This is a genomic window from Methylobacter tundripaludum SV96, from assembly GCF_000190755.2.
Lineage (GTDB): Bacteria > Pseudomonadota > Gammaproteobacteria > Methylococcales > Methylomonadaceae > Methylobacter_A > Methylobacter_A tundripaludum.
The window spans coordinates 230686-288356 of the sequence record NZ_JH109153.1 but is presented as its reverse complement, the minus strand read 5'-3'; the positions used below and the strand labels follow the sequence as shown (position 1 = coordinate 288356).

General features: G+C 51.2%; 46 protein-coding genes, 1 other RNA gene and 1 riboswitch (2 of these 48 only partly in view). Of the genes, 34 read left to right on the top strand and 13 right to left on the bottom strand.

What is annotated here, in order from left to right; genetic code table 11:
* The 20 genes from METTU_RS14305 to METTU_RS14205 form a co-directional block, all read left to right on the top strand.
* Nucleotides 1–699, top strand: the 3' portion of a protein-coding gene (locus METTU_RS14305; protein WP_006892454.1) for a lysophospholipid acyltransferase family protein. 96 nt of this gene lie to the left of the window's left edge; 699 of the gene's 795 nt are visible here — the last part of the coding sequence; its start codon lies beyond the left edge, outside the window; the stop codon is at nt 697–699.
* Nucleotides 689–937 (top strand): phosphopantetheine-binding protein, encoded by a 249-nt coding sequence (locus tag METTU_RS14300; protein WP_006892453.1) that lies wholly within the window; start codon nt 689–691, stop codon nt 935–937. Before METTU_RS14305 ends, METTU_RS14300 begins: the two co-directional genes overlap by 11 nt.
* 84 nt (nt 938–1021) lie before the next feature.
* The gene (locus METTU_RS14295) at nt 1022–1270 is read left to right on the top strand and encodes an acyl carrier protein (protein WP_006892452.1); all 249 of its coding nucleotides are present in this window, start codon (nt 1022–1024) and stop codon (nt 1268–1270) included.
* Nucleotides 1263–1490, top strand: a complete 228-nt coding sequence (locus METTU_RS14290) for a hypothetical protein (protein ID WP_040580834.1) — start codon at nt 1263–1265, stop codon at nt 1488–1490. The genes METTU_RS14295 and METTU_RS14290 overlap by 8 nt, the downstream gene beginning before the upstream one ends.
* Nucleotides 1491–1503: 13 nt before the next feature.
* On the top strand, nt 1504–2055 hold the full coding sequence (locus METTU_RS14285) for a COG4648 family protein (RefSeq protein ID WP_006892451.1): 552 nt from the start codon (nt 1504–1506) through the stop codon (nt 2053–2055).
* Complete coding sequence (locus METTU_RS24560) at nt 2045–3856, top strand: ApeI family dehydratase (RefSeq protein ID WP_006892450.1); 1812 nt, start codon at nt 2045–2047, stop codon at nt 3854–3856. Before METTU_RS14285 ends, METTU_RS24560 begins: the two co-directional genes overlap by 11 nt.
* Entirely contained in the window at nt 3853–4587 is a 735-nt protein-coding gene (locus METTU_RS14275; protein ID WP_040580831.1) for a glycosyltransferase family 2 protein, read from the top strand. Before METTU_RS24560 ends, METTU_RS14275 begins: the two co-directional genes overlap by 4 nt.
* Nucleotides 4584–5531 carry a lysophospholipid acyltransferase family protein gene (locus tag METTU_RS14270; RefSeq protein WP_040580828.1) on the top strand — a complete coding sequence of 316 codons (948 nt, stop codon included), beginning with the start codon at nt 4584–4586 and terminating at the stop codon, nt 5529–5531. Before METTU_RS14275 ends, METTU_RS14270 begins: the two co-directional genes overlap by 4 nt.
* Entirely contained in the window at nt 5521–7131 is a 1611-nt protein-coding gene (locus tag METTU_RS14265) for an HAL/PAL/TAL family ammonia-lyase (RefSeq protein WP_006892448.1), read from the top strand. The genes METTU_RS14270 and METTU_RS14265 overlap by 11 nt, the downstream gene beginning before the upstream one ends.
* A gap of 5 nt (nt 7132–7136) precedes the next feature.
* On the top strand, nt 7137–7676 hold the full coding sequence (locus tag METTU_RS14260; protein ID WP_006892447.1) for an REP-associated tyrosine transposase: 540 nt from the start codon (nt 7137–7139) through the stop codon (nt 7674–7676).
* A gap of 253 nt (nt 7677–7929) precedes the next feature.
* Complete coding sequence (locus METTU_RS14250) at nt 7930–8343, top strand: acyl-CoA thioesterase (RefSeq protein WP_006892445.1); 414 nt, start codon at nt 7930–7932, stop codon at nt 8341–8343.
* Nucleotides 8340–8927 (top strand): LolA family protein, encoded by a 588-nt coding sequence (locus METTU_RS14245; protein ID WP_006892444.1) that lies wholly within the window; start codon nt 8340–8342, stop codon nt 8925–8927. Before METTU_RS14250 ends, METTU_RS14245 begins: the two co-directional genes overlap by 4 nt.
* Nucleotides 8890–11250: an MMPL family transporter gene (locus METTU_RS14240; RefSeq protein ID WP_006892443.1), complete on the top strand. Its 2361-nt coding sequence runs from the start codon at nt 8890–8892 to the stop codon at nt 11248–11250. Before METTU_RS14245 ends, METTU_RS14240 begins: the two co-directional genes overlap by 38 nt.
* A gap of 132 nt (nt 11251–11382) precedes the next feature.
* Nucleotides 11383–12612 (top strand): NAD(P)/FAD-dependent oxidoreductase, encoded by a 1230-nt coding sequence (locus tag METTU_RS14235; RefSeq protein ID WP_006892442.1) that lies wholly within the window; start codon nt 11383–11385, stop codon nt 12610–12612.
* 277 nt (nt 12613–12889) lie between these two features.
* Nucleotides 12890–13432, top strand: coding sequence for a DUF3261 domain-containing protein (locus METTU_RS14230; protein WP_254257975.1), 543 nt, complete (start codon nt 12890–12892; stop codon nt 13430–13432).
* Nucleotides 13413–14684 carry a beta-ketoacyl-ACP synthase gene (locus tag METTU_RS14225; protein WP_006892435.1) on the top strand — a complete coding sequence of 424 codons (1272 nt, stop codon included), beginning with the start codon at nt 13413–13415 and terminating at the stop codon, nt 14682–14684. Before METTU_RS14230 ends, METTU_RS14225 begins: the two co-directional genes overlap by 20 nt.
* A complete protein-coding gene (locus tag METTU_RS14220) occupies nt 14681–15181 on the top strand; it encodes a hotdog family protein (protein ID WP_006892434.1) in 501 nt (166 codons plus the stop codon). Before METTU_RS14225 ends, METTU_RS14220 begins: the two co-directional genes overlap by 4 nt.
* Before the next feature lie 178 nt (nt 15182–15359).
* Nucleotides 15360–16085, top strand: coding sequence for a 3-oxoacyl-ACP reductase FabG (fabG, locus tag METTU_RS14215; RefSeq protein ID WP_006892431.1), 726 nt, complete (start codon nt 15360–15362; stop codon nt 16083–16085).
* Nucleotides 16079–17308 (top strand): beta-ketoacyl-ACP synthase, encoded by a 1230-nt coding sequence (locus METTU_RS14210; protein ID WP_006892430.1) that lies wholly within the window; start codon nt 16079–16081, stop codon nt 17306–17308. Before fabG ends, METTU_RS14210 begins: the two co-directional genes overlap by 7 nt.
* A gap of 26 nt (nt 17309–17334) precedes the next feature.
* On the top strand, nt 17335–17697 hold the full coding sequence (locus tag METTU_RS14205) for a hypothetical protein (protein WP_006892429.1): 363 nt from the start codon (nt 17335–17337) through the stop codon (nt 17695–17697).
* Between the two features lie 732 nt (nt 17698–18429).
* Here the strand turns inward: METTU_RS14205 and METTU_RS14200 are convergent.
* From METTU_RS14200 to METTU_RS14190, 3 genes are all read right to left on the bottom strand, one after another.
* Nucleotides 18430–18696 carry an RNA recognition motif domain-containing protein gene (locus tag METTU_RS14200; protein WP_006892428.1) on the bottom strand — a complete coding sequence of 89 codons (267 nt, stop codon included), beginning with the start codon at nt 18694–18696 and terminating at the stop codon, nt 18430–18432.
* A 107-nt stretch (nt 18697–18803) separates the two neighbouring features.
* A complete protein-coding gene (locus METTU_RS14195) occupies nt 18804–19010 on the bottom strand; it encodes a cold-shock protein (RefSeq protein ID WP_006892427.1) in 207 nt (68 codons plus the stop codon).
* A gap of 267 nt (nt 19011–19277) precedes the next feature.
* Nucleotides 19278–19655, bottom strand: coding sequence for a hypothetical protein (locus tag METTU_RS14190; RefSeq protein WP_040580819.1), 378 nt, complete (start codon nt 19653–19655; stop codon nt 19278–19280).
* Between the two features lie 130 nt (nt 19656–19785).
* On the opposite strand from METTU_RS14190, the gene ppnN reads away from it, so the two are divergent.
* From ppnN to METTU_RS14165, 5 genes are all read left to right on the top strand, one after another.
* Entirely contained in the window at nt 19786–21159 is a 1374-nt protein-coding gene (ppnN, locus tag METTU_RS14185) for a nucleotide 5'-monophosphate nucleosidase PpnN (protein WP_006892424.1), read from the top strand.
* A 109-nt stretch (nt 21160–21268) separates the two neighbouring features.
* Nucleotides 21269–23638 carry a type IA DNA topoisomerase gene (locus METTU_RS14180; RefSeq protein WP_006892423.1) on the top strand — a complete coding sequence of 790 codons (2370 nt, stop codon included), beginning with the start codon at nt 21269–21271 and terminating at the stop codon, nt 23636–23638.
* Nucleotides 23639–23918: 280 nt separating this feature from the next.
* The gene (locus METTU_RS14175; protein ID WP_006892422.1) at nt 23919–24707 is read left to right on the top strand and encodes a hypothetical protein; all 789 of its coding nucleotides are present in this window, start codon (nt 23919–23921) and stop codon (nt 24705–24707) included.
* Between the two features lie 240 nt (nt 24708–24947).
* Nucleotides 24948–27878, top strand: a complete 2931-nt coding sequence (locus METTU_RS14170; RefSeq protein ID WP_006892421.1) for a chemotaxis protein CheB — start codon at nt 24948–24950, stop codon at nt 27876–27878.
* A 431-nt stretch (nt 27879–28309) separates the two neighbouring features.
* On the top strand, nt 28310–30529 hold the full coding sequence (locus tag METTU_RS14165; RefSeq protein WP_254257973.1) for a sensor domain-containing protein: 2220 nt from the start codon (nt 28310–28312) through the stop codon (nt 30527–30529).
* 427 nt (nt 30530–30956) lie between these two features.
* Here the strand turns inward: METTU_RS14165 and METTU_RS14160 are convergent, their stop codons facing one another.
* Nucleotides 30957–39494 carry a glycoside hydrolase family 94 protein gene (locus tag METTU_RS14160; protein ID WP_006892419.1) on the bottom strand — a complete coding sequence of 2846 codons (8538 nt, stop codon included), beginning with the start codon at nt 39492–39494 and terminating at the stop codon, nt 30957–30959.
* A gap of 555 nt (nt 39495–40049) precedes the next feature.
* Between METTU_RS14160 and ssrA the strand changes: the two genes are divergently transcribed.
* From ssrA to METTU_RS14150, 3 genes are all read left to right on the top strand, one after another.
* Nucleotides 40050–40441, top strand: a transfer-messenger RNA (tmRNA) gene (gene ssrA / locus METTU_RS22590).
* Between the two features lie 181 nt (nt 40442–40622).
* Nucleotides 40623–40886 carry a type II toxin-antitoxin system Phd/YefM family antitoxin gene (locus tag METTU_RS14155; protein ID WP_006892418.1) on the top strand — a complete coding sequence of 88 codons (264 nt, stop codon included), beginning with the start codon at nt 40623–40625 and terminating at the stop codon, nt 40884–40886.
* A gap of 6 nt (nt 40887–40892) precedes the next feature.
* Nucleotides 40893–41327, top strand: coding sequence for a putative type II toxin-antitoxin system PemK/MazF family toxin (locus METTU_RS14150; protein WP_006892417.1), 435 nt, complete (start codon nt 40893–40895; stop codon nt 41325–41327).
* A 37-nt stretch (nt 41328–41364) separates the two neighbouring features.
* Here the strand turns inward: METTU_RS14150 and METTU_RS22585 are convergent, their stop codons facing one another.
* Nucleotides 41365–41703 carry a BrnA antitoxin family protein gene (locus METTU_RS22585; RefSeq protein ID WP_006892416.1) on the bottom strand — a complete coding sequence of 113 codons (339 nt, stop codon included), beginning with the start codon at nt 41701–41703 and terminating at the stop codon, nt 41365–41367.
* Nucleotides 41669–41872 carry a BrnT family toxin gene (locus METTU_RS24985; protein ID WP_367301508.1) on the bottom strand — a complete coding sequence of 68 codons (204 nt, stop codon included), beginning with the start codon at nt 41870–41872 and terminating at the stop codon, nt 41669–41671. The genes METTU_RS22585 and METTU_RS24985 overlap by 35 nt, the downstream gene beginning before the upstream one ends.
* 271 nt (nt 41873–42143) lie before the next feature.
* On the opposite strand from METTU_RS24985, the gene METTU_RS22575 reads away from it, so the two are divergent.
* The 3 genes from METTU_RS22575 (at nt 42144) to METTU_RS14130 (ending at nt 44982) form a co-directional block, all read left to right on the top strand.
* A complete protein-coding gene (locus METTU_RS22575) occupies nt 42144–44342 on the top strand; it encodes a tetratricopeptide repeat protein (protein ID WP_006892415.1) in 2199 nt (732 codons plus the stop codon).
* Between the two features lie 161 nt (nt 44343–44503).
* A complete protein-coding gene (locus METTU_RS24555) occupies nt 44504–44638 on the top strand; it encodes a BrnT family toxin (RefSeq protein ID WP_254257971.1) in 135 nt (44 codons plus the stop codon).
* A 113-nt stretch (nt 44639–44751) separates the two neighbouring features.
* Nucleotides 44752–44982: a BrnA antitoxin family protein gene (locus tag METTU_RS14130; protein ID WP_006892414.1), complete on the top strand. Its 231-nt coding sequence runs from the start codon at nt 44752–44754 to the stop codon at nt 44980–44982.
* 634 nt (nt 44983–45616) lie between these two features.
* Nucleotides 45617–45693, bottom strand: a riboswitch (cyclic di-GMP riboswitch).
* 117 nt (nt 45694–45810) lie between these two features.
* Here METTU_RS14130 and METTU_RS23270 read toward each other — a convergent pair.
* The 7 genes from METTU_RS23270 to glnA all read right to left on the bottom strand — a co-directional run bounded on the left by METTU_RS23270 (nt 45811) and on the right by glnA (nt 55140).
* Entirely contained in the window at nt 45811–45990 is a 180-nt protein-coding gene (locus METTU_RS23270; RefSeq protein WP_150107857.1) for a hypothetical protein, read from the bottom strand.
* Between the two features lie 54 nt (nt 45991–46044).
* The gene (locus tag METTU_RS14125; protein WP_254258071.1) at nt 46045–48795 is read right to left on the bottom strand and encodes a class I adenylate cyclase; all 2751 of its coding nucleotides are present in this window, start codon (nt 48793–48795) and stop codon (nt 46045–46047) included.
* A gap of 363 nt (nt 48796–49158) precedes the next feature.
* The gene (locus METTU_RS14120; protein WP_006892412.1) at nt 49159–49362 is read right to left on the bottom strand and encodes a (2Fe-2S)-binding protein; all 204 of its coding nucleotides are present in this window, start codon (nt 49360–49362) and stop codon (nt 49159–49161) included.
* Nucleotides 49363–49506: 144 nt separating this feature from the next.
* A complete protein-coding gene (locus METTU_RS14115) occupies nt 49507–51051 on the bottom strand; it encodes a hydroxymethylglutaryl-CoA lyase-like TIM-barrel protein (protein WP_006892411.1) in 1545 nt (514 codons plus the stop codon).
* Between the two features lie 294 nt (nt 51052–51345).
* Nucleotides 51346–51957 (bottom strand): 3-isopropylmalate dehydratase small subunit, encoded by a 612-nt coding sequence (gene leuD, locus METTU_RS14110; RefSeq protein WP_006892410.1) that lies wholly within the window; start codon nt 51955–51957, stop codon nt 51346–51348.
* Between the two features lie 15 nt (nt 51958–51972).
* A complete protein-coding gene (leuC, locus tag METTU_RS14105; protein ID WP_040581172.1) occupies nt 51973–53370 on the bottom strand; it encodes a 3-isopropylmalate dehydratase large subunit in 1398 nt (465 codons plus the stop codon).
* Between the two features lie 360 nt (nt 53371–53730).
* Nucleotides 53731–55140, bottom strand: a complete 1410-nt coding sequence (gene glnA / locus METTU_RS14100; protein WP_006892408.1) for a glutamate--ammonia ligase — start codon at nt 55138–55140, stop codon at nt 53731–53733.
* Between the two features lie 421 nt (nt 55141–55561).
* Here glnA and METTU_RS14095 point away from each other — a divergent pair, with 421 nt between their 5' ends.
* From METTU_RS14095 to METTU_RS14085, 3 genes are all read left to right on the top strand, one after another.
* Nucleotides 55562–56926 carry a porin gene (locus METTU_RS14095; RefSeq protein ID WP_006892407.1) on the top strand — a complete coding sequence of 455 codons (1365 nt, stop codon included), beginning with the start codon at nt 55562–55564 and terminating at the stop codon, nt 56924–56926.
* Between the two features lie 230 nt (nt 56927–57156).
* Entirely contained in the window at nt 57157–57495 is a 339-nt protein-coding gene (gene glnK / locus METTU_RS14090) for a P-II family nitrogen regulator (RefSeq protein ID WP_006892406.1), read from the top strand.
* Between the two features lie 15 nt (nt 57496–57510).
* On the top strand, nt 57511–57671 hold the beginning of the coding sequence (locus METTU_RS14085) for an ammonium transporter (protein ID WP_006892405.1). It continues 1237 nt past the right edge of the window; the window shows 161 of its 1398 coding nt (coding positions 1–161); the start codon lies at nt 57511–57513; its stop codon lies beyond the right edge, outside the window.

Sequence of the window (57671 nt, the reverse complement as noted above, 5' to 3'; positions counted from 1 at the left end):
TGGGTCTTCGTGTTTCCGGTGCTGTCGCTGTTGCCCGGCAATCGGCGGCAAAAGGTCGGCCGGGGCCAAAAAACGGTGAGTTACAGTTTTTATGTGTTCATCGGTTTGATGCACCGGCTGGGGGTAATGACTTACGAAATCGTGGGTTTGGAAAAGCTTAACCGCCCCGGCCAATTGATTATCGCCAACCATCCAACGCTGGTCGATATTGTATTTTTGATCAGCCGGATCAAACAGGCCAGTTGTATTGTCAAAGCCAAGCTGTGGCATAATCCGTTTATGCGCGGCCCCATACTCAACGCCGGATACATCAGCAATGGCGATCCCGAGCAAATGATAGCCGAGTGCGTTGCCTGGTTACGCTCAGGCGGATCGATGATTATTTTTCCTGAGGGAACGCGATCAATACCGGGCAAGCCGTATCATTTTCAACGCGGCGCGGCGGCCATTGCCTTGCAGGCGAATGCCATCGTGACCCCGGTGACGTTGACCTGCACTCCCAGCACCTTAACCAAAACCGAGCGGTGGTATCAAATTCCCGAGCGCCGCTTTCATCTGACCATGCACGTCGGCGATGATATTCCACTGGATGAATTTGCCGGCATCAGTCCAAAATCGGTAGGCGTCCGTCGCTTTACACAATATCAGCAAGATTACTTTACTCAACAGAGAGAACTTTATAAGCACGATGGAAAATGAATTAAAACAACTCATTATTGATACGCTGGATTTGGAAGACATCAGCGTGGCGGATATAGACAGTCAGGCACCGTTGTTTAATGACGGTTTGGGGCTGGATTCCATCGATGCCCTGGAATTGGGCTTGGCTATCCGAAAAAAATACAACGTAAAAATTGATGCCGAAAAAGAAGACGTGGTGAAGATTTTCGCCTCGGTTTCAACGCTGGCGGATTACATTCAAGCGGCGCGCGATTGAGGCTATGATGATAAAAAATTATCAGCAAAGAGGGTTTTCACGCATGACAGCGCGCCCGCAAGGCGACGTACACGGAGGTAGGGCATGAAAGAGCGCGAAGAAATTTTAACGGCCATCAAGGAGATTATGGTCGAGATGTTTGAGATGGATGAACAGGCGATTACTTTGGAAGCCCGGTTGTACGAAGACCTGGATTTCGACAGTATCGATGCGGTGGACATGATCGTCAGGCTTAAAGAAATGACCGGCAAAGCGATCAAAGCCGAAGATTTCAAAACGGCCCGCACTATTGGCGATGTGGTCGAGGCGGTTTATAAGATGCTTAATGGCTGATATGCGGTTGTTTGTAAACGGCGTGATGGGTTTGAGTGCTGGTGCCCAAGCTCTAGCTTGGGAATTCGGTGCGGGAAGCTCCAGCTTCCCGTCTCGCGAAGCTGCAACTGCATGGGCGCAGGAGGTAGAGCAACGCAGGGAGCAGTTGCCGAGAGCTTCATTATCCCTGAGCTTGGGGGAACCCGCATACGGCTCGCGGCGCAATGCGATAAGTGCATAGGAACGAGATAACTATGCGCTTGTTTGTAAGTGGTGTGATGGGGTTATCGACGTTGTTATACCCGTTGGTCGTTTTTTTCGGCAGAGATTATTTCGAGCCCTGGAAAATAGCCTGCCTATTGATTGCATTGTTGCTGGTCAGACTGGCGGCCAGTTATTCCATTAAACACTGGAGCACCCCGCTATTGATTGCAGGCATCGGTTATTGCGTATTTGCGATGTGGAGCAATCAGTTAGGCACTTTGCTGGTTTATCCGATTCTGGTCAATGGCTTGATGTTGCTCATTTTCGGCTGGAGCCTGTTTTCGCCGCCCAGCTTGATTGAACGTCTGGCCCGTTTACAGCATCCCGATTTGCCGCCGGAAGGCGTTATTTATACCCGTCGTGTGACTCAAGTTTGGTGCGTTTTTTTTATCGTTAACGGCACTCTGGCATGGATAACGGCGTTTTGGTGCAGCCTGGAAGTGTGGAGTTTATACAATGGCCTGATCGCTTACGTGTTGATGGGCGTTTTATTCGCCGCCGAATACCTGGTCAGGATGAGAACCCAAAAGCATGTCCGATAAGTTGCTGCCGTTGTCCCACTGTTTAATCGCTCAAAGGCCGAATGATGCGCCTGTTGCCTATCATGCCGGGCATTATTATTCGGCAGGGCAGTTTGCAAACACGGTTAGCTACTGGGTCGATAAACTGCAAGCGCAACCGTTTCAGCACTACGCCTTGTACACCGAAGACGCTTATCCTTTTGCCGTGCTGTTGTTTGCGTTGTTGCATGCCGGTAAACAGATCCGGATACCCGGCAATAATCGCCCCGGCACCGCCGAGCAATTATCGCCAGACTGTCAGTTGCTGGGCGATTGGCAAACCGGCGAGTGCTTCGATTACTGTTTAGAGGCATCGGCTAGTTCCAGCCGGTCTTTGTCGCCGTTGAATCCTTCGGAAAGTCAGCTGGTCATTTTTACCTCCGGTTCTACGGGGCAGGCCAAGCCGATAGCCAAATGCCTAAACCAGTTTCAGCTTGAAATCGCTACGCTGGAAAAACATTGGGGCGAACAACTGGGCGATGCGGCGGCGTTGGCAACGGTCAGCCATCAGCATATCTATGGCTTGCTGTTTCGCGTGTTATGGCCGTTGTCGGCTGGACGGTGTTTTCATAGTCAGGCTTATATCAATCCTGAAACGCTGGTTAATGCCATTCAACACGAATCCGCTTACTGGATTGCCAGTCCGGCACATTTAAAACGCTTGGATCAAGCTTCGCCCTGGGAAGGTATTGCCAAGTTAAAGGCGATTTTCAGTTCAGGCGGCGCGTTGCCGGAGCAGGCTGCCGAGCAGATATTGAACGATGGCAAGCAGGCGGTGGTTGAAATTTACGGCAGCTCCGAGACCGGCGGTATTGCCTGGCGGCGACAATCTATGACGGCCGCTTGGACGTTATTTTCCGGCATGAGGTTAAGCTGTATTGATGGGAAGTGGTTTTTGCATTCGCCTTATTTGGAAATCCCCCCTAGCCCCCCTTTTTCTAAGGGGGGGGATGAGGAATCTTCCTCCTTTACCGCGGAGGAATCCTCTTTTTCACCAAGGAAGCATCTTTCCCCCTTAGAAAAAGGGGGGGCCGGAGGGATTCAACTGGACGACCAAATCATCCTGCTGGACGATGGCCGGTTTATGCTGCATGGGCGTTCGGACCGCATAGTCAAAATAGAAGAAAAACGCCTGTCTCTGGTCGAACTGGAACAACGCTTGATGAGCGAGCCGTGGATAGATGATGCGCATGCGCTGGTGATAACCCATCACCGGGATGTCGTTGCGGCGATCGTGGTGTTAAGTTCGCAGGGCTTGGAGCAGGAGGCAATTCAGGGTCGAAACCGGCTGATCAGGCAACTGCGCAAGGCGCTTGAGCAATGGTTCGAGGCGGTGGTATTGCCCAGAAAATGGTTGTTTGTGAACACCATGCCGTTAACGAGCCAAGGTAAAATAAATCAGCCGTTGTTAAAAAGCCTGTTGGATTTTGACAACCGAAAATTGCCTCAAGCACTCACTCTTGAACTGACGCCGGAAGGCGTCCGGCTTGGCCTTAAGGTGCCCGAAGATTTGCTTTATTTCCCCGATCATTTTCCGAGTTACCCGATTTTGCCGGGCGTAGTGCAACTGGCCTGGGTCGAACATTTCGGTAAACTTTTTTTTGTGATTGATAAACCGTTCTCGCAGCTGGAAGTTGTTAAATTTACCCAAGTCATACAGCCCGGCGATGAATTAACGCTGGCTCTCGATTGGAAAGCGGCGTCGGGAAAACTGTACTTTAATTTCAGTTCGGAGCGCGGTATGCATAGTTCAGGACGCATGGTTTACGAGGGTAAGGAATGAACTCCTGTATCATTATCCCCGTTTACAATCACGAAGCCGCGATTCCCCAGGTGCTTGCCAAATTAAAAAGCTTCGGCCTTCCGACGATATTGATTAATGACGGCAGCTCGGCGCTTTGTTCCCAAATTTTAGCAGACTGTGTCGAACGTGAACCGGAGTGGCTTACGTTAATCAACCGTTCGGAAAATGGCGGCAAAGGTGCAGCCGTGCTGGACGGTTTTAAGGCGGCACAGGCTTTGGGATTTAGCCACGCGATCCAGATCGATGCCGATGGGCAGCACAACGTCAACGACATTCCAGCGTTTATTGAGGCGGGCAGGGAGCATCCCGACGCGCTGATTTTAGGCCAACCGCTGTTTGATAAAACAGCGCCAAAGAGCCGGGTTTACGGTCGAACCATTGCCAATCTGTGGGTATGGATCAACACCTTGTCGCTTGCGATTGCGGACAGCATGTGCGGTTTTCGCTTGTACCCCTTGGCGGCGGTGGCCAAGTTAGCCGATGGCACACGCATAGCCAGAGGCATGGATTTTGACATCGACATTCTGGTGCGCCTGTACTGGCAGGGCGTTGATGTCGTCAATAGACCGACTGCGGTGCAATACCCGTACGACGGCGTGTCGCATTTCAAGTTGTGGCAAGATAATCTGATGATCTCGAAAACCCATGCCAAACTGTTTTTCGGCATGTTGCTGCGCATCCCGCAATTGTTGGGCAGGCACCGTCGATGAGTAAATCGTCGCATTGGGCAGAGATGGGCGAGTGGAGCATGATTTGGGGCATGCGTTTCTTGCTGCGTGTTTACCTGTTGTTCGGGCGTACCGTGTTACAGTGGTTTTTATATCCTGTTGTGAGTTATTACTGGCTAGTGAACAAACCGGGCAGGGCGGCCAGTCAGGCTTATCTAAAGCGCATTGCACAGCTTTCGCCCGCATCAAAGTTAAGCGGAAATCTCCGGGACAGCTATCGGCACTTCATTAGCTTTGCCAACGCCATTATCGATAAATTGGCGGCCTGGTCCGGTGCGTTGTCGCGTGCCGACATCAGTTATCGAGGACGCGACGAACTGTTGGCTCACGTCAAGGCGGATAGGGGCGCAATCCTGCTGGGTTCGCATTTGGGTAATCTTGAAGTCTGCCGCGTGATTGCGGATCTGGATGATGCACCTCGCATTAACGTGCTGGTACACACCAAACATGCGGAAAAATTCAATCGCTTGCTAAAGCAAACCAATGCGAACAGCGGTTTAAACCTGATCCAGGTGACCGACATCAGCGCCGCCACGGCCATGCTGCTGAGCGATAAAATCGATAACGGCGAATTGATCATTATTACCGCAGACAGAACGTCGGTGGGTCGGAATCCGCGTGTTAGCCATGCCGAGTTTCTGGGCGCGGATGCGTTGTTTCCGCAAGGCCCCTTTATCCTGGCCTCACTGCTTAAATGTCCGGTTTACACGCTGTTTTGCTTGAAACAACAGGACAAGCAGGTGATCTATTTTGAGCATTTCAGCGATAGGCTGACGTTCCCCAGAAAAAACCGAGAGCAAGCCATGCAGCAAACTATACAAAACTATGCCCGGCGATTGGAGCGCTATTGTTTAATGGAACCGTTACAGTGGTTTAACTTTTTCGATTTTTGGCACTTGGCTGATAAAAAAAGCGATGAACAGTAAGAATACCGTAGTTTTTGATGGTCAGCCGTTGACAATTGAGGCGATTTGCCAAATTGCCAACCAACAAGCGCAGGCGAAGTTAGGCAGGCAGCCGAAATTTATTGAGCGCATCAACAAAGGCGCCCGGTTTATCGACACCTTGTTAAAGGAAGAAGGCTTTGTCTACGGCGTAACCACCGGTTACGGCGAGTCCTGCACGGTGTCCATTCCGCTCAATCTGGTCGAGCAACTGCCCAGACAGCTTTACACCTTCCATGGTTGCGGGCTAGGCGATCATTTTGATGCCCGGCAAACACGGGCGATACTGGCGGCGCGCTTGACCAGTCTGGCGCGCGGTTACTCGGGTGTCCGTTACAAGTTATTGCAGCAACTGACTGAATTATTAAAGCAGGACATTCTGCCGATGATTCCGCAGGAAGGCTCGGTCGGGGCCAGCGGCGATTTAACGCCGTTATCCTATGTCGCGGCCGTTCTGGCCGGTGAGCGGGACGTGCTTTATCAGGGGCAGCGTCAACCCACGCAAACCGTTTTTGCCGGGCTCAATATCGAAGCGCTGACCTTAAAACCCAAAGAAGGCTTGGCGATTATGAACGGCACGGCGGCCATGACCGGCATTGCCTGTCTTGCCTACCAGCGAGCCGAGTATTTATCCAGGCTGAGCTCACGCATCACCAGCTTGGCTTCGGTCGCCTTAAAAGGCAATGCCTACCATTTTGACGAAAAGTTGTTTTCGGTTAAACCGCACCCCGGCCAGAATCGCGTCGCCGAGCGGATACGTGCGGATTTGCAGTTGCGGCGCAGTGCGCCGCGTCACGACACCCGCTTGCAGGATCGCTATTCGCTACGCTGCGCGCCGCATATCATCGGCGTGCTGGAAGATTCATTGCCCTGGCTGCGGCAGTTTATCGAAACCGAATTAAACAGCGCCAACGACAACCCGATCATCGATGCGGAAGGCGAACATGTTTTGCATGGCGGTCATTTTTACGGCGGACATATCGCCTTTGCGATGGACTCTCTTAAAACCGCCGTAGCTAACTTGGCCGATTTAATGGATCGGCAAATGGCGCAGTTGATGGACCCTAAATTCAATAACGGCCTGCCGGCCAATCTTTCCGGCGCCGTTGGCGAGCAAGCCTTGTTGAGCCACGGTTTCAAGGCCTTGCAAATCGCCGTTTCCGCCTGGACGGCGGAAGCCCTTAAGCTGACCATGCCCGCCAGCGTGTTTTCCCGTTCCACCGAATGCCACAATCAGGACAAAGTCAGCATGGGGACCATTGCGGCTAGGGATTGCATCCGCATTTTGGAGCTGACCGAGCAGGTTGCCGTAGCCGTGTTGCTTGCGGTTGTTCAGGGCGTTGAGTTGCGGGGCAATGTGGATTCGTTAAGCCCGGCTTTGCAAAACACCGTCAGGCAATTACGGGAGCATAGCCCGTTTTTAAGTGCCGATCGGGCGTTGGAGCAAGAGCTGCGGTTATGTTTGGAGTTGAGTCGCAAGCAGTATTGGGAACTATATGATTCTTCGTTCCCAGACACTACTCCTCGTTCCCACGCGCCGCGTGGGAATGCAGTTCAGGGCGCGCTGCGCCCCGAGGATTAAACGCCATGGGCCGTAGCCGCTATCGAATCTGCCATGAACAAGCCCCGCACTTTCTAACCTGCACGGTGCTGAACTGGATACCGCTGTTTACCCGTCAGCAAACCGCAAGCATTGTTCTCGACGCACTACGATACCGGCAAGAAGAACACGGCTGGAAAATATACGGCTATGTCATCCTGGAAAATCACCTTCATATGATTGTACAAGCAAAGAATCTAACGTTGGAATTGCCGCGCTTCAAATCCTACACTGCCCGTAAACTGATCGACCACTTGAAGGAATGTCGCGCCGAGCGGTTATTGCAGCAGTTGGCGTTTTTCCGCAAAGATTACAAACGCGAGGATCGTGATTATCAATGTTGGGAAGAGGGATCGCATCCGCAGTTAATCGAAAACGAACAGGTGCTTCGGCAAAAGCTGGAGTATATCCATCAAAATCCGGTGAAACGGGGCTATGTCGATGAAGCTACGCATTGGCGGTATTCCAGCGCCAGGGATTATGCGGGCGTTGCCGGGTTGATTCCTGTTTTTAAGGATTGGCTGTGATTCGCGGCGCAGCGCGCCTTACACAGCATTCCCACGCAGCGCGTGGGAACGAGAGAGATATGATTAGAGACATTCATTACGCTGAAATCGACCTACAAATCCCTTTCCATGATGTCGACATGATGGAGGGGGGGAGGCATGAGCATTATGCCAAGTATTTGGAAATTGTCCTCTGCGTCACTTTCTCCTCGTTCCTACGCGCTGCGTGGGAATGCAGTCCGGGCGCGCTGCGCCCCGAGGCTCGGAGAATATAATGATTCATCAAACTTCAATCGACCTGCAAATCCCCTTTCATGATGTCGACATGATGGAAGTGGTCTGGCATGGGCATTACGCCAAGTATTTTGAAATCGCACGTTGCGCCCTGCTGGACAAAATCGATTACAACTATCCGCAAATGCGCGACTCGGGCTATGCGTGGCCGGTGATCGATCTTGGCATCCGCTATGCGCAACCGGCGGTGTTCGGGCAGACCATTACGGTAAGAGCGCAAATCGTCGAATGGGAAAATCGCCTGAAAATAAATTACCTGATCACCGATAAAAGCTCAGGCTTAAGGCTGACCAAAGGCCATAGCGTTCAAGTGGCTGTAAAGTTGGCAACGCGGGAAATGTGCTTTGCATCGCCCGCTGTGTTGTTTGAAAAACTCGGCCTGGAGGTTTCTTGATTTTAATAAAAGCGCTGCTGCTGTATTGCTTGGCATTTAGCCAAGGTGTCGCAGGCGAAGCGGTATTGACTGAGATCGCCGCGCGATTGGCAAAAACGCCGATCACCCAGGGCGATTTTCACCAGCAAAAACACCTGAAGGTACTACACAAGCCTTTAATTTCCACGGGCACGTTTACGTACCACCAAAGCAAGGGCGTTATCTGGAAAACCCTGACGCCGGTTGTTTCGTTACTGCTGGTCAATGAGTCGCGGCTGTTGACCGGGCAGGGCGAGCAAGCGGTACCGGCGGCTTTCGGCAAGGTTTTCAAGGCCATGTTGGGTGGTGATTTAGCGGCGTTAACAGATGGCTTTGCCATCACCGGAACCGATCAAAAAACAGTCTGGCAGTTGGCGCTAACACCCAAGGATGAGATGCTGCAAAAAATTATCAGCACGATGGTGCTGTCGGGCGATACCGAGCTGCGCTGGTTGGAAATACGCGAAGCAGGCGGCAATGTCACCCGCATTACTTTCGAAAACATCACGCACCCTGCACAGTTAACCGATGAACAAGAAGCCGATTTTGAACGTTTATCACCCTAAGTTGACCGCAGGGCTTTGGCTGGTCGGAATGCTGGTCATCTGTGTTCTCGGCAGTCAGGCCTTGACTAAAGACTGGCTGGAGACCAGCTTTTTAGCGTTATTGCCGACCAGCGAACAACAGCCGGAAATCGCCAAAGCCACGCAGCAACATAATCAGCTGCTGAACCGGAAAGTGGTCTGGCTGGCCGGTGCTGCGACGTCTCAAGAAGCCATCAATCATGCGCAAAAGCTTAAGCAGCAATTGGAGCAAAGCCAGCTGTTTAACAAGGTGGTGCTGGAGTTTCCGCAGCAGCAATATATCAAGCAGTATCAACAACTGTTTCCTTATCGTTATCAGCTGTTGGATGCGCAAACCCAAGCAATCTTGGCGACAAAGCCCGATGAGTTAATCAAGCAAAATCTGGAGTTACTCAACAGCCCCATCGGGCAAATGCAGGCGGCCAGTCTTGAGAGCGATCCGTCGTTGATATTCAGCCGTTATTTCAGTGCGCAAAATCCGATCAAGTTGAATCTGGAACAGGGCATCGTCGTGTTGTCCGATCAACATCGTTTTTGGGCATTGTTATTGACCGATTTGCAGGATGAAAGGTTGCAGCTGGACAAGCTGGAAACCTTGTCGAGCCTGGTTGACAGCGCAACCGAGCAAGTCAAAGCGGCCGGAGGCGAGTTGCTGGTTTCCGGCATGCCGTTGTTTACCGCGCATGGCGCGCAGTCGGCCAAACAGGAGATTTCCACGGTCGGCATAGGCTCGAGCCTCGGCATTATCGTGTTGCTGTGGGCGACTTTCCGTAGCGTACGGCCGTTGCTGTTATCGAGCCTAGCAATCGGGAGCGGCCTGCTTGCCGCGTTGGTTATCTGCGTGCTGTTTTTCGGCAAGATACATATTCTGACTTTGGTTTTCGGAGCCAGCTTGATCGGCGTTGCCGATGACTATGCACAACATTTTTTGTGCGACAGTTTCGGCGAGAAGGACTGGAATCCCCGGAAGGGCCTAAAGTTTATTCTGCCGGGGCTTTCTTTAGGGTTGTTAAGCAATCTGCTAAGTTATGCGGGCTTGGGTTTTTCGCCGTTTCCAGGCTTGCAGGAAGTGGCGTTATTTTCCGCGATGGGTTTGCTGGTCGCATGGCTGACGGTGGTATTGCTGTTTCCGTTACTGTTAACCGGGTTCACCTTCGATCATGAGCCGGCCATACTTAAACTGACAACTTATTGGGAGCAACACTGGCCGCTTTGGGTCAACAAAAACCGGCGCTGGCTGGGATTGGTATTGGCGGTTTTTATCGCGGGCGGTCTGTGGATATTGACGCCGCAGGATGATGTGCGCTTGCTGCAATCGCCGCCAGCCGAGTTACTTCGCACCGCCGATAAAATCCGGCAGTTATTTCCGATGAGTCCTGACAACCCGTTTTTTCTGGTGTCGGGGACAGATCAAGCCGATTGGCATCAAAATGAACAAACACTGCTTAAACGCCTGGATGCGTTAAAACAGCAAAAAGCGCTGACTGCTTATGAAGGCTTGAGCGGCTATTGGCCCGATGCAAACCAACAGCAGCAAAATTACCGGCTGTTAAAGCACAAGCTGTACGACTCCGGCTTGCTTGAACGCTACATGATCGATCTCGGCTTTGACGAGATGGCCGTGAAAGCCGAACTCAAGCAGTTTGCCGAAGCAGCGCGCAACACGTTGACCTTGCCGGAATGGCTGGCGACTACCGATGAAACCAAGCAGCAGTTGTGGCTGGGTTGTGATTCCGGCCGCTGCCAAAGCACGGTTGCTTTAATCGGTATTAATGATGCTGGCGCATTAGCTGCGCTACAGGATTTGCCGGGCATAGTCTGGGTGGATCAGGTCGAGTCGATATCGTCATTGTTTGCGCGCTATAGAATCAGGGCCAGCGGCTTGTTGGCGATTGCGTTCTGTCTGGCCTCGCTGGGCTTGGGCTTCAAGTTCGGTTGGCGCAATAGCGTAACCATCATGTCGGTGCCGGTTGTTTCGCTGGCGGTTTCGTTAGCCATGCTGGGGTGGTTCGGCCAGTTGTTCAGCTTGTTCAACCTGTTTGCGTTGTTGCTGGTGTTGGGCATCGGCGTCGATTACGGGCTGTTCTTTTTTATGGCGGGCGACAGACGCGCCAGCACCTCATTGGGGGTTACGCTTTCGGCATTGACGACCTTGCTGGCGTTCGGCTTGTTGGCGACCAGTTCCACCGAGATCGTGCATGCGTTCGGGTTTACCGTAACTGCCGGAATTGTAACCGCGCTGCTGTGCGCGCCATTGATTGGGCTTAAGGATATTCAGTCATCAGATACAATGGAACGCAGATGACGCGGATAATTATGATTAAATAAGATTTTTATTGAATCATCTGTGCTCATCATATTTATCAGCGTCGCCTAGAGGCGCCTACTTTTGGCATCTGCGTTCTATTTTTTAACATTTGAGTAGCAACAAATCATCATGACAATTAAGAATAATAAAGGCGAAATTATCATCATCGGCGCCGGGCCGTCCGGGAGTATCGCCGGTGCATTGCTGCAAAATCAGGGCTTTCAGGTGACCATTCTGGAGCGCCAGCTGTTTCCGCGATTCAGTATCGGCGAAAGCCTGTTGCCGCAATGCATGGAATTCATCAAGCAGGCCGGGATGATGGACGCGTTAGTCAACGCCGGGTTCCAGTACAAGAACGGCGCGTCTTTCGTATGCCGGGACCTGCAAACCGAATTTTCCTTTGAAGATAAATTCAGCCCCGGCATCGGCACCACGTTTCAGGTACAGCGCGGCCGGTTCGACAAGTTGCTGGCCGATGAAGCGGTGCGCATGGGCGTTGACATACAGTGGCAAATGGAAGTGACGGCGGCCGATTTTTCCGTCGACCGGCCGGAGCTGATGGTGCGCAATCAACAGGGCGAAGTCATGACCTATAGCGCCGATTTTGTGCTGGATGCCAGCGGTTTCGGGCGCATCCTGCCCAGGTTACTGGATTTGGAATCGCCTTCCGGGTTTCCGGTCAGGCAAGCCTTGTTCGGGCATATTGAAGACCGGATTGGTGACGGCCAATTCGATCGAAACAAAATCCGGATCACGGTACACCCTCAGCATCAAGACGTCTGGTATTGGCTGATCCCGTTCAGCAACGGACGCAGCAGCGTGGGCGTGGTTGCGGAACCTGAATTTCTTCAAGGCTGGGACAATAACGACCAGGCCTTGAAGGACATCATCAATCAAGACCCCAGCTTGACCGCGTTGCTTCAGAACGCTGCGTTCGATGAGCAAATCAATACCATCGTCGGTTATTCTGCCAATGTAAAAAGCTTGTACGGCAAAGGCTATGCGCTGTTGGGCAATGCCGGTGAGTTCTTGGACCCGGTGTTTTCATCCGGCGTTACCATTGCGATGAAATCGGCCAGTTTGGCTGCGGATGTGTTGGTCAGGCAATTTAACAATGAGGCTGTGGACTGGCAGCAGGATTACGCCGAGCCCTTGCAGCGCGGTGTTGATACCTTCCGGGTGTTTGTCGATGCGTGGTATGACGGCCGTTTTCAGGACGTCATCTTTCATCCGCAGCAGCAGCCTGAAGTTAAGGCGATGATCAGTTCAATACTGGCCGGTTATGCTTGGGATGAAAATAATCCTTACGTCAAAAATGCCCGGCCTAGGTTGGATACTTTGGTTGAGTTATGCCGATAAGCGTGTTGTCGCTCGTTCCCACGCGCCGCGTGGGAATGCAGTCAAGGCGCGCTGCGCCGCGAGTTACGGATGACTGTGTCGCGCAGGCACTTGCGTATAACGATGAGCGCGGCATGTGGGAACGAGGTGAAGTCGTAGCTTCGCGAGACGGGAAGCTGGAGCTTCCCTCACTGAATTCCCAAGCTGGAGCTTGGGAACTAGCACGCTCTTATGTCAACCATGCATGTTCGAGGTTGAATGCTCTGGTTGAATTATGCGGATAAGGATTCTCAGTGCCATGTTTTTACTCTGGCTGTCCGGTTGTGCGCTGATACAGCCGGAGCAAGTTGCCGCCAAGCCGGAATTAATGCCGATCGCGCAACCTTTAGGCCCGGCCAGACGAATAGTGCAGCAAATAAACGCGGTTTGGGCGGATCGGCAGGAATCCCTGCTGGCGGTTCTGGAACTGGATGCAAAGCATATCGCAATGGCCGGGCTCAGTAATGACGGCTTGAGCCTGTTCAACTTAGCTTACGACGGTAACACTGTCGTGTCCGATAAAAGCCCGTTATTACCGGAGTCGCTCAACCCGGAATTTATCATTTCCGATCTGCAACTGGTTTACTGGCCGATTGCCGAGCTGCAAAAAAAACTCCCGGCCGGATGGCGTTTGGAAGAAGTCGATAAAAAGCGCTTTTTAACGATCCGTGGTAAAAAACAAGTTGAAGTTAACTATTTATCCCCCGATCCGGTTTGGCCGAAAGCCGTTGAACTGGTCAATTTTCAGTACAATTACCGCCTGAACATTAAAACGATAAGTTATGACCTTATACCTGAATGATTTAGGCCTGTTGTGTGCGTTAGGTAATAGTAAAGCCGAGGTACTAAAGCGCTTGCTGGCCGGTGACCGGTCGGGATTGGTAGCAAGCGATGAGTTCGGGACTCGCTGCATTGTCGGCGCTGTTGCTGCCGATCTCCCGGAAATCCCCCCCTTACCCCCCTTCTTCAAAGGGGGGAGAGTCCTGCTTGATAATAAAGGGGAGTCCGCGGAAGATTGCTCTCTTTCTCCCCCCTTTGAAAAAGGGGGGCCGGGGGGGATTTACAACTGCCGGAATAATCGCCTGCTGCTGGCGGCATTAAGCCAGATCGAACCGACTGTGACTGACATGATGGCCCGATTCGGCGCCGATCGTATCGGCATTGTGCTGGGCACCAGCACTTCGGGCGTACGCAATACCGAACTTGCGTTGGATTATTGGGCTGAAAACGGCGTATTGCCGGATCAGTTTCATTACAAGCAACAGCAAATGGGTGCGGGGGCGGATTTTTTGGCGGATTTTCTGGGCGTTCAAGGCCCGGCCTACACGATTTCTACGGCCTGTTCTTCCAGCGGCAAGGCGTTTGCCTCGGCACGGCGATTAATCAGGCAGGGTCTATGCGATGCGGTTATCGTGGGTGGGGCGGATAGTTTATGCGGCTTGACCGTTAACGGCTTTACGGCGCTGGAATCGATCAGCAGCGGCTTGTGCAAGCCTTTTGGAATGCACCGCGACGGTATCAATATCGGCGAAGCGGTCAGCCTTTTTGTGTTGAGTGAGGAACCGGGGCCGGTGGTATTGCGAGGCATAGGCGCAACCAGCGATGCCTATCATTTTGCCGCACCCGATCCTGACGCGACCGATGTGATCAGGGCCATGCAAAATGCGCTGGATGATGCGGGCAAAACACCGGGTGAGATCGATTATCTGAATCTGCACGGAACGGCAACGGTATTGAACGATGTGATGGAAAGCAAAGCCGTTAATGCGGTGTTCGGATCAAAGTTGGCGGCGAGCTCCAGCAAGGGCATGACCGGGCATACCCTGGGCGCTGCCGCCGCATTGGAATTGGCTTTTTGTTGGTTGTTGCTGACCCATGACGATGAACAGGGCGCGTTGATTCCCAATATCAACGATGATGAGCCGGATACGGCATTGTCTGCGTTAAATCTGGTCAAAAAAGGCGGAACCTTGGGGCGAAGAATCAATACCTGTCAAAGCAACTCGTTTGCCTTTGGCGGCAATAACTTGTCTATTGTGGTGGAGCGGGCATGAACGATATTGCCGACAACTGCATGGATGCAGGAGGTACGACTCCACGGATGAGGAAGGTAGAATCGCGTCTGGAACAGCGATCAGCCGTTACCGAGCTGATTCCGCATACCGGCGACATGGTGTTGCTGGAGCGTATCATTGACTATGACGAGCAGGGCTTGACGGCCGAACTGGTGGTACGCGGCGATGGTTTGTTTGGCGATGATCAGACCGTTCCTGCCTGGGCCGGTATTGAATATATGGCCCAAGCGATAGCCGCGTATGTCGGCGTGAAGGCGAGGCAGGCCAATGAGCCGATACGCATGGGCTTCCTGCTCGGAACCCGTCGTTACAACAGTAATGTTTCTGCGTTTAAGGTCGGCGCAACGTTGACGATACGGGTGAATAAAATCATGCAGGATGACGGCTTGGGGGTTTTTGAGTGCCGAATTCTGGGGGAAGGCGTGGACGTTGCGGCTAACCTCAATGTTTATCGACCTCCGTTGAACAACACATGAGACAGTATGTTTCGTCTGTCGAAAACGTTGCGAGTTAGACCTTCCAGGTTTTTAAAACCTGGAAGGTCTGGATAGTGGCCTGTTTTCCGCCTAACGCCAGGTAAAGGACTGCCGGAATTAAAGATGAACGCAACGCGTGGGAACGCGGTGAAGTATTGAAACAACACATGAGCACAATATGAATAAAACTGTTTTAGTGACCGGTTCCAGTCGGGGCATTGGTAAAGCGATTGCATTATATCTGGCTAAACAGGGCTTTGATTTGGTTATTCATTGTCGCAGCCAACGTACTCAGGCCGAGGCGGTTGTTGCCGAAATCGGGCAGCTAGGCCGACACGCCAGGATCTTGCAATTCGACATTGCCGACCGCGCGCAGTGCGGCGAACAACTCAATCAGGATATTGAAAGCCACGGCGCTTATTACGGTGTGGTATGCAACGCCGGGATCACTGCCGATAACGCCTTTCCGTCGCTGACCGGCGAACAGTGGGACAGCGTGATCCACAGCAATCTCGACGGTTTTTACAATGTCTTGCAGCCGGTGGTCATGCCGATGGTCAGGCGGCGAAAACCGGGGCGCATTGTCACTTTATCGTCGGTTTCCGGTTTGATGGGCAATCGCGGTCAGGTCAATTACAGTGCGGCAAAAGCCGGTATTATCGGTGCGACCAAAGCGCTGGCTTTGGAACTGGCAAAACGCGATATTACCGTCAATTGCGTGGCGCCGGGCCTTATCGATACGGAGATGGTCAATGAATTGCCGCTGGAAGAAATCAAGAAAATGATTCCGGCGCGCAGGGTAGGCAGCCCTAAAGAAGTGGCGGCGGTCGTGGCTTTTTTAATGTCCGAAGATGCGGCCTACGTGACCCGGCAGGTTATTTCAGTTAATGGTGGCTTATGTTAAAACGCGTGGTAGTGACCGGCATGGCGGGGATTTCGCCGATAGGCAACGATTGGCGGCAAGTTGCCGAACGCCTTAAAAACAAGTCTACCGGCATTCAAACAATGCAGGACTGGGATAAGTACCAAGGCTTGAATACCCGCTTGGGGGCGCCCGCCGATTTCACCAAGCCTGAGCATTATTCGCGCAAGCAAGTTCGCGGCATGGGGCGTATCGCTTTAATGGCGACTTACGCAACCGAACTGGCGCTGACTGATGCCGGTTTGCTGGGTGACGATTGCCTTAAAAGCGGGCAGATGGGCATCGCTTACGGCAGTTCATCGGGCAGTCCCGATGCTATCGCCGAGTTCGGCAACATGCTCCTTAACCATGCCACCGGCGGTTTGAATGCCACTTCGTATATCAGGATGATGAGCCATACCGCGCCGGTCAATATCAGCCTGTTTTTCGGCATAAACGGCAGGATTTACACAACCTCAAGCGCCTGCACCTCGGGCAGTCAGGGCATTGGGTACGGTTATGAGGCGATAAAGTTCGGCCAGCAAAAGCTGATGGTCGCAGGCGGCGCTGAAGAATTATCGGCCATTCAGTCCGCAGTATTCGACACCTTGTTTGCAACCAGTCTGCGCAATGAGACGCCGGATAAAAGCCCCCGGCCTTTTGACCGCGACCGGGATGGCTTGGTCATCGGCGAGGGCGCAGGCACCTTGATATTGGAAGAGTTGGAGCATGCACTGGCGCGTGGCGCTCATATTCATGCCGAATTGGTGGGATTCGGCACCAATTCGGACGGCCTGCATGTCACCCAGCCTAACAGTGACAGTATGCAGGTTGCGATGCGCCTGGCCCTGCAGGATGCCAGGCTGGAGGCTTCCGCCATCGGTTACATCAGTGCGCATGGCACCGCAACAAGTCACGGCGATGTCGCCGAAAGCCATGCGACTGCGGCGATATTCGGCAATAAAACCCCGATCAGTGCGCTGAAAAGCTTTACCGGCCACACTCTGGGTGCTTGCGGCGCGCTGGAAGCCTGGGTGGCGGTCAATATGATGAATGAAGGCTGGTTTCATGCCACGGCCAATCTTGACAATATTGACCCCGAATGCGCGCAGTTGGACTATATTAAAGAGGATATCCGCAAGCTCGATTGCGACTATGTGATGAGTAATAACTTTGCTTTTGGGGGTATCAATACTTCATTGATTTTTAAGCGCTGGGATAGCTAATATCCCACTCAACCTGGAGAACTACAATGATAAGAAAAATATGTTTAGCCCTGGCTTTGCTGGTTTTGGTCTCAGGCTGTACCACGACAGGTACGTTCAAAGTGCCGCCCGGCACTGATCTGCATGTTTACAAAAGGCCGGAACCGGTAGACATCAAGGCCGACGGCAAGGTGACCACCAAGCCGTTTTTCTGGACGGCCGCAGGAATACCGCCGGAAGGAGGTATTCCTTACAGTCTGGAAAAAGGGGGCAAGGTTGTCAAAGAGGGCAGGTTGAGGACAAAATTCCGCACCGTTTCACTATTCTGGCCGCCGTTTGCAGCTATCTACTGGCCTATGGGGTTCAATCCTGACATCACTTACGATTTGGTGAATGACAAGCAGGAGTAAGATGCCTCGGCAGGTCCAATCAGTCAGGTAGCCAATATTTTTCAACAGTTATTGGCGGCTAAACCGATAAAAATGGATGCTCTTTTACAGATCAAGGTTATCCACATTTTCTGTGGATAACTCTGTGGGTAAACTGGAAGTAAACGCCCTAACTATTCACTTCTTAAGCTTTTTTGTTAGATTGTTCAGATTGTAGTCAGTGTGCGGTTCGCTATGAATATAGCATCAAATATCAATTACTTAGATGGCATAAAGATAATTTTGGCGGCGTTTTTCCAGCGTCGGACTGAGCTTTTCAGTGATGCGATTGAAACAAAAGTGTATTGAGTGCGCTTGTGGAAAAGGCCGATTCACGAGATTTGTTGTCAAGCTTTATTTGTGGAAATAGGGCGGGGTTTGATCACTCAACCAATCGGTTGAATTTATCGGCCGCTTGAAACGGATATTCGCGTCAAGAGCTTGCGGATGGCTTTAAAGAATCCGGAAAATACGTGGATAAATGGATGCTGCCGTTGCCCGGAATTGGGGGCGACCGGTAAGCAGGTCGCCCAGATAGCTCGGCTATATTCACGCGCCTTGCTGCTGTCTATCTTTTCGGAGGGTATAAATCCATTCAAATCAATCCGTTGGACGGAATGATTTAGATAATCAGTTTGTGACAACGCCCTGTTGCCGTGGTGCGGCTAAGGCAGTTGAATAATAAGGGGATAGTGGAGCTGAGCGGTTAATATTTTAATGGCGTCTGCCATTTTTACCGGCAGTCGTATCTTCAAATTTAACTTTTAATGGTTTTCCGCAATACAGGTTGCCGTCTAGCGCGGCTATCGCGGCTCTTGCTTCGTGACCTTCCATTCCGATAAAGCCGAAGCCCCGGCATTTTCCGCTAAAGATATCGGAAACAAGCTGAATGGAGCGGACTTTGCCGTATTCAGAAAATAAAGCCTGTACAGTTTCTTCAGTGGCTTCGCTAGGTAAGTTTCCTACAAAAATTCGTTTCAAAAGACATGTCCTAAATTAGGGGGTGAGTTGATTGGCCGGATGATCCGGTTATGCCACAACCCCGCTAATTATCGAAGGCGGGGTTGGGTGTTGGACAGTAAGGCGGATTAAGCTGCGCTTACTTGTGACGCTTGTGGTCCTTTAGGGCCTGATTCTACATCGTACTTAACCGCTTGGCCTTCAGCCAATGTGCGGTAACCGCCGTCGCTTGCGATTGCAGAAAAGTGTACGAATACGTCTGCACTACCGTCGCTAGGCGAAATAAAACCAAAACCTTTAGCTTCGTTAAACCACTTAACAGTACCTGTTGCCATAAAATTACCTATATAAATCAATGAAAAATGTTTGATTGCAAATCATGCCGGGCAATTTTAAGGAGAAAAGCGAATGGAATTTCTGAAAAGTGCTGAATAACATGCAAAACTTAAGTAGAAGCCTCGCGTTTGTACGGAGTGCTGCCTACTAAGCGTTGCATTATAGAGGCTAATGCCCAGTATAGCCATTGATAATTTAGAAGGTCGTGTTTCCATGAGGGATAAAGGCCCTAAATTTAAAGGGGACGTTTATTGACCGATAACCTATTAACGATAGTTTCTACGCTCGAAGTTGTTGTGATGACTATCGCTGTCGCCGTCATGTTGGCGACTATTTCCGTCGCTAAAAGAACGATCATGGCCCCTGTCATGTTGATGCCGGGATTCCGGATGGTTGTTGCCCCATTGGCGCTGAACGCTGTGTTGATCATGATGGTCATGATGTGAAAAATAGGCATCACCTTGGCGATAGCCATTATCATAGTGATCCGGTCTTTCGCCGTAATAGTTTCTATGCATAATGGTATATCCGCTGCTATAAGCAGCGTTGCCTGGATAATACGAATGTTGCTGTGGATAATGGGCACAGGCGCTGGGCAGCAGCGCAAAACCGATGAGCAGCATTTTTTTAGTGATCGAATTCATTTTTATAGCCCATGATAGTTAACCCAGGCTAAATAATATCTGTAGATCGCTGAATGCCGAATGAATCGACATGCTGTGTTTACCGCTAAATACAGCCGGTAATCACGCTGACATAATTAAAAGGAATATCATGAAACACCATCAAGTCGTTGACGCACGCATCACCCCCGAAGGCCGTCTGGATGTGCTGTCCAAAGCCGAAGTAACCAAGTTGCTCGATACCAGTCAGGGCGGATTGTACCGGCTGTTTCGCAATTGCTCGCTTGCGGTATTGAATTGCGGCAGCGGCATGGATGACGGCAAGGAATTGCTGGAACGCTATCCCGATTTTGAGATACGCGTAGTCCAGGAGCAGCGCGGTATTAAGCTGGACGTCAAGTCCGCCCCGGCCCATGCCTTTGTCGACGGCAAAATGATCAAAGGCATCAACGAGCATTTGTTTGCGGTGCTGCGCGACATTATCTACGTCAGCGACGAGATCAATAATAATCCGATGTTTGATCTGAACACCTCGGACGGCATCAGTAACGCCGTGTTCCACATCTTGCGCAACGCCAAAATTCTGCGGCCGATGACCACGCCAAAAATGGTGGTGTGTTGGGGCGGGCATTCAATCAGCCGGAAGGAATACGATTACACCAAGACGGTCGGTCACGAGATGGGGCTGCGCGGTTTGGATATTTGCACCGGTTGTGGTCCGGGCGCGATGAAAGGTCCGATGAAAGGAGCAACCATCGGTCACTCCAAGCAGCGGATAAAAAACGGCCAGTATTTGGGGATAACCGAACCCGGCATTATTGCCGCCGAATCACCGAATCCGATCGTCAACGACCTGGTGATCCTGCCGGATATTGAAAAACGCCTGGAAGCCTTTGTCCGTACCGGGCATGGCATTGTGGTGTTTCCCGGCGGTGCGGGTACGGCGGAGGAAATCCTTTATATACTGGGTATCCTGCTGCATCCTGAAAATAAAGACATGCCGTTTCCGCTGATATTTTCCGGGCCTGACAGTTCGGAAGATTACTTCAAGGAAATCGACCGGTTTATTGCCGGCACCCTGGGTAAATCCGCGCAGCAGCGATACCAAATCATTATCGATAATCCGGTGCTGGTCGCTCAAGAAATGCTGGCGGGCATCCAGCAGGTGCGGCAATTTCGCAAAGAAAAGGGCGATGCCTACTATTTCAACTGGCAGCTTAAGATCGACCATGTGTTTCAACAGCCGTTTATACCGACCCATGAAAACATGAGAAATCTGGCCTTGCATAAAGACCAGGAAAATCACCAGCTCGCCGCCAACCTGCGCCGCGTGTTTTCCGGCATCGTGGCGGGTAACGTAAAAGACGAAGGTATACGCGCGATCGAACAATACGGTCATTTCGAAATTCGCGGCGATGAGGACATCATGGCGCTGATGGATTCCCTGTTGGCCTCATTTGTTGAGCAACACCGGATGAAATTGCCGGGCAAGAAATATTTGCCGTGTTACAAGATTATCAAGTAACGAGTCTTTGACTATAGGCGACTAAAGAGTGTTTATTCACCACGAAGACACGAAGAAATAAAACTTCGTGTCTTCGTGGTGATAATTTTTTAAATATCATTCCAACATCATGAAAGTCATCCTGACCGAAAAACCCTCAGTCGCCCGCGACATAGCCAAATGCCTGAGTATCAGCAACAAGCGCGACGGTTATTTTGAGGGCAACGGCTACCAAATTACCTGGGCGTTCGGCCATCTGGTCGAACTGAAAGAACCGGATGAATATAACCCCGCCTGGAAACGCTGGTCATTGGAATCCCTGCCGATCATTCCTGAACAATTCGGCTTAAAAGCCAGGGGCGATGCCTCAGCTCAAAAACAGCTGAACACCATCAAACACTTGTTCAAGGCAGCCGACGAAATCATCTGCGCGACCGATGCCGGAAGGGAAGGGGAGTTGATTTTCAGGTATATTCTGTCCTGGGCGGAGTGCCTGCAAAAACCGTTTAAACGCCTGTGGATCAGCTCCTTAACCGACGATGCGATACGCAAAGGTTTTGCAACGTTGCAGGAAGGCCACGCTTATGACGGACTTTATCGCGCGGCCAAATGCCGTAGCGAATCGGACTGGATCGTCGGCTTGAATGCCACCCGGCTGTACACCCTCAAGTTCGGCCGGCAGGGCGGCTTATGGACGATAGGCCGGGTGCAAACGCCGGTGCTGGCGCTGATCGTGCAAAAAGATTCGGACATCGCCGGTTTCATACCCAAGGATTTCTGGGAATTGCATACCTTGTACCGGGACGCCGATTTTCAATATGCCGACGGGCGCTTCGACCACAAAGCCGGTGCGGAAGTCCGGTTAAGCCAAATCTCGGATCGGGATTTCCGGATTACCGAGGTCAAGGGCAAGAAGGAAACGCTCAGCCCGCCGTTATTGTACGATTTGACCGATCTGCAAAAAGACATGAGCATTCGCTACGGCCTGACTGCTGATCAAACCTTAAGCGCTGCCCAGCAGTTATACGAGAAAAAACACGTCACTTATCCGCGTACCGACAGCCGTTGTTTAACCAACGATATGAAGCCGGGCATGAAGCCTTTGTTGGTGAAATTACGATCCGGATTCGAGCAGCAGATTGAGCCGATTGATCTCGATAAACTGACGCTGGGCAGCCGTATATTTAATGACGCCAAAGTCACCGATCACCATGCCATTATCCCCACGACCGCATTGCCGGGTTCGCTGTCGGGTAACGAAGCCAAGGTTTACGAAGCGATAGTCCAGCGCTTTATTGCGGCTTTTTATCCGCCCTGTATCAAGCAAATTACCACGGTTCTGGGTGAGGTTTGTCCCCCTCTCCCATCGGGAGAGGGGGTTCTAAAAGGTGAATCTTCCACCGTAAAATTCAAAACCACCGGCACCATTATCGAATCGCCCGGCTGGCAGGTCTTGTATAAAAATGATGCGTCAAAGACGTCCGATAAAGAGTCAAAAATCCTGCCCAACTTTGTAAAAGGCGAAACCGGCCCGCATCAGCCGTCGATAAATCAGGGCAAAACCACGCCGCCCAAGCCGTATAACGAAGCGAGCTTGCTGAGCATCATGGAATCGGCCGGCAAAACCTGCGACGACGAACAACTCAAGGAAGCGCTAAAAGAAAAGGGGCTCGGCACACCGGCAACCCGCGCCTCGATTATCGAGGTGTTAATCAGGCGAAACTACATCCAGCGGCAAAAAAAGACCCTGATCAGCACCGAATCGGGACGGCATCTTATTTCCATCATCGCCGACGACAGGCTTAAGTCTGCGGCCATGACCGGCGAGTGGGAAGCCAAGCTCAAAAAAATAGAACACAACGCTTACGATGCCGATCAGTTCATGACCGAAATCGTCCGCTTTACCCAGAAAATAAAAGACGAATCGGACCGGCCGCTTTATGACCAAAGCCGCTTGGGCGACTGCCCGTTGTGCCAAAAACCCGTTATCGAAGGCAGAAAAGGCTACGGGTGCAGCGACTGGAAAGCCGGTTGCCAATTTGTGTTATGGAAGGAAATGTATGGGGTACCGGTCACCATGGACATGGCCTGTCAATTACTGCAAAACAGCCGAACCCTGCACAGTTACGCGGTCAAGTTGGACGATGAGGTATTCAATGCTCAACTGACCCTCAATAAATTGGGCGAAACAGGCTATGTTAAAGCCGAGTCGGGAAAGCGATCTGTAGTAAAAGAGGCCATTGCCGATTGCCCATTATGTAACGGCAAAATCATTGAAACCGTAAAAGCCTACAGCTGTAGCGAATGGCGCAACGGTTGCAAAATGGCGATCTGGAAAACCGTCGCGCATAAAAAAATCACCGCGGCGATGGCTAAAAAAATACTAAGCAAAGGGGAGACGGGGATGTTAAAAGGCTTTAAATCAGCTAAAGGTACAGAGTTTGACGCCAACCTGAAACTGGTCGATGGTAAAGTTGAAATGGATTTCTCAGGGAGTTAATAAAAATGATTTTCCGTGGGAGGCTAGTTCCCAAGCTCCGGCTTGGGAATTCGGTGCGGGAAGCTGGAGCTTCGGTGCGGGAAGCTGGAGCTTCGTTATCTGGGTTCCCAAGCTGGAGCTTGGGAACTAGCGTATTTGTAACTTAATGGCAGTGACGCCGCGCGTGGGAATGAGGGGTAATGGCTTTTTCCGGCTCAGCGAAACTATTGAAATCCTGAATCCATAAATAAATGCAGCATCCTTTAAACGCATCCCCTATTTCCTCTATGGTGTATTAACCATGACCCTATTCAAAATTATCCGCATCCTGATTTTATTGGCCGTATTTGTAGTCGTGGCGTTTTATGCAAAAAACCAAAAACTAAAATCCAGATCGTGGACAGAACCTTTAAGCGTGGTGATTTACCGCATCAATGGCGATAACAATAGCCCGGTCGTCAATGAATATATCAATGAACTGGACGCGGGCGTTTTTGAGCCGGTTGATCGGTTTATGCGGCAGCAGAGCGAAAAATATAAGCTCATTACCCGGCAGCCCACCCAAATACAGATGGGACCCGTGTTGACAGTACAACCGCCCGAAGCGCCGCTACCCGGTTCGGGGTATGCTTCAATTATCTGGTGGGGGCTTAAGTTCCGCTATTGGACTTATAAAAACACGCCCGATTCGGATTCAGATATGCGCCGTATCCGTGTTTTTGTGCTTTACCATACAGCCGTCGAAGGCAGAAGCCTGCAACATTCACTAGGACTCGACAAAGACTTGGCAGCCGTGATCCATGCTTTTGCCTCTATCGACCAGGATCAGCAAAACAACATTGTCATTGCCCACGAATTGCTGCACACGGTCGGGGCAACAGACAAGTACGCTGCCGATAACCGCGCCCTGTTCCCAACAGGCTATGCCGACCCGGAGCAGTCGCCCCTTTATCCGCAAACCAAGGCTGAAATCATGGTTGGCCGCATTCCCCTGTCGGAAACCGGTATGCGCATGGCGGCCAGTTTGGACGAATGTGTTATTGGCGAACAAACCGCGAAAGAAATCAATTGGCTGCAGGAAGAAAAATAATCAGGCTGATACGCTGTTGCGTACTTTATCTATGCAGATTGAATGATGAAACGATCGCAATCTTGAATTCGCCTGTTTTTAAACAGCTTCAGAAAGGGCGGTGTAAAATAGACATCCGTTGCACATCAGCAAGGCATCGTCTCTTTTCTCCGGTCAGGGAGAGGCGATCTAAAAAACAGAGTTTTGACAAGCAAAAAAGCATAAGCAGCCATACAACCATAAAGATAGCAGGAACCTTGCATGGATAAATCAACCGCCGTCCACGGCCCATTCTCTCTGGATACCTCGACTGATTCTGCTTACCTCGGCGTGGACAGGCTACTGCCGATTATAGGTATCGGAGCCTCGGCCGGTGGGCTTGATGCGCTCGAACAATTTTTCAGTCATGTGCCTGATAGCATGGGTGTCGCTTTCGTCGTCGTTCAGCATCTCGATCCCAACCACAAAGGCATGATGGCCGAATTGCTGCAACGCACCACGGCGATGACGGTATTAGAAGCCCAAAATCGCATGAAAATAAAGCCGGATTGCGTTTATATAAATCCTCCGAATAAAGAGCTGTCCATCCTGCACGGCACGCTTTACCTGCTCGACCCGATTGCACCGCGCGGATTACGCCTGCCGATTGATGCTTTTTTCTGTAGCCTTGCCGAAGATCGGCGCGATCAAAGCATCGGCATCCTGCTTTCGGGCATGGGTTCGGATGGTACGTTGGGCCTGCGCGCCATCAAGGAAAAATCCGGTCTGGTGCTGGTGCAGGACCCCGTCGAAGCCAAATACGACAGTATGCCGCGTAGCGTTATTGAGGCAGGGTTAGCCGATGTTATAGGCCCCGCGGCAGAACTGCCTGCGCACATCATCAATTATCTCCAGCATCCCTACAGGGATGCTTTGGCCAATTCAGGGCAGCTATTGGAAGGTAGCTCCCTGAGCGCTTTGGAAAAAATTGCCGTGCTGCTGCGCGTCCGGACCGGCAATGATTTTTCGCTATACAAGAAAAGTACGATGTACCGCCGTATTGAACGACGCATGGAACTGCATCAGCTCGATAATATCGCCACTTATGTCCGTTATCTGCGCGAAAACCCGCAGGAGCAGGATTTATTGTTCAAGGAATTGCTGATTGGCGTTACCGGCTTTTTTCGCAATCCGGCGGTATGGGACGCTTTAAAGACCGACGCGATACCCGCGCTGATAGCAAACTACCCGGACGGCAAGACAATCAGAGTGTGGGTGCCCGCTTGCTCTACCGGCGAGGAAGCTTATACGCTGGCCATCATTTTCATTGAAGCGATCGAACAGGCCAAGCCCGACGCACACTATCCGCTGCAGATTTTTGCTACCGACCTCGATGCGGATGCGATAGCTCATGCACGCCAGGGATTTTATACGGCCCATAGCGTCGCCGATGTTTCGCCGGAGCGTCTGGCTCGTTACTTTTACGCCGAAAACAACGGTTACCGGATAAAAAATGAAATCTGCGAAAAGATCATTTTTGCGCAGCAGAATATCATCAATGATCCGCCGTTTACCCGGCTGGATGTAATAAGTTGTCGTAACCTGCTCATTTATTTTTCCGTCGATTTGCAGGAAAAACTGTTGCCGCTGTTTCACTATGCGCTAAACCCGCATGGCATGTTGTTGCTGGGATCTGCCGAAAGCACCGGCAATTTCGGCTATCTGTTTACGCCGGTCAAGGCCAAGGTGCGGCTCTACCGGCGCATTGACAATCCATTGCCGAAACCTGAAGTGAACTTTCCAAATAAATATTTTACCGCTGCGCCCGCCACCCGTCAGGCCGTCGATGACGGCAGCTTGCCCGTTAATCTGCAACAACTGATGGATCACCTACTGCTCGCGCATTACGCCCCGGCAGCGGTGCTGGTCAACGCCGAAGGCGACATCCTTTATTTTAGCGGTCACACCGGCAAGTATCTGGAACCTTCTGCCGGTAAAGCCAACCTGAACGTCCATGCAATGGCGCGCGAGGGCTTGCGTCAGGCGCTAACGGGTTCGATCCGCCTGGCGTTGCAGCAATTAACGGCAGTACGCCTGGAAGGCCTACAGATAACAGGCGAAAGCGGTACGCATACGGTCAATGTGACCGTGCAAGCGATCGAGCAGGTGCAGGCATTGCGCGGCAAGGTCATCATCGTATTTACCGACGTCGCGACGGCGCATACTCGCAAGCGCATTGCCAAGCTCCGTCAGCCCGAAGCGCTGCAACAGGCCCAGATGGAAATACAGACCTTGCGCAATGAAATACAGTTTTTGCAGGAAGCGCTCAAATCCAGTCATGAAGAGAGCCAGTTCGCAAATCAGGAAATGCTCATTTCCAAGGAAGAAATGCAGTCGGTGAACGAGGAAATGCTGACCGTGAACGCGGAGCTGCAAGCCAAGCTGGATGCGCTGCAGTGGGTCAACAACGACATGAAGAACCTGCTTAACAGTACCGAAATTGCTACGGTGTTTCTCAACAACAAATTGCATCTGCGGCGCTTTACCGCCCATACCTCGCAGATCTTCAGACTGTTGCCGCAAGACGAGGGGCGGCCGTTATCCGACATTACGACCGATTTGGACTATCCACTGTTACAGCAGGACGCAACAGAAGTGCTGCGCACACTGGTGGTTTCGGATAAGCAAATCCAGACTCATGACAGTCGCTGGTTTGATGTGCGCATCATGCCTTATCGCACCATGGATAATGTAATAGACGGCGTGGTGATTACCTTTGTCGATATCAGTCTCGCCAAAAATCTTGAGCTGGCGCTGAATGAACACGCGATTGTAGCGATTACCGACCGGAAAGGTGAGATGACCTATGTGAATGACAAGTTCTGCGCCATCTCCAAGTATTCGCGCGAAGAACTGCTCGGACAGGATCACCGTATTATCAATTCGGGCTATCACTCCAAAGAGTTCATGCATAACCTGTGGAGAACCATTGGACACGGACATGTCTGGAAGGGGGAAATCCGTAACCGCGCCAAAGACGGTTCGCTTTATTGGGTAGACACCACCATCGTTCCTTTTTTAAACGCGAAAGGCAAACCTTATCAGTATGTCGCTATCCGCACGGTCATTACTCACCATAAGCGGAAAACCGGCTCGGTGGGGCAGGGGAATCCGGAGGCGAATAATAATTCCACGCACGGCATTTATTTGTAGTAGTTTTCCTCGTTCCCACGCGCTGCGTGGGAATGCATTGCAGGACGCGCCGCGTCCCGATTTGCCCGGCCTGTATTTAACCGTGACTCGCGGCGCAGCGCGCCTTGACTGCATTCCCACGCGGCGCGTAGGAACGAGAAAAGTCTGTTTTGCTCCAGAAGCGTAGGTCGGGTTAGGCGCTAGCCGTAACCCGACACACACTCGCAAAATGTCGGGTTACGCTATCGCTAACCCGACCTACGACCTACGACCTACGACCTACGACCTACGACCTACGACCTACGAACTACGAACTACGAACTACGAACTACGAACTAACCCTAGCTACGCGCTTTCGTTTTCTTGGTGCTAAAAACTCCTTAGCGTGAGTGACATCAGTCTATAATACCTTGCAAAAATATTGGGATATTCACGATGTACAGAGAGAACGTGTGACAAAAACAAACAAACCATTTACCGATGCCGACAACTTGCGCCGACGCGCCAATCAACAGCTTGCCCAGCAACAGCCAACCGTATCCGGCATTGAAATGGACGCAAAAAAACTGCTGCACGAATTACGGGTTCACCAGATCGAGCTGGAAATGCAAAATGAGGAACTGCTTACAGCGCAGACTGAAGTGGAAGCGAGTCTGGAACGTTACACCGAACTCTACGACATGGCGCCGGTCGGTTATCTTACGTTGGGGCGTGACGGCGCTATCCAGCAGATCAATCTCAGGGCCGCCAGACAGTTGGGAATATTCCGTTCGCAGCTAAAACAGCAACGCTTTTCAAGCTTTATCAGCGTTGATTCTTTGCCTGTTTTCAACGATTTCCTGTCCGGCGTATTTGTCGGCAAAACGGCTCAAAGCTGTGAACTGACCCTGCTCCCTGCCGACCGGAGCCCAACGCTGATTATACAGTTCGAAGCCATTGCCAATGATGACGAGCAGACCTGTCGCGTGATACTCATCGATATTACCGAACGTAAAGGCAATGAAGATAAACTGAAACTTGCGAACCTGGTTTATCAAGCGATTGGCGAAGCCATCATGGTGGCGGATGCCGATAACCGGATTGTCACCGTCAATCCGGCCTTCACCGAACTGACCGGTTACTCATTGCAGGAGGCCGTCGGTCAATCGACAACGCTGCTCAAGTCAGGACACCAAAACGAAGCGTTCTACCAGATCATGTGGCATGCGCTGGAAACGACAGGGCATTGGCAGGGCGAAATATGGAACCGGCGCAAGAGCGGCGAAATATACCTTGAATGGTTGACGATTAACACTGTTTACGACGACCAAAACAAGGTGCGGCATCGGGTCGCGACGTTCTCGGATATTACCGACCAGAAACATGCGGAACAGACCATCTGGCAGCAGGCTAACTTCGACTCGTTGACCGGCCTGCCCAACCGCCACTTGTTTTACGAGCGGCTGGAGCAGGAAATGAAGAAATCCCGGCGGGTGGGCTTACCGCTGGCATTGCTGTTTCTCGATCTCGATCATTTCAAGGATGTTAACGATACGCTGGGCCATTGCAAAGGCGACCTGCTGCTCAAGGAAATGGCGCAACGCCTGCTCAATTGCGTACGCAGTACCGACACCGTCGCACGTCTGGGCGGCGATGAATTCACTATTATTCTGGCTGAATTACAAGAGCAAGACAGTATTGAGCGCCTTGCCCAGGACATCCTATGTCAGCTGACCAAACCGTTCGAGCTGGCGGGCGAGATTGCTTATGTGTCGGTCAGTATCGGTATCACCTTATATCCTGAAGATACCGATGACATCGACGTGCTGATAAAAAATGCCGATCAGGCCATGTATGCCGCAAAGGATCAGGGCCGCAACTGCCGCCACTACTTTACCATCTCAATGCAGGAAGCCGCGTTGACCCGAATGCGGCTGATCAATGACCTGCGTAATGCATTGGTTGAGCGCCAGTTCTGGCTGGCTTACCAGCCGATTGTGGAATTGACCACCGGTTTCATCCACAAGGCGGAGGCGCTGATTCGCTGGCAGCATCCGACCCGCGGTTTGATCAGCCCGGCCGATTTTATCCCGGTCGCCGAAACAACCGGCATGATCATCGACATCGGTGAATGGGTGTTTCGCGAGGCGGCGCAACAGGCGGCTCAATGGCGTACCAAACACCATAACGAGTTCCAGATCAGTATTAACAAATCGCCTGTGCAATTTCAAAAAGAGGACAATGGACATCTCGCCTGGTTTGAGCATTTACGGGAACTCGGCCTGCCTGGGGAAAGCGTGGTTATTGAAATTACCGAGGGACTGCTGATGGATGCCGGGGCTTTAATTACCGGCCAACTGCTGGCTTTTCGAGATGCAGGCATTCAGGTATCGCTGGATGATTTCGGCACAGGTTATTCTTCATTATCCTATCTGAAAAAATTCGACATCGATTATCTCAAGATTGACCAGTCGTTTACCCGCAACCTCAGCCCTGATGCCAATGATCTGGCGTTGTGCGAAGCGATCATCGTGATGGCGCATAAATTGGGCATCAAGGTAATCGCAGAAGGCATAGAAACGCAGGAGCAGTGCGATTTACTGATGGCAGCCGGTTGCGATTACGGACAAGGCTATTTGTTTTCGAAACCGGTGGCCGCGGGTGAGTTCGAGAAACTGTTGGGCGCGGGCTAAGCGTTAACCCCATTCCCATGCGCTGTGCCGCGAGTCACAGGTCCCGCCTGTTTATGCGGGTTCCCAAGCTCCAGCTTGGGAACCCAGATGACGAAGCTCCAGCTTCGCGAGACGGGAAGCTGGAGCTTCCCACACGGAATTCCCAAGCGGGAGCTTGGGAACTAGCCCTAACGTTGCAAGTTAGACCTTCCAGGTTTTAAAAACCTGGAAGGTCTGCCTATCGGCATGTTTCTCGTCTAACGACAGCTCGCAGATACTTGCGTATAACTGATGAGCGTAGCGCGTGGGAATGAGGAGAGTAGGGCGCGCCGTGCGCGCCTTTCCCGATACTTGAGAAACCCTGCTATCCTTGGCGCGCACGGCGCGCCCTACACCGGTGGAAACTATCGCACTTAAGGACAGTGATGCAGCGCCGTAGAAACTAAAATCACCCCATTACCACCAACACCTGATGCGTCTTCCCATCGTGCAGCAGCGGAATACTGCCGCCTGATTGCGGCACGCCGTCCAACTCAATCACCACCACGCCCTTCGACACGCCATTGGGATTATTGACGATGATTTCATAGCAAGTTTCTTCGTGCCGGTAACGTAAAGTGTAACTACGCCACTCACGCGGAATACAAGGATTGAAATGCATTTTGCCTGCGCGGATATTCAGGCCCAGCATCCATTCCAGACCAGCACGGTAAAACCATCCCGCAGCGCCGGTATACCAGGTCCAACCTCCGCGCCGCGCATGGGGCGGTACGGCATAAATATCCGCCGCTATCACATACGGCTCGACTTTGTAGGCATAAACTCCGGTCCGGTTTGCGGTGCGATTGATCGGGTTCAGCATATGCAGAAGATCGGCTGCCTGATCGCCGTCGCCGAGCATCGCGTAGGCGATAACGCACCAGACCGCCGCATGGGTATATTGCCCGCCGTTTTCCCGGACGCCCGGCAAGTAGCCTTTGATATAACCGGGGTCCAGCGGCGTTTTGTCGAAGGGCGGCGTAAACAGCAACACCAGATCATCGCCGTATTGGATCAGGTATTCCCGGACCGAATTCATCGCCAGCCGCGCCCGCTCGGGGTCGGCGGCGCCGGAAATGACGCCCCAACTCTGGGCCAGCGAATCGATGCGGCATTCGGTGTTGGAGGCCGATCCCAGCGGCGTACCGTCATCGAAATAGGCGCGTCGGTACCAAGACTCATCCCAGCCTTCCGCTTCCACCGCCGCTTGCAGCTTGGCCGCATGTGCGCGCCAAGCTACGGCGTGTTCGGTGTCGCCGCGTGCCTGGGCCAGATCGGCAAATTCCGACAAGGTAGCGATCAGGAACCAGGCGAGCCAGACGCTCTCACCTTTGCCCAGATGGCCGACACGGTTCATGCCGTCGTTCCAGTCGCCGCAACCCATCAGCGGCAGACCGTGTGCGCCGACTTTTAAACTCAGATCCAGCGTTCGTGCGCAGTGCTCGAACAGGCTGGCTTGTTGCGCCGATTCAGTCGGTTCGAAATAGGCGTCTTCCTGTTCCTGCGTGAGTATCGGCCCTTCCAGGAACGGCAGCATCTCGTCGAGTACGGCGCTGTCGCCGCTCACTTTGACGTAGTGGGATGTCACATACGGCAGCCAGATAAGGTCGTCGGAGAAATGGGTGCGCACCCCGCGATTGGACGGCGGATGCCACCAATGCTGCACATCGCCCTCGACAAATTGATGTCCCGCCGCGCGGACCAGATGCGCGCGGACCAGGTCGGGCCGGGCGACCGCAAGCGCCATGCTGTCCTGTAATTGATCGCGAAAACCGAAGGCTCCGCCAGCCTGGTAAAAGGCGGCCCGCGCCCACATTCGACAGCTCAGGGTTTGATACAGCAGCCAGCCGTTCAACATCAAGTCCAGCGCTCTGTCCGGCGTATTTACCTGAACTTTTCCGAGCGTCCGCGACCATGATTGTTTCACGGCGGCAAAGGTAAGCTGCATGTCCGCGGCTCGATAGCGCTGGACCAGCTCGCTTGCATGATCGCGGTCGCTGCCTTGGCCCAACAGGAACACAATCTCGATGCTTTCATTGGCGGCAAGTTCGATCTGCGTGGTCAATGCCGCGCACGGATCGAGCCCCGCGCCAACGCGGTTTTTAAGCGCTTTGGCTTGACGCAAGGCTATCGGCGCATCCAGACTGCCGTTACGGCCGATAAATTCAGTCCTGTTACAGGTCCATCCTGTTTGCAAACCGGCCATATCGACAAAAGCAATGCGTCGGCCGAAGTCCACGTCCAGGCTGTTGTAGGCCAACAGGGCGCCGGTCGCCTGATCCAGCTCAGTGACAACATAAGGCGCGGTGGCGGTGCGCGAGGCGCCGAGCACCCATTCGACATAGGCGGCAACCGTTAATTTACGGGGGCGAGCGGAAGTGTTTTTCAACGTTAAAACTGAAATTTTGACTGGGTCGTCCGAGCTTACAAATTGCAGCAGCTCGCTGTGAATACCGTGAGAGGAATGCTCGAAACGACTGTAGCCTTGGCCGTGGCGAACCACATAACTGGCGTTATCGACGCGGATCGGCAACGCAGTCGGGCTCCATAAATCGCCGGTCTCGTCGTCATGCAAATAAAATATTTCGCCGGGAGCATCGCTGACCGGATCGTTCGACCAAGGCGTCAACTGGTTCAGGCGGCTGTTAAGGCTCCAGGTATAACCGCTGCCCAGCTCCGAGACGGTAAAACCGAATTCGGCATTGGCGATCACGTTAATCCAGGGCGCCGGTGTCCATTGGCCCTTGCCCAGCACGATCGCATATTCGCGCCCGTCCTCGGCAAAACCGCCCAGACCGTTGAAATATTCGAGATCGGCAGGGACGATTGATGGGGCGCTCCCGTCGGAACCGGTTGCCGACACGGTTTTGGGCTCGATAAATTTCGGTAGGAGCTTGGGATGCCTCATCAGTTGTTCGGCCAGGGTGCCGCGGTTGCTCAAAAGCACCGTGCGCGCTGTGGTTTGCAATAGCACGCGCTCCTCCTCCGAGAGTTGGTCGCCGCGCAGCACAAAAACATCGCCGTGTCCGCCGTACTCATGGATAGCCGCAAAAGCCTGGTTTTCCCGAACCATGCCTTCCATTAAGGTCTGCAACTCATTGGCGTAGGTGATTTCTTTTTCATTGAGGATCACCAAGTCGACGGATAAGCGCTTCATGCGCCAATACTCGTGGGCACGCAGCAATTGATCGACAATCGTCCGATCTTCTATCGATGCGACCCGCAGCAATACAATGGGTCTGTCGCCGGAAATGCTAAACCGCCATAAACCGGTGACATTCAAGCGGTTCAGGGGCATAAGCTTGCTATCGGCCCGTAGCGACGAATCGGCGTACAGCAAGCGGTTAGCCAGGGCTTGAAACAACTGGGCTTCGTCAGGCTTGATGCGTAAATGACGTAATTGGATATGCGCATGCGTCCAGGCAAGATCGGAAACCCGGTCGAAAGTGGCCGCGTTGTGATATTTGTCGGCCAAGTCTTCAACCGCCTGACGCGACGCGGCAACCAGCGTGGTAAAGGTTACGTGGACAGTCGCGCCCGGTTCGATACTGATCCGCGTACGCAGGCTGAAAATAGGATCAAGCACCGCGCCGACCGTATTGCTGAGCGGACGGCCATCGATCACGGAAGCCGGTGCGCGTAGCGTTTGTCCGCGGCCGATAAAACGCATTCGGTCGGTTTCGTATTGGAGTCCTGTACCGATGCCGCTCGATGCCAGCACATGAGCCGCCCAAATTTGCGGATCATTGGCCGCCCGAGGCCGTCGTTGCGCGATCAGTCCGCAGGCCTGCGGCAGGTATTCGGTCTGTATGAACAAATTCGAGAACGCGGGATGAGCGTTGTCAGCCATAGGCGACGCCAGCACAATTTCCGAGTAGGAGGTCACCTCAATTTCCTGGGTGTGCGAGCCGTTATTGGTTAAGCTCAAACACCTGATTTCCGCGTCATCCTCAGGCGAGACAATGATCTCCAAGCGACTGGCGATGGTGCCGTCTTCGCGGGAGATACGCACCCGGTCTTCGAGAAAAACCACCTCGTATTGATCGGGAACCGCTGTAGTCGGCTGGTACCCGGCCGACCAGATCCTGTCGCTGGCCAAATCGCGCAAATAAATATAACTGCCCCAGCAATCGCGCGTCACATCTTCGCGCCAGCGGGTGATCGCCAGCTTTTCGCAAACGCTGTAACCTGAACCGGCAGCGGTGATCATCACCCCGTAACGGCCGTTGGAAAGCAAATGCGCCGAGGGTGTCAGGGACATCGGCGACAGCAGGCGGCGTATCGGCAGTTGGATGATTTCTTTGACTTCAGCCTCGGCTTGGGTGAAGTCGGGAATGCCGCTGTCAAAGCCGTTCGGAACCCGCTCCTGCAACAGCAATTCAGCGCCCTGAATCATCGGCGTACGATGGAAACGATGGCGCATAACGCCATCGTGTATGACATTAGCCAAAGCCACCAACGACATGCCTTGATGATGAGCCATATAGCAGCGCACAAACGCCACTTTTTGGTCTTCCGCAAGTCGCGACGGCGTGAAATCGAGCGCTTCGAAAAAGCCGTAACGACCCAATGCGCCGAGCTTTTCCAGACGCTCGAAATTCAGCGCCGCGGCATGGGCGTGGTACATCGACGCCAAGGCCGTGGCATAGGGGGCAATCACCAGATCATAGGCGAGCCCTCGCTTCATGCCCAGACCGGGTACGCCGAAAGCGGAGTATTGATAAGTAAACCAACGGTCGCGGCCGTTAAACGCCGATTCCGATACGCCCCACGGCACACCACGCTCTTCGCCGTATTCAATCTGACTTTGCACGGCCAGCCGACAGGTTTGGTCGAGCATGCTGTAACACGGCGTATAAGTCACCAGCGCAGGCATCAGGTATTCAAACATCGAGCCTGACCAGGACAACAGCACGGTGCCGTTCGCGGTTCGCGTCAGCCGACGCCCCAAGTGAAACCAGTGAGCGCTCGGCACTTCGCGCTTGGCGATAGCGATAAGGCTGGTCAGGCGCGCTTCCGAGGCGAGCAGGTCGTAGTAGCTATCGTCGATAACGCCTTTTTCAACGCGATACCCCAGCGAGAACAAGCGCCGGTTAGTGTCATAGAGAAACCGAAAATCCATGTCGACGAACAGTTGATGGGCGAGTTCCGCCAGTGTATTGATCCGTTGGCTCAGCGTTTTCCAGTGCTGGACTTCCGGCTGCGAATCGTCGGCAAGGGGAAGCTTGAAATGGATCGACGAGCCGAAACTTTCCATGTCGCGCTGGTGGGAGTGGATGTCATTGTGCAGCAGCGTAGCCCATGCCGGCACTTCGCTGTTATCGGTCAGTTCGTCGCGCTCGGCGGCGTAAGCGCGCGCCAGATCCAGCAGGTTGTCGACGCAGGGAATCATGCGTCGCCACAAGCTGACCCAGTCATAATGAGTAACGGGATTGGACGCCAAAAAAACGCCCAGCTTGTCCGATTTTTTTTGCAGCTCTTCCCGGGTAACCATCAGCATGCGTCGGTCATCGTTGGTTTTGGCCAGCGCGGATACAAGCTGTCTATGGGTATCGGCAATGCCGTTTAACACGGTGGCAAACGGGTACGGTTGCTTGGTCAAATCTCTGCATCCCTCGGCAAGCACCAGCAGATGGGCCGCCAAGTTGCCGCTGTCCACGGTCGAGACATACCTGGGTTCCAGGGGATGCAAAGTGCGGGTGTCGTACCAGTTATAAAAATGTCCATGCAGCCGCGGCATCTTGTCCAGCGTGTCTAAAGTCGCTTCCAGCCGATCAACGGTGTCGATGAGGCCCAGCCAGCCGAAATCGTGCGCGGCGAGTACCGATAACAGATAAAGACCGAAGTTTGTCGGTGAGCTGCGATGAGCGATCTCGGCTACGGGGTCTTCCTGGAAGTTATCCGGGGGCAGATAGTTTTCCTGTTCCGTTACAAAAGCGGTAAAAAACCGCCAGGTGCGCCTGGCGACTTGCCGTAGCTGCAAAGCATCTTCAGGGAGTAACGATTCGGTCGGATCGGGTTTCGGCGGCAAACTCAGGATGTGGGCAATGATCGGTGACAGCAACCACAACAGCAGGAACGGTGCGGCAATTTCAAGTGAAGCGGGATTGAATAACAGTAAGACCAAGCCTGAGCAAACTACCACGATACTCAGACTGGCTATGGGTTTGATCAGGCTCTTTATGGAATGTCCTGAGGCTGCCTTGACTTGCAACGCAGTGACCCAGGTGAGCAATTCCCGTTTGGTGATAAACAGCCGCACCAAAGTGCTGGCGATGGCATCGGTCATCAGCCAGGCCTGTTGCGCCAACAGTGTCAATGTAATCAGGCTGTTGCTTAAGCCCAGTAACGCGTTTTCCGCGATGACGCGCAACTGGCTGCGCAACGCAATGTCGGGGCGAAGCTTCAAGTCCCCGGCGATGGACAGGAAGGCGGGAAAAGCCAAGGCTGTTAAGGTCAAGCCCATCAATATCGCAACCGGCGCATCCGGAATCGCCCACGCTGCCAACAGGGTAAGAAAGGCGCCCGGCGCTGAAAAAGTCCGGCGTAAGTTATCGATCATTTTCCAGCGTCCGATTAGCGGCATGCCTTTGCCGAGCGGACTGAAAATCCACGGCAATAATTGCCAGTCGCCACGCGCCCAACGGTGCGAGCGGGACGCGGCAACTTCCGTATGGGACGGGAATTCTTCATACAACTCAATATCGCTGACAAACGCACAGCGGGCGAACACGCTCTCGAACAAATCATGACTGAGCAAGGCGTTTTCCGGGACGCGCCCGGCCAACGCGGCCTCAAATGAATCGACTTCATACAAGCCCTTGCCGCTGTATGTTCCTAGCCCGAACAGGTCCTGATACACTTCGGACACGGAGATTGAATAGGCATCCACGCCGCACGCGCCGGAAAAAAGCTGATGAAACAGCGAATGCTCGCGCCGTTGCGGCAAAGTCGCTGTGACCCTGGGCTGTAGGATGCTGTACCCGCTAACGACACAGTGGGTGACCGGGTCGAGAACAGGCCAATTGAGCGGATGGGCGGCGGTGCCCACCAACTGTTGCACGGCGCCGATAGGCAATTTGGTGTCGGCATCCAGGGTAATGACATAGCGAACATCCGGCGGCACAAACGCAGGTTGTCCATGAATCGGCATAAAAGAAGTATCCTTCGCGCCGCGCAGCAGTCGATTAAATTCATGCAGTTTGCCGCGCTTGCGCTCCCATCCCATCCATTTGTTCTCGCTTGGGTTCCAGCCGCGTTTACGGTGATACAGGAAAAAGCGTTGTTCCCCGTACTTGGCGTTAAGCGCGTCCACCCCGGCAATGGCGCTGCTGAGCAGCAACGCATCTTCAGGCAAGGTTTCCTGATCCGCATCCACCCAATCGGACAGCAGGGCAAAATAAACATCGCCGACCGGATTGGACAAATAGTGAACTTCCAGTTCGTCGATTTGCCTTTTAACATTCTGTTCGTCGATAAACATGGTCGGCACGACAACAAAGGTGCGCAACGCATCGTGGATGCCGTCCTTCAGTTCAAGTCTGGGTAAATGACGCGGCGGCACCACGGAGATGACGAAGCGGTTGACCAAACAGGTGGCAATGTCCGAAGCGGGAAAGAAGGCAAACAGCGCAATCAGGGTAATCGCTAAGCTGCCTAAACCGGCGTCGAAAGCGGCGTTTAAAGGCAGGTTCAGTAACAGCAACGTGATTACGGCCAGACTGCCCAGATAAGCAGGCGCGGCATGGGCGACATAAGCGCGCAGTAACTTTTGCCCGAAGGTAGGCTGAAAGCCGACTTCCTGTTCGAACTCGCCGCGGCCTGCGCCGATCAGGTAATAGCCCGGTTCCTGGCTTTGCGGTCCGGCGTCCGGTTCTTTGCCGACACGGTCAATCTTGTCGATGACTTTTCGGGCGATTTCCGTTTCGGAATACGGCGAGTGTTTGGAGAGATCCTCAATCGCATGACGGTAGCGGTCTCGGGTCAGAAAATCCATCGCCCTGTAATTGGGGTGAGCGCGCAGGCATTGATCGACCAGGCTCGAATCTTCGACAAATTGCGGCCAGTCGAACGCCGATATGGCGCGCATACTGGTAATGATATTGCGTACGGTCAGGTTGGCGGCAATTTGGCCGGCATGTTCGCGGTGTACGATTTCATCCAGCGTGACGCCTTGTTCGGCCAGCCATTCATTCAGGAAATCGAGTGCAGGCGCAGGACCCGGATGCGGCTCGTGCAAGCGTTGCACGATCTGGACCGCAAAGGCTTGGCGGAAACGCGCGACGGGCAAGACGGCAGTCTGGGTCGAAAGATCGAGCCTGTCGGCTTGATCGACGAACTCGTCAGCCAGTCGTCGCCCGATTTGCGAGCGCATGACTTTTAACGCCAGCCGCCGCAAATTCTCAATCATCACGATACGTAGCGTGATCGGTAGCGCCCAAAGCTCGCCGATACTGAGCGGCTGGACTTCCTGGTAGGCGCGCATGAAAAGAGTCAGCTGTTCCGGAGAAAAACGACTGTCGGTATGAGCGACCAGCGCCCAGGCAATGCCGTAGACACGCGGGTAACCGGCAAGAAAACCGTCGGTTAACTTCGGTAACTGCTTATAAAATTTTTCGGGCAGATAGAGGTTGATGTCGTTGATCTGCTCTTCAATCACATGAAAATTGTCGAGCAGCCATTCCGCGGCCGGCGTGATGGCTCGGTGCTCGCGCGCCGCCTTGCCTATGGCTTGGTAAGCCTCAAGCAATACTCTGGAGTTTTCGCGAACCCTCGGCATCAGTTTGAGTCCGCCGGGGATAATCCGGGCTTTTTGCGCTTTCGCTAAACTGGCGGCATGCTGCGCCATCCGTTCATCGCTAAACAACTCAAACCGGATGGGTTCGTCCACACCGCCCGGATCGGCAAGCCTGGCGTTTCGTCTATGCTCCCGTAATTTCATTGTCATATGTATTCCCCCGTTTGGACTGCCGCTCGGTCGAGCACGCATTGATAGGTCATTTCGGCATCCCACTCTTACAAAGATAATTGGGTTCTATGTGAAATACAGTGGGCAATTAACTCAGCCTCCCGCAAAGTAAACAGGTTCGCACCGAGGATGTTGCTTTTTGAATATCAATAGATTAGAGAAATCAATGTTTTGAAGCAATAAGTAGTATTACCGATCGGCATAGACACAGCGGTATGATATGGCGTTGCCTAATCAGCAATAGCGACGGTTAAGGTCGTATTGTGGGTGCGACCGAACCGATATTCGAAATGAAATTTCTGGCGACTGACGGTGCTACTTCTCGGAGATTGGGTTGTTTGTCTCTGGCAAACGGAGGACACGATGGAGAGCCGTGTGCGGGAAAATCGCCGGCACGATTCGGAAATAGGGGAGGCTGCTACCCTATTTTTAGCTTCTGTAAACCAACGATTGCCGTCCTGAAAGCCGCATGAATACTGGTCAAAAAAAATAATTGTACAATTTTTAGCCAATTCATATAATATACACATCACGGGGGGCGACATGGCTTCGACGTGGGTAGCGAAACCTTAAGCGCATGCCGAGGACAGTACACCTCGTAAAATCTACTGAAACTAAAGTATTCGCAAATGACGAAAACTACTCAATGGCTTTAGCTGCTTAAACACAGCACCATTCCTCTGACCATCTGTGCTTATGCGGGTGGAGTTTTTAGTACCTTTTAGGTATGAGAGGCGCTCAGAGGTCATCTACATAAGATCGCGCTGAAATCTGTCCGGTGTGGATGCGCTAAAACCTTACGGAATCGCTGGTGATTTTCTTGGCCCGACGGGTAGTCACTGGCTAAATCAAAAGAGCGGGATAAGCATGTAGACCTTGTGGCGGAGTACTTGCGGACGGGGGTTCAATTCCCCCCGCCTCCACCAAATACTAAACCAAATAGAAACCCGCAAGCCGAAAGGCTTAGCGGGTTTTTTATTGCCCTGAAAAGCGTAGCAAAATCTTTGATCCTAAAAAATCATTACGTGGACAAAATGATTTTTTAGGATCAATTGACATATTGCGTATTTTCCGTAATATACGTATTTTGTGCATTTGAGGTGAGTCATGCAAGAAATTCCAGCAACCAAATTCGTCAAAAATTTCGGGCAATACAAAGAGCAAGTTCAACGGGAAGCCATAGCGATTACAAGTCATGGGCGGACGAGCGGCTATTTCGTTTCCGAACATGACTATAATGAATATTTGCTACTCAAAGCCCAGTCACGACATTCTTATCATATAAGTGAACTACCGGAACAAACTGTTAGCGCAATTGCTACCGCACAAATGGACTCGGCACACGATCATCTGAATGCCTTGATGGATTAACCCAATATGGCGCTACCGGAACCGGAATGTGGGCTTGTTATTTCCTATTCATATTTATGGCGGAATGAATACCAAGCAGGAAAAAACGAGGGTTTAAAAAATCGACCCTGTGCCATTATTCTGGTAGTCAAAAATGACAACGATAGCCGGACAGTCACCGTTGCGCCTATCACGCATACTCCTCCCATTAATCAGGCTGTCGTCATTGAAATTCCGCCTAAGGTAAAAAAGCATCTCGGGCTGGATGGCGAACGGTCGTGGATTGTCCTTGATGAATTCAATGAATTTTTATGGCCGGGCTATGATTTACGGCCTATATCTGGAAAAACTGGAACTTACGATTATGGATTTTTACCGCCCGTTTTGTTCAAGCAAATTGTCGGCAAAATTATTGAGCTTCGTCAAAAAGGCTTAAGTAAAACTTCGCGAGACTACAGGTAAGGGGGCAAGAGGGCTGGGGGAGGACATTTGGCAGCAATCAAGCCCGATGCAACTCTTCCCGTATCACCTCTCGCAATGCCTCTTTTACGCTATCAACCTCCAATGCCCGGCGCAATGTGTCATTAATGAGCGTCTGGTATCCGCGTCCGCCTGCTTTAGCCTTGTATGCCTGAACCACTGCTTCATCCAGCATAATAGTAATACGCTGTTTGCCTAAATCCAGTCCCGGCAATACCTCGGCCAATGGTCGCAGTTCTGTGAATTCCTCAGAGGTTAATTCTGGGCTATCCTCATCAGGGACGTCAGCCAAAGGCGCGGCATTCACCGCCGCCCAGTCTATATTAGAGGGCTTGGTTTTCAAATTTCGTTTGCTCACGACGATTCGCCTTTCTAAAAGAAATAATATGGATACAGTCATCGGCAGGCGTACAAAATACCACTACCACTACCATTAATCGCCCGTCTATTGTGTTATAGCCGATAAAACGCCGCTCAGAGTAGGTCTTGTGGGTATCTTCGCGTACCAGTATTCCGCGGTTAAACAACAATCTTGCCGTCAACAGCAGCAGTCCGCGTTCACGGATATTGGTTTCGCTTTATGTGGGTTGCAGGTGAAGTCCATAGATTACACTTTACATATGAAAATATGCATTTACAACCGATAGACTACAACTTTGGCGGCTGATGTTTGGTGCAAGCTTACGTCCATGTTAAGCTTCACAGCCCTAAAAACTAATACATTTTCAGGCTGAACAGGACAAGCCTGCCTCATCCGGCCTTATTTAACAACGCACAACCAACCTTGAGACTCCTTATATGGCAAGCAATCCGCCCCCGCCGCCCTCAAAACACACCGCCATTGCCTCGTGGGTATTTGGTTCGATATTGCTGCTATTTTATCTGGGCTTGTTTATTTTCGGCCCTGATGAATTGCCGGAATTCAAGCATAAAATGTTGGCGATAGTTTCAGCTTTATTATGCGCCTTGTTTACGTTATTTTGGGTCGGTTCTCTCAATGTCACCGTGCAAGCCAAAAGCAAATGGTCGAAGATAGCCATACAAAGCGGCGGCGGGGCAGCGGCTTTTGTACTGGTTTTATGGTGGTGGAATAACCCGGATTATGCACCGGTCAAAAGCGTTCAGGCAACCTCGCAAACGGTCACGTTAGTAACAGCTACCAACGGCACCATCAATCAAATCAGCGGCAATCAGACCAATTATTATGGCGGATCGCCAGAGCTGCTCGTTGAAATAAAAAAGTCAGGTGTTACCGAGTCCGCCCTGCAAAACTTTTTTGAAATCCTCAAAGAACAAAACATAAAGCCCGAAGATTACGACCATACCCTACGCCAAATTGCCGATCGTTATCAAAACAACGTAAAAGAACTGGCCAGCTTTCAATCGGAAGATCCTGAAGTAAAAGCCTTATTGGGCCAAGCTGAACAGGCTTTAAAGCAAGGCGAATTTGTTCAGGCGGAAGCCTTACTCAACCAAGCAAAAAGTACAGATTTGGCGGCGGCAAAAAAACTGCAAGACACGGCGGCTAAACGCTTGTTATCCGCAGCGGAAGCCACCGTGCAAAATGGCGAGTTACAATTGACGCAAATACATTATGTCCAAGCCGCCCAGTATTACCGGGAAGCTGCAAGCATAGTGCCGCCAGAGTTTGCTGAAAAAGTAGCCTATTATTTGAACCAGGCGGGAGAGGCTTGGTATTCTGCAGGCAAGTATTCGGAAGCCGAACCTTTGCTCCAACGCAGTCTGGCGATTCGGGAGAAAGCCTTGGGTGAAGAGCATCCTGATGTCGCCACCAGTTTAAACAATTTGGCGGTGCTTTATAAGGTGCAAGACAAGTACATCGAGGCCGAACCTTTGTATCAACGCAGTTTGGCTATTTTGGAAAAAGCTTTGGGCGAGGACCGTCCCGATTTTGCCGTCAGTTTAAACAATTTGGCACTGCTTTATGATGATCAAGGTAAGTACGCCGAAGCCGAACCCTTATTCCAGCGCAGTTTGGCGATTTTGGAAAAAAACTTGGGTAAAGATCATCCTGATGTTGCCACGAGCTTAAACAATTTGGCACTATTTTATGATGAGCAAGGCAAGTACACCGAAGCCGAACCCTTATTCCAACGCAGTTTGGTGATTAGGGAAAAAGCCTTGGGCAAAGATCATCCTGAGGTTGCTCAAAGTTTAAACAATTTGGCAGTACTTTATGATAACCAAGGTAAGTACGCCGAAGCCGAACCCTTGTATCAACGCGGATTGGCGATTGCTGAAAAAACCTTGGGCAAAGATCATCCTTATGTTGCCCAAAGTTTAAACAATTTAGCAGCGCTTTATGATACCCAGGGCAAGTACACCGAAGCCGAACTTTTGTACCAACGCAACTTGGCAACTCGGGAAGAAGCCTTGGGCGAGGGCCATCCTGATGTTGCTACGAGTTTAAACAATTTGGCGGAGCTTTATCGAATCCAAAGTAAGTACACCGAAGCCGAACCCTTGTACCAACGCAGTTTGGCGATTAGGGAGAAAGCCTTGGGTGAGGACCATTCTGATGTCGCCACCAGTTTAAACAATTTGGCACTGCTTTATGATGATCAAGGTAAGTACGCCGAAGCCGAACCCTTATTCCAGCGCAGTTTGGCGATTTTGGAAAAAAACTTGGGTAAAGATCATCCTGATGTTGCCACGAGCTTAAACAATTTGGCACTATTTTATGATGAGCAAGGCAAGTACATCGAAGCCGAACCCTTGTACCAACGCAGTTTGGCGATTTTGGAAAAAGCTTTGGGCAAGGACCATCCAACCACCAAAACTGGAAGAAACAATTTACAGCTACTGCAAGCACATCTTCATGGGCAGCTCCAAGTGCGGGTCAAAACCATACTCCCCAATAACCAAGCTGGACAGTTGGGTATACTGGCAGGCGATATTTTAACCCACTACAATAATAAATCGATATTGGCTATGGACGCGTTTATCTACGGACGCAGCATTGGAGTCAGTCACTAACCCCGTGTAACAACTCAAGGTGTTACACAGCGGCAAGAAATTGGTTTTTAACGTGCAGTCCGGAAAATTGGGCGCGGAACAGCAAGAGCAGGCCATGTAAGATCAGCATCGGTCACACGATATACTGGCTTAACTATCTTTATTGTTACTACAATAAAGCAATGTTAGTCGACTTCGGCCCGGCTAAAAACGTTAAGAACATCATGGAACGCAGTTTGAGCTTTGAACGTGCGGTGGAATTTGATTTTTTGTCGGCAACTTTCCTGATTGACGAGCGGCAGGATTATGGCGAATAGCACAAAATCGCTATCGGTTATCTGAATGGACGGTTACATTTGCTTTGTGCAAATTCCTGACGGCATCCGCGTCGTGAGCTTCTGCAAGGCCAGCAGTAGAGAGACGCGTAAATATGAAAAACCAATCACCCTTAACTGACGCGGACGGCGAAGTACGAGAGCTTACCGAAGAAGATTTTAAAAACGCCGTGCCGTTTTCCGCCTTGCCTGAATCGTTACAAACCGCACTACGAGGCTTAAAAGGACGTGGTAAGCAACAGTCGCCCACCAAGGTATCCACCACGGTGCGTTTTGACCGCGATGTGCTGGACGCATTCCGCGCCACGGCTGGCAAAAGCGGATAAATGACGCGCTGAAGGAGTGGCTTAAAGATCATGCCACAGGATAAAAAAAACTCTGATTGAATCATCCGGCAAAGCTGCAAGGCGGATTCGGCGCGGGGCAATCCACCAATCACCCAAAGTAGGCGCTTTAGTCGACGCGCAACGCCAATTACAGACTGTCGCAGCAGCAGATGAACCCTTTGATTGCGCCATCCATGGCTTCTCGGCAACTGCTCCTGCGTTGCTCTACCTCCTGCATCCGTGCAGTCGTGGATCCCGGCATTCCCTGCCGGGATGACTAGCGCCGTAGTGTGGATTTGCGTTAGCAATTCGCCAATCACCAAAAGTAGGCGCTTTAGGCGACGCACAACGCCGTCGCTGTTGTGCGGTAGATAGCCTTGTCGGCGATCCACCCTACAGTGCTAAAAGCAAGGCACTTCACCTCGGAAGTGTAAATACCCTCAATAAAATCAGCGATAAGAAGACAAGCCCGTTTAAAGTTGAGAACATGATACGGGCAGAACGAAAAAAAATATTTCTGTATAACATAGTTAGTGCCCTCTTGAAGTGATCGCCAGCCTTGGCCTGTGAATGTTTTCCTCTTTGCCAAAAACAAAAAAGCCGAACTACCTCGCGTGACTTTTTTGTAGTCACCTTCGGCAGTCCGGCTTTCCGTTAATAGGATCCGCGACTTTCTGCTCCTGTCTTTCGGCAGGATTGGCTTTATCGTGTGATGGAAGTGTGCGTCAGGATTTGATAAATATATATTGATACAACTACTTAAAGTATTTTTACGTAGAGTGTTTCGGGCGTAATTTGGTAGGGTGAAATGCGCACCTTTTACGAATATCAGTCGAAAAGGGAAGGGCGATGCAAAATACCACAATCAGCTGTATATTCGGCAAGCAATTCCAATATTAAAGCATCACAAGCCCCGCGCTCTGGATATCCGTCCAGATTGTCGCCGCCATCATTATTAACAAGCTTCATAATCTGCCCTTTAGTTGTTCGCCACGGTGACAAATTCATTCTGTATCCATGCAGCGAGAATGGGCTCTACCAAGCTATAGAGGCAGCAGAGCATTAAACATTAAATTTATCTTCAATTTTTTGTTTGTAGTTTAAATAATGAATGGTTTGTAATTGCGCAGGGGTGCTGATCCGAAATGCAGTAAGGGGTAAGTCTATATCTGTAATATGAACTGGGTAATTACTTTTGGCGCTCCGGAATTGAAGTATGTGTTGATAAGCCGCATAAAAGACTTTATTGCCGTAATCTAGCGAAGAAAATTCTTTTTCGTTACAGTAGATTGTATAGATAATGCCATCATCGGTGTCTTCTCCTGTGATGCGCAGGCTTAACTCTTGATTTAAAGATGCTCTATTCAGTTGCACAGGATTACAGGAAAAGATGTCGTCAGAACTTTTTTCGATTTCGTAATATTCAATAACCGCCATATTTTCAAGCAGAGTGCGGCTGATAATTGACTCTAAAAAGGTGGCGTAGTGTTTTAGTAGATGGCTAATGCTTGCCTTGGTATGCTGTTGGGTGTAGAAAGATCCTTTTTCATCAATAATATAGACGCTGATGTTCGTCTTATCATCATAATAAAAAAGCTGGATCACTTGCGGCTTATTCATGGAGTAGATAAGACGGATAGGTGTGTCTTCGAGGACAGCTTGGTCAAAATGAATAGAGCTGAACTGCTTCTGAGGGCGGCTTATTTCGTCTAACAACAGTTGTTCAGTTGTCAGCATTTTGTAGCTTAGGGTTTTATTTACAGATTGGAAGACATAAAACGACGTTCCGCCCGGCAAAATGTAGCGGGGTGATTGATTTTGTTGCGGCGTGGAAAAAAGCTTAACCAAGATGCTAAATATGACTTCAACGCGAAAAATAATGTCTCTAGCCCGATTCGGCATGTGACAGACAAACTTCACGCTTTTCAAAGACAGCGGTTTTGGGGTGTTGTTAATGATGTCCGTCAAGCACTTAAACAGTCCATCCAGGCCATCCTCATGGCTGGTTGTAATCTCGCTCCAGCTGGATAATGAAATACTGCTTATTGTTTGAATGAAACACTGCCGGTCTATGCCGTAACTCAACGGGTCGGAGCGCCGCTCACTCATAACGCATAGGCGCTCGTTATCCGTGATTCCCATGTTGATAAGAATCATTGAATGCAGCGGGGTCTTTTGGGTTTGGTAGACATCCAGCGGGGCGTCGAAAGTAAAGTTATGGCTTAAAAAAAGGCTGATCTGCCTCAAAATTGAACGTAACTCTGAATCCGGAATTTTAAGGGAATGTGAGCTGAAATTGATTAGCAGGTGTTTGTGATAGAGGCCGTTGATGACCAACCAGCAAAGCGTTTCTATTAAAGTCCGGCTTTTTTGTACGGGCTCAAAATCTGTAGCCGTAGTCATCTGCACGTATTTTAGATATAAAGCCCAGCCATTGGTTTTGGCAGCCGGGTTGTTTTCTACGATGGATAATGCACTTTCCTTTGAATGAACTTCGGAATGCGTAGTAATGATTTCAATCTTACCCGGTTTTTTTTCTAAAAATGAATGGAGCTTTCTGCCTATCAGTTTCTGGTTATTGTTATTTTCCTGATTTTGGAGCGCATGGTCTTTGGTAAATCCCAGGATCATGCGGTAACTGTGGGTCAATTGCCGCACAATAATGGCATGTTCCGCTGTTGCTTTTTGTATAGTCCATGATCGAATTTGTTTAAGCTCATCAATAGTCGATGCAGGCCATTTCCAAGATCTAGCAATCTGTTGGATATAGCGTTCTCTGGAGACACGGGTCGCGGCATCCAGAGTGGTGTCGGGTGGTCCCATGACCTTTAAATAAAAACTTTGGCGAGCGAACGCTAAGCTTTCTTGACTAGGGGCATGTTGCAAATATTTTTCGACTTTCGTGTAAATGAGTAAATACGGGTCGAGGTCGGCGGTCATAAAGCTGCCCTGATAAACGGCATTTTTTATGTCTTGGCATAGCCATTCGGTCTTAGGGTATTCGCTGGCATAGCTCTCTATTAATAACAGGTTCAATAGCGACGTGTGCGGTGAATGCAGCGTCTTATAAAGGCGCCAAAGGGTTGCGCCGGTAAATTCGTCGGCCGGGACAGCTTCCAAACCGCCAAAATCGATGAGCTCATGCTCGGGGATGAAGCGATTGGTTATGAGATGGTTTAAATAGTGTGTGTAATTGGCTTCTTCGTGAGGAGGAACCAGCCACCATGCAGGGCTTTTTCCCGCAATGTATATTGCGCTCCGGTAAAATTTTTCGAGCTGTAGGTAATGCTGGGTTTGACCGTTACTTTCAGTAGAAACAGGCGTGTTGTGACTGAAGCGAAATTGTTTGCTGTCAATGAGGGAAAAATGCACTTCGAGCTCTAACAATTCAGCCCAGCCCTCTATTGCGGAGGTCTTTTGTTGCAGCTCGTTAATGGCGTCGGGCGATAAGTCGGATTGATGGCATAACCAGATGTCCATATTGCTGGCTTCCGAAAATGCAATGCCACCGATACTGCTTATTAAAAAAAGTCCTTCAATAGGGTAACTGTGTGATGCCGCGCGGGTATAACTGAAATTCGACGCAAACTGCCTGGCGGTATTTAAGGTCTGGGTATCAGGATTGTATTCAGGTATCCCCGCTGGGGTCGTCGGGGAAATAAATCCCGGCAACATCGTAAAGTTGCTATGAAAAAGTAAAGGCAATAAGTCTAAAAATACGCGTTGTCGAGGATTCAGAGACTTTCGAACACTCTGTTCGCGAAGTTGACTCAGGCGCTTAAACCGATGCTTGATCGATTGAAGATCTTGCATGCTGATTTCTTCGCCGGGCGAACCTAAATGAATGGGGGGCTCTTGGTGTGATCTAGTCATGGTGATGTATAGTCTGTTTTATTGTGCTGCTTGGCTGGTGCGCAAGGTCTTAGGTTTTGAATCATGAGTAGATCATTGTCAGTACGTTTATTGCCTTCTCCTGCGCCGGAGAAGGCCGGGGAGACGACTGCATGGGCAGATATTTGCTCCTGTACATCCATGTGGATTATGCAGGCGCTACGTAGTAGTGTGTCTAGGCGATTTAAAAAAACCGACAATAATGTGAAAATACTATATCAAAGTCCTTCACAATATTGCTGAAAAATAAAAATGCGTAGGGTGCGCAACTCGCACCGTTTACGATTAGGCGCCATCATCAGCGATATTCTGGGCTAGCAATTCCAATATTGAAACATCGCAAGCGCCGCAGCCTGAACAAGCGCCGGTCATTCTGGATATTTTGTCCAGATTGTCGGCGCCATTATTAACAAGCGACTTAATTTGCCTTTTAGTTGTTCCGCTACAGTGGCAAATAACGTCGTTTTTATCCGGGTTAATATCGTTCATATCTAGAGTTTCTGTATTGCTTCGCATCCATGGCCGTAAAGCGGCTGCTTTGGCTGATTGACGGGACGCGTTAGAGCAGGAGGTGAAGCTGCTCTATAGTTCTAACGTAAAACGGTTGCCGCAAACATCTTGCGGCAATGATTTTCAAACCTGGCTTAAACCCAGTTCATGCAGTTGTATGTTGATGATTTTAAGCGCCGCCAACACTGCAGCAAAAACCTGGTTGGAATGCACGGCGCGGGTTTTGCGCAGTTCGCCATCGCAATTCCAGGTGATGACGCACTCGGTTAAGGCGCTGGTATGGCCGCCTTTGGGTATCCGTACTTCAAAATCGGCCAGTGCTGGCAGGGTGTAGTTATGTTGCGTCATCACTTTGTTGATGGCATCGACAAAGGCATCAAAGCCGCCGTTTCCGGAACCTGAGGCTACATGCGTCGTGCCCATTACTTTGATCCGCAAGCTGGCAGTCGATTCTAAATCGAGGCCGCTGGTGATCGAGCAGTTGAGCAGTTTGATATGCTGATAACTCTTGCTTTCCAGTACGTCGGCAATGATAAAGGGCAGGTCGTCGGTAGTGATGGTCTGTTTTGAGTCGCCGAGGCTGACGATCCGGGCCAGCACTTTTTTCTGGTTCTCTTCCGACAGGTCGAGTTCCAGCATTTCCAGGTTTTTTTTCAGCGACGCTTTGCCGCTCATCTTTCCCAGTGCGTAGCTTCGGGTGCGGGAGAATCGTTCCGGGCCCAATTTGGTTTTGTACAGTCCGCCTTTTTGGTCGCCGTCGGCATGGATTCCGGCGGTCTGGGTGAAAACATCGGCCCCGACGATCGGCGCATTGGCGGCGATGCGTTTGCCGGAAAAGTTTTCGACCATCGCGCTGATGCGGACGATATGGCTTTCATCGATAGACAGTTGCATGTTCATTTTGTCGCGCAACACCACCGCAACTTCAGCCATTGAGGCATTGCCTGCGCGTTCGCCCAGGCAGTTGATGGTGCAGTGGATGGCATTGACGCCGGCGCGAACTGCGGCCATCACGTTGGCGGTTGCCAGTCCGTAATCGTTGTGCGGGTGGAAATCGAATTGCAGCTTCGGGTAGCGTTTGCACATGTCGCTAAAGCTTGAGAATACTTCGTCAGGCGACAAGACGCCAAGGGTATCGGGCAGCATGAAATGACTGATGCCCGCGTTCTGCAAGTTGTCCATCAAACCGTAGACATAGTCCGGGTCGTCATGATAACCGTTCGACCAGTCTTCCAGGTAGACGTTGACTTTCAGGCCCTTTTCCAGCGCGTAACTGACGGTTTGCAGCACATCTTCGGTATGTTGGGCAAGCGTCTTGCCCAGCTGTACGCGGCAATGCTTTTCGCTGCCTTTGATTAGCAGGTTGATGACCTCGCCGCCGGTTTCCAGTATCCAGTCGACGCTGCGCGTGTGGTCGACAAAGCCCAGGACTTCTACGCGTCCGGCAAAACCTTCCTGTTTCGCCCACTCGTTAATGCTGGTGACCGCTTCTTTTTCGCCCTGAGAGACACGGGCGGAGGCGACCTCAATCCTGTCCACCCGTAGCGATTGCAGCAGGGCTTTGGCTATGCTGACTTTTTCCACGGGCGTGAAGGAAACGCCTTGGGTTTGTTCGCCATCACGCAAGGTGGTGTCCATCAGCTGGATGTGTCTTGAATCGGTGGACATGATTGTCGCCTGTGCTCTCAATGTAAGCGGATTAATTAACCACGAAGGCACGAAGAACGCGAAGAAAAACAAAGGTAAAAACTTCGTGTTCTCGGCAACTGCTCCATGCAGCCGTTCGTGTCTTCGTGGTGATATGCTTTAAGTCATGCAGGGGACGCACAGCGTTCCCTGCATGGCTGCGTTCTGTGTCTGGAGAAGGTTTATGTTTGACGCATTTGCCGATAAATTGCAATTAGCGGCGCAGCGCGCCTTGACTGCGTTCCCACGCAACGCGTGGGAACGCAGTCAAAAACCTTAAGCCCAAAGCCAAGGATAGTTTTTCTTGTGCTGCTGTTCATACTGTGTGATCTTGTCGACATGCTTTAAGGTCAAGCCGATGTCATCCAGTCCACTCAACAGATTGCTCTTGCGAAACGGGTCAATCTCAAAGCTAAAGCCATTGCCGCCGGGGGTAGTTACCTGCTGGTTTTCAAGATCGACGACAAAACGCACGCCTTCATTGACGGCAATCTCGGCCATCAATTTATCCAGCTGGTCTTTATTGACTTTGATCGCCAGGATGCCGTTTTTAAAACAGTTATTGTAGAAAATATCGGCATAGCTGGTGGAAATAATGGTGTTAAAACCATAATCGGCAATCGCCCACGGCGCGTGTTCGCGTGATGAGCCGCAACCGAAGTTGTCGCCAACCACCAGGACTTTAGCGCCTTTGAACGCAGGCTTGTTCAGCTCGAATTCGGGGTTATCGCTGCCGTCGTCATTAAAACGCCAATCGTGAAAAAGATGCGCGCCAAAGCCGCTACGTTCCACTCTTTTTAAGAACTGCTTGGGGATGATCTGGTCGGTATCGACATTGCTGCGGTTCATCAATGCCGCGATACTTTCATGTTTTTTGTACGGTTCCATAGTTCTTTCCGATCTTTAAAGTTTGCGAATATCGACAAAATGGCCAGCCGCCGCTGCGGCCGCTGCCATTGCAGGCGAAACCAGGTGCGTGCGTCCGCCTTTGCCCTGACGGCCTTCAAAATTGCGGTTCGAAGTCGAGGCGCAACGTTGACCTTTGGTCAATTCATCGCCATTCATCGCCAGACACATGGAGCATCCGGGCTCGCGCCATTCCCAGCCGGCATCGATAAAAATTTTATCCAAGCCCTCAGCTTCAGCCTGTTGCTTGACGTGATAAGAGCCGGGGACCGCAATCGCGGTGACGCCTTTGGCAACTTTGGTGCCTTTTGCCACTTCGGCGGCGACCCGAAAATCTTCGATGCGGCCGTTGGTGCAAGAACCGATAAAAACATAATCAACGGGAATATCGGTTATTTTGGTATTTGCGGTTAAACCCATATAGGCCAGCGCGCTTTCGCAGGCTTGACGTTTTATTTCGTCGGCAAAACTTTCCGGTGCAGGTACAACGCTGTCAACCCCTGCCACTTGTTCAGGAGACGTTCCCCAGGAAACTTGTGGTGCAATATCGGCCGCGTCCAGTGTGACGGTTGCATCAAACACCGCGCCTTCATCGCTGGGCAGAGTCTTCCAGTAAGCCAGCGCCTGATCCCAGTATTGACCGGATGGCGCAAACTCGCGTCCTTTAATGTACTCGTAAGTTTTTTCGTCTGGAGCGACCAATCCGGCTCTGGCTCCGGCTTCAATCGCCATGTTGCACAGCGTCATCCGGCCTTCCATCGACAGTTCCCTGATCGCCGAGCCGGTATATTCAATCACATAGCCGGTGCCGCCCGCGGTACCGATTTTTCCGGTAATCGCCAAGGCAATATCTTTTGCAGAAGCGAATTTGGATAACGTGCCATTAACCACGACCTGCATGGTTTTGGATTTTTTCTGCGGCAGCGTTTGGGTCGCCATCACATGCTCGACCTCGGACGTGCCGATGCCGAATGCCAGCGCGCCGAAAGCGCCATGCGTCGCGGTATGGCTGTCGCCGCAAACTACGACCATGCCGGGGTGAACGAAACCATGCTCAGGCACGACAACATGAATTACGCCGTTATTCGGGTCGGTCATGTCGTACAGCTTCAGGCCGTTCACGCGGCAGTTTTCAGCCATAGTTTCGATCTGCTTTTTAGCAATAGGATCGGCGATGGGCAGATTGCGGTTTTTGGTCGGTACGCAGTGATCCATGGTGGCAAGAATGCTGTGCGGATTGCGCACCTTGCGACCGGACAAACGCAGGCCTTCAAAAGCCTGTGGGCTGGTGACTTCATGCATCAAATGCCGATCAACATAAAGCAAGGGAGCTTGTCCAGCCTCGTCAACGACAAGGTGGCTGTCCCAGATTTTTTCGTACATGGTCTTTTTCATGGCGTATTCCAAAGCTTGCATACCGGCTCTACATTGAGCGTATGACGAGTTACAGGGTCAATCAAAAGCATAATAAAGCTATGCATAGCCGCATATTATCCTCTAAAAGAGACATTGTTTGCAATTTGGTAGAAATACTCCCGTATCGGAGGGTATTTATAAAGGGCGGGGGTATAAAAAATCAAGCCGTCTTTGGGGGGGAGGGCGATTAGCAATCGCTCCTTGTTTGTTCACGCATCTTGCCGATCGTCAATATAAAAACAGGCCGGCTTGGATCGGTTTCCGTAAACAAAAAAAACGCCCCAGTGAGGGGCGTTTTTGTGCAAGCTGTAAGGGGTGACTGTTAAGTCGCCCGACTTCTTACAAGCTGTAGTACATATCGTATTCTGCTGGGTGTGTGCTCATACGAATGCGAGTCACTTCTTCCATTTTCAGATCGATGTAGCCGTCAATTGCGTCGTCAGTGAAAACACCGCCGCGTGTCAAGAATTCACGGTCACTGTCCAGAGCGTCCAGCGCTTGGTCGAAAGAGTGGCAAACTTGCGGGATGTTTTTTGCTTCTTCTGCTGGTAAGTCGTACAAATCTTTATCCATAGCATCGCCAGGATGGATTTTGTTTTGAATGCCGTCCAGACCTGCCATCAACATTGCTGAGAATGCCAGATAAGGGTTTGCAGTGGAGTCAGGGAAGCGAACTTCGATACGACGACCTTTTGGGTTGTTAACAAAAGGAATACGGATAGAAGCTGAACGGTTACGTGCGGAGTAAGCCAGCATAACAGGGGCTTCAAAGCCTGGAACCAGACGTTTGTAGCTGTTGGTTGAAGCGTTGGTGAAAGCGTTCAACGCTTTAGCGTGTTTGATGATACCGCCGATGTAATACAGCGCTGTTTCAGACAGGCCGCCGTACAGGTCGCCAGTGAACAAGTTAACGCCGCCTTTAGCCAAAGATTGGTGAACGTGCATACCGCTACCGTTGTCGCCTACCAGAGGTTTAGGCATAAAAGTCGCTGTTTTGCCGTATGCGTGGGCGATGTTGGCGACGACATATTTCAATTCCAGAACTTCGTCAGCTTTTTTAACCAGTGTGTTGAACTTCACGCCGATTTCGCATTGACCGGCTGTTGCAACTTCGTGATGGTGGACTTCAGTCGTTTGGCCCATTTCTTCCAGCGTCAAGCACATTGCAGAACGCATGTCTTGAAGTGAATCGACAGGAGGTACTGGGAAATAGCCGCCTTTAACGCCAGGACGGTGGCCGGTGTTGCCGTCTGGATAAACTTTTTCTGAGTTCCAGCCCGCTTCTTCTGAATCGACTTTGTAGAAAGAGCCGCTCATATCGGTGCCCCAACGGACATCGTCAAAGATGAAAAATTCGTTTTCAGGGCCGAAGAATGCAGTGTCTGCAATGCCGGTTGATTTTAAATAGGCTTCTGCGCGCTTGGCGATAGAGCGCGGGTCGCGTTCGTAACCTTGCATGTTGTTCGGCTCAATGATGTCGCAACGCAAGATTAATGTATTGTCATCAAAGAACGGATCCATAACCGCCGTAGAGGGATCAGGCATTAAAATCATGTCTGATTCGTTGATGCCTTTCCAGCCGGCAACGGAAGAACCGTCAAACATGTTGCCTTCTTCAAAGGTATCTTCGTCGATAGAATGAGCAGGGAATGTTACATGTTGCTCTTTACCACGGGTGTCACAAAAACGAAAATCGACGAACTTTACGTCGTTTTCTTTGATCAGTTTAAGTACTTTTGCTGCAGACATTTATTTCGTCTCCTGAGATGAGTTATGTGGGATCAGCATTTATGCCAAACGGCGTAACGATACCATTTTTTTTGATGCATTAGCCACTAAAAAAACGAGACGGAATAAACGGCGTTTTTAGAGCAGGAACGAGCGGACTGACTGGCGCCCAATTATGGTGCTCAAACAGTCTGGGTCGCCCAAAATCTGTGCGGATTATTTCTGCTCTGTTATGTTAAGCCCATGATTGACAGTGTGTTTCAGCTCATTGGTTTTTTTAGTAGGTGTTTTAACTTATTGAAAAACAATGAGATAAATCTAGTATGCTTGAAATTAGCGGTCTAAAAATACGTAATAAAAATGTAGTTGGCATTTTATTTGCTTGTGGTTGTTTAGGGGGCATTTTGCTTTGAGTTTAATCAATTCTTAAGGAATTTTAATTATGAAAAACCATTTAAACGATAAACGTTTTAGACTAAAGCCGGTGGCTTTGGGAATAGCGCTGGTTTCTGTTTTTGGTGTGGCGCAGGCGAAAAGTTTGACTGAGGCCAGTACTTTGCTCGAAACGGTAGGTGATCCCAACGAAAGCAAGTTCATGAAAGATATTGGATTGAAAATCGGTGGTTGGGCCAACGCCGGAATCACTTATAACGCGGCAAGCCCTGATAATAATTTCAATGGCCCGGTTACTTTCGGCGACCGTTCCGGTGAATTCCAGTTAAACCAATTGAATATATTCGCGCAACGCGCCGTGGCCGCAGAAGGCGATGCATGGGACTTCGGCGGACGCGTCGATGCGATGTTCGGTACGGATGCTATTTTTACCCAGGCTTACGGTGTCCCCGCACTTGACGTGAATACCGGCCTACCTTTGAACCGGAACCATTGGGATCTCAATATGCTCGGCAGTAATGACAATCGTTTTTACGATATTGCCCTGCCTCAAGCTTATGCAGAGCTCTATGCGCCTATCGGCAATGGATTGAATATCAAGGCCGGTCACTTTTATACGCCGATTGGCTATGAGACAGTTCCTGCGCCTGACAACTTTTTCTATACCCATGCTTACACCATGCAATATGGCGAACCGTTCACCCACACCGGCGTGATGGGCAATTATACGGTTGATAAAAACTGGGCGGTGATGGGCGGAGCCACCACCGGCAGCGCCACCGGCGGTTGGGATGGCGGCTTCGACAAACAACTGGGCAACTGGGGCGGCTTGGCAGGTGCTACCTGGACTAGCGATGACAAGGATACTTCAGCCAATATCAGCGGCACCTATGGCGCCACATCAGAGCACAGTAACCAGGCTTGGGGCCTGTACAGTATAGTGTTGAAGCATAACATCACGGCTAAAACGCATCTGGTTTTACAACATGATCATGGTTATGCCAACGGAGTCTTATTGAGCGGCGCGGCTAAAGATACCGAATGGTATGGCTTAAACACGCATTTAACCTATGACATCAAAGATAATCTGACTGCGGGTGTGCGGGCTGAATGGTTCCGCGATCAAAACGGTTTTAGAGTTTGCTCTCCTGCTCGTGTAAGTGCTGCATCCAACGGCGCAGGAAACAGTTATGCCATTGGCGGTCAAGCCAATAACAGTACGTGTAATGCTGCCAGCTACTATGCAGTCACGGCAGGGGTGAATTGGAAGCCGATGAAATGGTTGAATATTCGTCCGAACGTTCGTTATGACTGGGTTGATGGGAAAGTTGCCGCAGGCGGACAGTACCGGCCATTCGGCAATGCCAAGCAGGATCAATTCCTGTTCTCTACTGATTTCGCAGTCAACTTTTAATTATAGTTTGGTGGGAGACAGCTAAAGTAGGTGCCTTACGGGTGTTTGGACAGATTTTCTCCTCGGTAATTGCTCCTGCATTACTTTACTGCACGCCATCCGCGGCGTTATGTAATACCTGCTCCCCCTCGTTCATGAGGGGGAGCAGGAGCCGCGTAGCGGTGAGCCGAGGCAATGTCTCCCACTTAGGCTTTTGATCACTGGATATTGAATTTATACAAGAGGCTCAAATGAAACTGATAACTGCTGTTGTTAAACCCTTTAAGCTCGACGATGTTCGCGAGGCGCTTTCGGATATAGGGGTTTCCGGAGTAACCGTTACCGAAGTAAAAGGTTTTGGTCGTCAAAAAGGACATACCGAGCTTTATCGCGGCGCTGAATATGTGGTTGATTTTTTACCCAAGGCCAAAATTGAAGTGGCTGTGGCTGACAATATGCTGGAGCAGGCTGTAGAGGCGATTACCAAAGCGGCCAACACCAGCAAAATAGGTGACGGTAAAATTTTTGTAACCAATTTAGAGCAGGTTGTCCGGATTCGTACCGGAGAAACTGGCGAAGAAGCGCTTTAATATTAAGGGGGAACTATGAAACAACTTTTAACTACCTTTATCCTGTTCGCCTTGCTGGGTTATGCAGGATTCTCTTTTGCCGAAACTGCCGTTCCGGTTCCGCCCGCCGCCAACAAAGGCGATACCGCATGGATGATCGTCGCAACCGTGCTGGTTATCCTGATGGTCATTCCCGG

Bases quoted from the DNA above. Each gene is read 5' to 3' on its own strand.
- METTU_RS14300 (WP_006892453.1), top strand. From the start codon at position 689: ATGGAAAATGAATTAAAACAACTCATTATTGATACGCTGGATTTGGAA.
- METTU_RS14295 (WP_006892452.1), top strand. From the start codon at position 1,022: ATGAAAGAGCGCGAAGAAATTTTAACGGCCATCAAGGAGATTATGGTC.
- METTU_RS14290 (WP_040580834.1), top strand. From the start codon at position 1,263: ATGGCTGATATGCGGTTGTTTGTAAACGGCGTGATGGGTTTGAGTGCT.
- METTU_RS14285 (WP_006892451.1), top strand. From the start codon at position 1,504: ATGCGCTTGTTTGTAAGTGGTGTGATGGGGTTATCGACGTTGTTATAC.
- METTU_RS24560 (WP_006892450.1), top strand. From the start codon at position 2,045: ATGTCCGATAAGTTGCTGCCGTTGTCCCACTGTTTAATCGCTCAAAGG.
- METTU_RS14275 (WP_040580831.1), top strand. From the start codon at position 3,853: ATGAACTCCTGTATCATTATCCCCGTTTACAATCACGAAGCCGCGATT.
- METTU_RS14270 (WP_040580828.1), top strand. From the start codon at position 4,584: ATGAGTAAATCGTCGCATTGGGCAGAGATGGGCGAGTGGAGCATGATT.
- METTU_RS14265 (WP_006892448.1), top strand. From the start codon at position 5,521: ATGAACAGTAAGAATACCGTAGTTTTTGATGGTCAGCCGTTGACAATT.
- METTU_RS14260 (WP_006892447.1), top strand. From the start codon at position 7,137: ATGGGCCGTAGCCGCTATCGAATCTGCCATGAACAAGCCCCGCACTTT.
- METTU_RS14250 (WP_006892445.1), top strand. From the start codon at position 7,930: ATGATTCATCAAACTTCAATCGACCTGCAAATCCCCTTTCATGATGTC.
- METTU_RS14240 (WP_006892443.1), top strand. From the start codon at position 8,890: ATGAACAAGAAGCCGATTTTGAACGTTTATCACCCTAAGTTGACCGCA.
- METTU_RS14235 (WP_006892442.1), top strand. From the start codon at position 11,383: ATGACAATTAAGAATAATAAAGGCGAAATTATCATCATCGGCGCCGGG.
- METTU_RS14230 (WP_254257975.1), top strand. From the start codon at position 12,890: ATGTTTTTACTCTGGCTGTCCGGTTGTGCGCTGATACAGCCGGAGCAA.
- METTU_RS14225 (WP_006892435.1), top strand. From the start codon at position 13,413: ATGACCTTATACCTGAATGATTTAGGCCTGTTGTGTGCGTTAGGTAAT.
- METTU_RS14220 (WP_006892434.1), top strand. From the start codon at position 14,681: ATGAACGATATTGCCGACAACTGCATGGATGCAGGAGGTACGACTCCA.
- fabG (WP_006892431.1), top strand. From the start codon at position 15,360: ATGAATAAAACTGTTTTAGTGACCGGTTCCAGTCGGGGCATTGGTAAA.
- METTU_RS14210 (WP_006892430.1), top strand. From the start codon at position 16,079: ATGTTAAAACGCGTGGTAGTGACCGGCATGGCGGGGATTTCGCCGATA.
- METTU_RS14205 (WP_006892429.1), top strand. From the start codon at position 17,335: ATGATAAGAAAAATATGTTTAGCCCTGGCTTTGCTGGTTTTGGTCTCA.
- METTU_RS14195 (WP_006892427.1), bottom strand. From the start codon at position 19,010: ATGGCAACAGGTACTGTTAAGTGGTTTAACGAAGCTAAAGGTTTTGGT.
- METTU_RS14190 (WP_040580819.1), bottom strand. From the start codon at position 19,655: ATGAATTCGATCACTAAAAAAATGCTGCTCATCGGTTTTGCGCTGCTG.
- ppnN (WP_006892424.1), top strand. From the start codon at position 19,786: ATGAAACACCATCAAGTCGTTGACGCACGCATCACCCCCGAAGGCCGT.
- METTU_RS14180 (WP_006892423.1), top strand. From the start codon at position 21,269: ATGAAAGTCATCCTGACCGAAAAACCCTCAGTCGCCCGCGACATAGCC.
- METTU_RS14175 (WP_006892422.1), top strand. From the start codon at position 23,919: ATGACCCTATTCAAAATTATCCGCATCCTGATTTTATTGGCCGTATTT.
- METTU_RS14170 (WP_006892421.1), top strand. From the start codon at position 24,948: ATGGATAAATCAACCGCCGTCCACGGCCCATTCTCTCTGGATACCTCG.
- METTU_RS14160 (WP_006892419.1), bottom strand. From the start codon at position 39,494: ATGACAATGAAATTACGGGAGCATAGACGAAACGCCAGGCTTGCCGAT.
- METTU_RS14155 (WP_006892418.1), top strand. From the start codon at position 40,623: ATGCAAGAAATTCCAGCAACCAAATTCGTCAAAAATTTCGGGCAATAC.
- METTU_RS14150 (WP_006892417.1), top strand. From the start codon at position 40,893: ATGGCGCTACCGGAACCGGAATGTGGGCTTGTTATTTCCTATTCATAT.
- METTU_RS22575 (WP_006892415.1), top strand. From the start codon at position 42,144: ATGGCAAGCAATCCGCCCCCGCCGCCCTCAAAACACACCGCCATTGCC.
- METTU_RS24555 (WP_254257971.1), top strand. From the start codon at position 44,504: ATGTTAGTCGACTTCGGCCCGGCTAAAAACGTTAAGAACATCATGGAA.
- METTU_RS14130 (WP_006892414.1), top strand. From the start codon at position 44,752: ATGAAAAACCAATCACCCTTAACTGACGCGGACGGCGAAGTACGAGAG.
- METTU_RS23270 (WP_150107857.1), bottom strand. From the start codon at position 45,990: ATGAATTTGTCACCGTGGCGAACAACTAAAGGGCAGATTATGAAGCTT.
- METTU_RS14125 (WP_254258071.1), bottom strand. From the start codon at position 48,795: ATGCAAGATCTTCAATCGATCAAGCATCGGTTTAAGCGCCTGAGTCAA.
- METTU_RS14120 (WP_006892412.1), bottom strand. From the start codon at position 49,362: ATGAACGATATTAACCCGGATAAAAACGACGTTATTTGCCACTGTAGC.
- METTU_RS14115 (WP_006892411.1), bottom strand. From the start codon at position 51,051: ATGTCCACCGATTCAAGACACATCCAGCTGATGGACACCACCTTGCGT.
- leuD (WP_006892410.1), bottom strand. From the start codon at position 51,957: ATGGAACCGTACAAAAAACATGAAAGTATCGCGGCATTGATGAACCGC.
- leuC (WP_040581172.1), bottom strand. From the start codon at position 53,370: ATGAAAAAGACCATGTACGAAAAAATCTGGGACAGCCACCTTGTCGTT.
- glnA (WP_006892408.1), bottom strand. From the start codon at position 55,140: ATGTCTGCAGCAAAAGTACTTAAACTGATCAAAGAAAACGACGTAAAG.
- METTU_RS14095 (WP_006892407.1), top strand. From the start codon at position 55,562: ATGAAAAACCATTTAAACGATAAACGTTTTAGACTAAAGCCGGTGGCT.
- glnK (WP_006892406.1), top strand. From the start codon at position 57,157: ATGAAACTGATAACTGCTGTTGTTAAACCCTTTAAGCTCGACGATGTT.